We start from the raw sequence: 55402 nt of genomic DNA, 5'->3' as shown, positions 1-55402 counted from the left end.
TGCCCGGCGGCAACGCGCGCAACAGCCTGATGGTGATCCCGCTGTTCGAGACGATTCCCGACCTGCGCGACGCCGCGCGCATCATGCGCGAATACTTCGCACTGCCAGGCATCGACGCGCTGGTCGCGCACCAGGGCGCCGAGCAGGAAGTGATGCTCGGCTATTCGGACAGCAACAAGGACGGCGGCTTCCTCACGTCGAACTGGGAGCTGTATCGTGCGGAACTCGCGCTCGTCGACCTGTTCCGCGACCGCAAGATCACGCTGCGCCTGTTCCACGGCCGCGGCGGCACGGTCGGCCGCGGTGGCGGCCCGACCTACCAGGCGATCCTGTCGCAGCCGCCGGGCACCGTGAACGGCCAGATCCGCCTGACCGAACAGGGCGAGGTGATCGCGAGCAAGTTCGCGAACCCGGAGATCGGCCGCCGGAACCTCGAGACGGTCGTCGCCGCGACGCTCGAGGCGACGCTCCTGCCGCAGAACAACGCGCCCGCGCAGCTGCCGGCGTTCGAGGCCGCGATGCAGACGCTGTCCGATTCGGCGATGGCCGCATACCGCGCGCTCGTCTACGAAACCCCGGGCTTCACCGACTATTTCTTCTCGTCGACGCCGATCACCGAGATCGCCGAGCTGAACATCGGCAGCCGCCCGGCCTCGCGCAAGCTGCAGGATCCGAAGCAGCGCAGGATCGAGGACCTGCGCGCGATTCCGTGGGGCTTCTCGTGGGGCCAGTGCCGGCTGCTGCTGACGGGCTGGTACGGCTTCGGCAGCGCGGTGAGCGCATATCTCGACGGCGCGCAGGATGAAGCCGAACGCACGAAGCGCGTCGCGCTGCTGAAGAAGATGAACAAGACCTGGCCGTTCTTCTCGAACCTGATGTCGAACATGGACATGGTGCTGGCGAAGACCGACCTCGCGGTCGCATCGCGCTACGCGCAACTGGTCGCCGACCGCAAGCTGCGCAAGCACGTGTTCGAGCGGATCGTCGCGGAATGGGAGCGCACGTCGCAGGCGCTGGCGGAAATCACCGGGCACGAAGGCCGCCTCGCGACCAACCCGCTGCTCGCGCGTTCGATCAAGAACCGCTTCCCGTATCTCGATCCGCTGAACCACCTGCAGGTCGAGCTGATCAAGCGCCACCGCGCCGGCGACACGAACGCGCGGCTGCGCCGCGGGATTCACCTGACGATCAACGGGATCGCGGCCGGCCTGCGCAACACGGGCTGATCCGCATGCGGCGCGGCGCCATGCCGCGCCGGCCGGCGGCATGAAAGCCGCGATACCCACCGTATGCACGGTGGCGTATCGCGGCTTTTTTCATGCTCGCGGGCGTCGACGAAACGGTGCGGGCGCACCGCACGCTCAGCGCGCGTCGATCAGCAGCGCGTCGTGCTCGAACGATCCGTCGGGCTGCACCGCGTAGTAGCCGCGCACCTCGTCGGGCGCATGCGCCCACAGCGCGCGAATGCCGGTGACGCTGTCGGCCGGCGTGCGGATGCGCGCGACCCACGTATCGAAATCGATCGGCAGCCGCCAGCGGCTGTGCACGTGCGCGTCGAAGCCGGCATCGCGGAACATCGCGAGCCATTCGTCCGCGCGGTAGTCGCGCACGTGCGACGCGTCGCGCAGCACTTCCGCGGCCTGCAGGTACGTATCGAGGAGCGCATGGTCGTTGCCGGCGATGTCGATCATCAGCACGCGGCCGCCCGGCTTCAGCACGCGGCGCACTTCGGCGAGCGCCGCGCGCATGTCGTGCCAGTGGTGCGCGCTCATCCGGCTCACGACCCAGTCGAACGTCGCCGTCTCGAACGGCAGTTTCTCGGCCGGGCCCTGCTGCGTACGGATGTTCGCGAGCCCGCGCTCGCGCGCCGCGGCGTCGACGGTCGCGAGCATCTGCGCGGCGAGATCGTAGGCAACCACGGCGCGCACGTGCGGCGCGACCGCGAAGCTCGCGTGACCGGCGCCGCAGCCGAGATCGAGCACCGCGGCATCGGGCGTCGCACGCACCGCGTCGGCGAGCGTCTGCAGGTCGGCGCCCGTCGCGTGGACCGTACTCGTCAGGTAGGCGGCGGCCGTCGTGCCGAATGCGTCGGCGACCTGGTCGTGGTGTTTCATCGTTCTCTCCTTTCTCTTGCGCAATCGGCCGGCGTGGATGCGTCCGTGCACTTTCCGGCCCCATGCAGCACGTTTTGTGGGACGCCCGCTCCCCTGGCAGCGCGCGAGCCGCTACAATAGGCCTGCGCTTGTACCAGTACAAGTTAAGCAGTTATTCTGGTATTCGATACACCTGTCTGATCGTTGCCGCATCCCCGCTTTCACTTCGCCGTTTCCGCATGAACCAGCCGTCCTCCGTCCCCGTCCCGCCGCTCGACGCCACGCCCGCCCGTGCGCTCGGCGAATTCATCCGCGCCCACCGCGAGCGGCTGTCGCCGCAGGCCGTCGGCCTGCCGCCCGGCCCGCGCCGCCGCACGCCGGGGCTGCGGCGCGAGGAAGTCGCGCAGCTCTGCGGCGTCAGCCCCACCTGGTACACGTGGATCGAACAGGGCCGGCCCGTGTCCGCGTCGGCCGACGCACTCGCGCGGATCGCCGTCGCGCTGCAACTGTCGAAGGCCGAGCGCGCGTACCTGTTCGAGCTGGCCGCGCAGCGCGACCCGGCCGAGCCCGACGTCGCGGGCGGCGACCTGCCGCCGACGCTCGCCGCGACCGTCGCGGCCATCGCGACGCCCGCCTACGTGCTCGACCGGCAATGGAACGCACTCGCGTGGAACGCACCGGCCGCCGCGCTCTTTTCCGGCTGGCTCGACGGCGAGCACGACCGCAACCTGCTGCGCTTCACCTTCATGTCGCCGGCCGCGCGCACGCTGATCGTCGACTGGGAAACCCGCGCGCGGCGGCTCGCGGCCGAATTCCGCGCCGATTCGATCCGGCACCTGACCGACGCGCCCACGCGTGCGCTGATCGACGCACTGACCACCGGCAGCGATGCCTTCGCGCAGTACTGGGCATCGCAGGACGTGTTCGAACGCGAAGGCGGCCTGCGCGAATTCGACCATCCGGCCGACGGCCGCCTCGTGTACCAGCAGATCACGCTGAAGCCCGCGCACCGCGAGGACCTGAAGCTGGTCGTGCTCGTGCGCGACTGAACGGGCCGGCCCGCGCGGGCCACGGCCGGCGGGCCGCCGCGAACGGCTGCGCGCCACGGCGGGCAGGCCCGCGAATGTTAGAATCGCGGGATTCCCTCGGCGGCGCACGCCGCCCAACATCCCCTTCGAAGAATCGCCATGACGTCCCAACTGCACAAAAAGGGCGAGGCCTGGTCGGCCCGCTTCTCGGAACCGATGTCGGAGCTGGTCAAGCGCTACACGTCGTCGGTGTTTTTCGACAAGCGCCTCGCGCTCGTCGACATCGCCGGCTCGCTCGCGCACGCGAACATGCTCGCCGCGCAGAAGATCATCAGCGCCGACGACCTGGCCGCGATCGAACGCGGGATGGCGCAGATCAAGGGAGAAATCGAGCGCGGCGAATTCGAATGGCAGCTCGACCTGGAAGACGTCCACCTGAACATCGAGGCGCGCCTGACCGCGCTGATCGGCGATGCCGGCAAGCGCCTGCACACGGGCCGCTCGCGCAACGACCAGGTCGCCACCGACATCCGCCTGTGGCTGCGCGGCGAGATCGACCGCATCGGCGGCCTGCTGAACGACCTGCGCGGTGCGCTGCTCGACCTCGCGGAACAGAACGCCGACACGATCATGCCGGGCTTCACGCACCTGCAGGTCGCACAGCCGGTCACGTTCGGCCACCACCTGCTCGCGTACGTCGAGATGTTCTCGCGCGACGCGGAACGCATGCGCGACTGCCGCACCCGCGTGAACCGCCTGCCGCTCGGCGCGGCCGCGCTCGCCGGCACCAGCTACCCGATCGACCGCCACGCAGTGGCGAAGACGCTCGGCTTCGACGGCATCTGCGCGAACTCGCTCGACGCGGTGTCGGATCGCGACTTCGCGATCGAGTTCACCGCGGCGTCCGCGCTCGTGATGACGCACGTGTCGCGCTTCTCCGAAGAACTGGTGCTTTGGATGAGCCCGCGCGTCGGCTTCATCGACATCGCCGACCGCTTCTGCACCGGCAGCTCGATCATGCCGCAGAAGAAGAACCCGGACGTGCCCGAGCTCGCGCGCGGCAAGACGGGCCGCGTGAACGGCCACCTGATGGCGCTGCTGACGCTGATGAAAGGCCAGCCGCTCGCGTACAACAAGGACAACCAGGAAGACAAGGAACCGCTGTTCGACACGGTCGACACCGTCGCCGACACGCTGCGGATCTTCGCCGAGATGGTGGCCGGCATCACCGTGAAGCCGGACGCGATGCGCGCGGCCGCCCTGCAGGGCTTCTCGACCGCCACCGACCTCGCCGACTACCTGGTGAAGCGCGGCCTGCCGTTCCGCGATGCGCACGAAGCCGTCGCGCACGCCGTGAAGATCTGCGACGACCGTGGCATCGACCTGGCCGACCTGACGCTCGACGAGATGAAGCAGGAACTGCCGAACGTCGCGCACCTGATCGGCGAAGACGTGTTCGGCTACCTGACGCTCGAAGGTTCGGTCGCCAGCCGCAATCACCCTGGCGGCACCGCGCCCGACCAGGTGCGTGCGGCGGTCAAGGCAGCCCGCGCCGCGCTCGGCCGGTAAGCCCGCTGTTCCGGACGGACGCCATCGGCGTCCGTTTTTCATTCGGGCGGCCGTCGCGCCGCCCATCGCCTTCCCCGCTTCCCGAATGCCGCCGATGACCTTTTCCGCCGCGCTCTTCGACATGGACGGCCTGCTCGTCGATTCCGAGCGGACCATCATGAACACGTGGATCGACGTGTCGAATGCGCACGGTGTCACGCTGACCACCGCCGACTACCTGCAGATCGTCGGCCGCTCGTTCGCCGAAGGCCAGGTGATCCTGGCGCGGCTGATCGGCAATCCCGACACGTTCGACGCGGTGCGCACCCGCGTGCGCGAGCAGCTCGCGGCGCCCGAATCGCATCCGAAGTTTCCGCTGAAGCCCGGCGCGTTCGCGCTGCTCGACACGCTCGCGCAAGCCGGCATTCCGTGCGCGGTCGCGTCGTCGTCCGCGAGCGAGGTGATCCGCGCACGGCTCGACGCGGTCGGCGTGCTGCCGTTCTTCCGCGCGATCGCGGGCGGCGACGAAGTCGCACGCGGCAAGCCCGACCCGGCCGTCTACCGGCTCGCGGCCGAACGCCTCGGCGTGCCGGCACACGCATGCGTCGCGTTCGAGGACAGCGATTTCGGTGCGCAGTCGGCCGCCGGCGCGGGCGCCGCGGTCGTCACCGTGCCCGACCTGAAGGCGCCGACGCCCGAGATCATCGCGCTGAGCCTGCACGTGCTCGCATCGCTCGACGATGCGCTCGCGCTCGTGCCGTCGTGGTTCGGCGGGCACGATACGCGACGGCCCGCGTAGATCGCGTGCCACCCAATGCAAAACGGGCACCCGAGGTGCCCGTTTTGCCGTATCGCCGAACAACCGGCATCGCGGTTGCGCTTACTTGTTGCCCGCCGTCTCCGACAGCCGTTTCATCGTCGCGATGCGCGCGCCGATCAGGTCGACACGGCCGTCCTCGCCGACGAGCGGCGCCGTCGCATCGCGGAACCCGACCCACGCGCGCTGCGCGCGTACGAGCGTCGCGGCCGAATGCGCGGGCATCTTGCGGCGCAGCTTCTGGTAATAGCGGTTCAGGTCGAACAGCGCGTGCTCGCACGCGGCGTCCTGTTCGCACGGGCGCACGCGGCGCACGGCCGGATCGCGCGGCGCGTTCGCCGGCTTGCCGTTCGGCCGGGCCCCGCCCTGGGCCGCGCTCGTGCCGCCCTGCGCGCCGCTCGTGGCCGCCACCGGCACGGCGGCGGGCGGCGGGGCATAACGATCGGCCGCGCCGCGCAGCGCCAGCGCGCGATCGCGCACCGGCTGCAGCTGCAGGTCGGCACTCGACATCGCGTACGACGTGCCGCGCGTGGTGTCGTACACAGCCTTCAGCAGATGCACTTCATCCTTGCGCCACGTGAGCCAGCGGCGCTGGCTGTCCTGCCAGCCGCGCTTCGCGTCGGCCGGCGCATCCTTCAACAGGCGCTGGTATGCGCCGTCCATCACGGCCTGCCACTGCTGCTGCGCTTCGCCCATGCACTGGATCTGGCCGGCCGGCGAAGACCGGTCGCGCCGCGCGAGGCATTGCCGCATCGCGACGTCGATCGGGTCGGCCGCCGCGACTTCGGCGTGCGCGACACCCATGCCCGCCAGCCCCGACACGCCTGCCGCCCAGACGACGAGCGCGGCCACCGCCGCACGCATCGCCTGGATTCGTCCGTGCGTCGCCATCAGTCGCGCACGCAGTCGACGAAGTACTCGACGCGGCCGTTCACCTCTTCCGCGACGAGGCCGTGGATGTCGGTGTGGAAGCCCGGGAAGCGTTCGTTGAAGTCGCGCGCGAACCGCAGGTAGTTCACGATCGTCTTGTTGAAGCGCTCGCCCGGAATCAGCAGCGGAATGCCCGGCGGGTACGGCGTGAGCAGGATGCTCGTCACGCGGCCTTCGAGCTCGTCGAGCGGCACGCGGTCGATCTTGCGGTGCGCGAGCTTCGCGAACGCGTCCGACGGCTTCATCGCCGGCTCCATGTCCGACAGGTACATCTCGGTCGTCAGGCGGGCGATGTCGTTCGCGCGGTACACGTCGTGGATCTGCGTGCACAGGTCGCGCAGGCCGACACGCTCGTAGCGCGGATGCTGCGCGACGAATTCCGGCAGCACGCGCCACAGCGGCTGGTTGTTGTCGTAGTCGTCCTTGAACTGCTGCAGTTCGGTCACCATCGAGTTCCAGCGGCCCTTCGTGATGCCGATCGTGAACATGATGAAGAACGAGTACAGGCCGGTCTTCTCGACGATGATCCCGTGCTCGGCCAGGTACTTCGTGACGATCGCGGCCGGAATGCCCGTCTCGCCGAACTCGCCGTCGACGTCGAGCCCCGGCGTGATGATCGTCGCCTTGATCGGGTCGAGCATGTTGAAGCCTTCCGCGAGCGGGCCGAAGCCGTGCCAGTGGTCGTTCGGCTTCAGCATCCAGTCGTCGCGCGAGCCGATGCCTTCCGCCGACAGCTCGTCCGGGCCCCACACGCTGAAGAACCAGTCGTCGCCGTATTCGGCGTCGACCTTGCGCATCGCGCGGCGGAAGTCGATCGCCTCGGCGATCGATTCCTCGACGAGCGCGGTGCCGCCCGGCGGCTCCATCATCGCCGCCGCGACGTCGCACGACGCGATGATCGCGTACTGCGGGCTCGTCGACGTGTGCATCAGGTACGCCTCGTTGAAGCGGTGCTTGTCGAACGTGCGGTTCTCCGAATCCTGCACGACGATCTGCGACGCCTGCGAGATGCCCGCGAGCAGCTTGTGCGTCGAGTGCGTCGCGAACACGAGCGCGCCCGTGCGCGGACGGCCGTCGCCGATCGCGTGCATGTCGCGGTAGAAATCGTGGAACGTCGCGTGCGGCAGCCACGCTTCGTCGAAGTGCAGCGTGTCGAGCAGGTCGCCCAGCAGGTCCTTGATCATCTCGACGTTGTAGACGACGCCGTCGTACGTGCTCTGCGTGATCGTCAGGATGCGCGGCTTCATGTCCGGGTTCTGGCGCATCGCCTCGCGCGCGAACGGGTTCGCCTCGATCTTCTTGCGGATGTTCTCCGGCTTGAACTCGTCGCGCGGGATCGGCCCGATGATGCCGAAGTGGTTGCGCGTCGGCGTCAGGAACACCGGAATCGCGCCCGTCATCGTGATCGCGTGCAGGATCGACTTGTGGCAGTTGCGGTCGACCAGCACGATGTCGCCGGGCGCGACCGTCGCGTGCCAGACGATCTTGTTCGACGTCGACGTGCCGTTCGTCACGAAGAACAGGTGGTCCGCGCTGAAGATGCGCGCCGCATTGCGCTCGGACGCCGCGACCGGGCCCGTGTGGTCGAGCAGCTGGCCGAGTTCGTCCACCGCGTTGCAGACGTCGGCGCGCAGCATGTTCTCGCCGAAGAACTGGTGGAACATCTGGCCGAGCGGGTTCTTCAGGAACGCGACGCCGCCCGAGTGGCCCGGGCAGTGCCACGAGTACGAGCCTTCGTCCGCGTACTTCACCAGTTCCTTGAAGAACGGCGGCGCGAGCGAGTCGAGATAGACCTTCGCTTCACGGATGATGTGGCGCGCGACGAACTCCGGCGTGTCCTCGAACATGTGGATGAAGCCGTGCAGCTCGCGCAGGATGTCGTTCGGCAGGTGGCGCGACGTGCGCGTCTCGCCGTACAGGAAGATCGGGATGTCCGCGTTGCGGCGGCGCACTTCGGTGACGAACGCGCGCAGCTCGATGATCGCGGTCGCGAGTTCGGGCAGTTCGCCGTCCGGGCCGGTTTCGCCGAGCATGAGTTCGTCGTCGTCGATCGACAGGATGAAGCACGACGCGCGGCTCGATTGCTGCGCGAACGACGTCAGATCGCCGTAGCTCGTGAGGCCGAGGACTTCGACGCCCTCCTTCTCGATCGCTTCGGCCAACGCCCGGATGCCGGAGCCCGAGATGTTCTCGGAGCGGAAATCTTCGTCGATGATGACGACGGGGAAACGAAACTTCATGGGCGATTCTCCAAAAAGAACGACCGCGGCGCGTCACGCGCAGCGGTCACCCGGAAACTGGTGAGACGTTATGCAACCAGATCAGGTTTTCGGCAGCGTGACACCGCGCTGCCCCTGATACTTGCCGCCGCGATCCGCGTACGACACGTCGCACACTTCGTCGCTTTCGAAGAAGAGCACCTGCGCGACGCCTTCGTTCGCGTAGATCTTCGCGGGCAACGGCGTGGTGTTCGAGAATTCCAGCGTGACGTAGCCTTCCCACTCGGGTTCGAACGGCGTCACGTTGACGATGATCCCGCAGCGCGCATAGGTCGACTTGCCGAGGCAGACGGTGAGCACGGTGCGCGGGATGCGGAAATATTCGACGGTGCGGGCCAGCGCGAACGAGTTCGGCGGGATGATGCACACGTCGCCCTTGAAATCGACAAACGACCCCTCGTCGAAGTTCTTCGGATCGACGATCGTCGAGTTGATGTTCGTGAAGATCTTGAATTCGTCCGCGCAGCGGATGTCGTAGCCGTAGCTCGACGTGCCGTAGCTGACGATCCGGCGGCCGTCCTCGGACGCGCGGACCTGATCGGGCACGAACGGCTCGATCATCTTGTGCTCTTCGGCCATGCGCCGAATCCATTTGTCGGACTTGATGCTCATAACAGGGCGCCTGGAAACGCTGCGTGACAGTCGGTGAGGGCCATACCCGCGAAGCGGCGGCCGGGAAAGGCGCACATTTTACGCGATCATCGGCCGGCGCACGCGGCGGCCGTCAACGGATCACGCCGCAGGCGAGCGCGGGCCCCGCGCCATGCTGCGGAAACGCGGGATCGCTCGAGTCGCGGTGCACCAGCGCCGCGCGGTTCATCGCCGAGCGCACGCCATCGAGGGCCAGATCGGGCGCGACGATGAAGCCGGCCGCGACGCCGTTCGCGTCCGCATGGATGTTGCCGAGATCGCCGGCGACGCGGGCGCCCGCGCGCAACCGGTCGGCGGCCGGCGCGAACACCTGGCCGGCGCTCGAGCCGTCGCCCGCGTTGCAGTCGCCGCGTTCGTGCACCTGTAGCGCGTGATCGCTGTTGGGCGGAAGGCCGGCCAGGTTGTACGTGACCTGAACGCCGTCCGGACGCTCGACGAACGTCACCGCGCCGCGCGTCTGCGAGCCGACCGTCGGCTGCAGTTGTGCGTCGGCCCGTTTTTCGTGCGACGAGGAAAAGGAGGTGCAGCCGGCCAGCAGGCCCAGCGCGGCGGCGGCCAGCAGCGCGTACCGCACGCGGCCGGCGCGCACGCCGTGATGTCGTTGTTTCATTCGATCCTCATGCCGGCTGGCGGCCGTTTGACACGACGGCCGCGCCGGACGGGTAAAGGGACCCGGGAAAAGTCGCCATGATACCGCGCCTCGCGGCGCCGTAAACAGCGTGAGGCCCCGCCCCGCAAGGGTTTTACGTATTTTGAACAACGATCGACGGGAACTTCGACGTCATGTCGCGCGAACGCTCGGCAATCGCCAGCGCGACGCCGCGCGCGATGTCGCGGTAACGACGGGCCAGCGCGCCTTCGGGATCGGCCGCGACCGTCGGCGTGCCGCTGTCGGCGCGCTCGCGGATCGCGATGTCGAGCGGCAGGCTGCCGAGCACGTTCACGTCGTAATCCTTCGCCATCCGCTCGGCCCCGCCGGCGCCGAAGATGTGTTCTTCGTGGCCGCAGTTCGAACAGATGTGGATGCTCATGTTCTCGACGATGCCGAGGATCGGAATCCCGACCTTCTCGAACATCTTCAGGCCCTTCTTCGCGTCGAGCAGCGCGATGTCCTGCGGCGTCGTGACGATCACCGCGCCCGTGACGGGCACGCGCTGCGCGAGCGTGAGCTGGATGTCGCCCGTGCCGGGCGGCATGTCGACGATCAGGTAGTCGAGCTCGCGCCAGTTGGTCTGGCGCAGCAACTGCTCGAGCGCGGAGGTCGCCATCGGGCCGCGCCACACCATCGGGTTGTCTTCCTCGATCAGGAAGCCGATCGAGTTCGCCTGCAGGCCGTGGCCGACGAGCGGGTTCATCGACTGGTTGTCCGGCGACTCGGGGCGCTGGCCGTGGATGCCGAGCATCGTCGGCAGCGACGGGCCGTAGATGTCGGCGTCGAGGATGCCGACCGACGCGCCTTCGGCGGCGAGCGCGAGCGCGAGGTTGACGGCCGTCGTGCTCTTGCCGACGCCGCCCTTGCCCGATGCGACCGCCACGATGTTCTTCACGTTCGCCAGCAGTTTCACGCCACGCTGCACCGTGTGCGCGACGATCTCCTGCGACACGGCGACGCGCGCGTCGCGCACGCCGGGCACGGCCTGGAGCGCCGCGGTGACGCGTGCGCGCACGTCGTCGTGCTGGCTGCGCGCGGGATAACCGAGCACCACGTCGAGCGCCACGACGTCGCCGTCGATCGCGACGTTGCGCACGCCCTTGTTCGCCGCATACGGACGGCCGGTATTGGGGTCGACGACAGCCGCCAAAGCGGCGTCGACTTGTGCCCGGTCAATGCTCATCGAAACTCCGTGAAAACGTTTTTCTCGCGCGCAAACGTCAAAAAATATCAAATTACGCTGCGAAAATCGGGAAAAGTGAAAGAATCTGTTGCACGCCATTGCGCGAACGCGCGACCCGGCGCACTCTTCGCCTGCGGCATGCTATGGGGCCAAATCGGCCGCCAACCGCCTATATTGTAGAGGCTGACGCGTCGCACTGCCCGAACAGCCACGCTGACGGACAGGGCATGCGGCCACCTCGGCGGCTGCCGCTGGCGCAGGCCTGCCCTCCTTTTTCGGGCGGCCCGCGCGTGGAGCCGTAACTGTTGTCGTCGTTGTCGACTCGTTCAACCAAGAGAGGAATCCAAGATGAACATGAAAATCGCGACCCGTCTGTCCGTCTTCGCATTGGCCGGCGCACTGCTGGCAGGCTGCGCCACGCAGCAAGGCAACAACACGGCCGTCGGTACCGGCACGGGTGCGGCGCTGGGCGCAGGCATCGGCGCGCTGGCGGGCGGCGGCAAGGGCGCGGCGATCGGCGCGGGCGTCGGCGCACTGGTCGGCGGCGTGACGGGTTACAACTGGCAGGCGATCAAGAACAAGCTCGCGCCGTCGGCAGCCAAGACGGGTACGCAGGTGACCGAGCAGCCGGACGGCTCGCTGAAGCTGAACGTGCCGAGCTCGGTGACGTTCGCGACGAACCAGTACGCGATCACGCCGGCCTTCACGCCGCTGCTGAACGACCTGGCGACGACGCTGAACCAGAACCCGCAAGTGACGGCATCGATCGTCGGCTACACGGACAGCACGGGTTCGCAGCAGCTGAACCAGACGCTGTCGCAGAACCGTGCGCAGAGCGTCGTGAATGCGCTCGTGCAGCGCGGCGTCGCCGGCGGCCGCCTGTCGGCACAGGGCATGGGCCCGTCGAACCCGATCGCGGACAACGCGACGGAAGCCGGCCGCGCACAGAACCGCCGCGTCGAAATCTACCTGCGCGCAGCACAGGCGCAGTAAGCGCACGACGAGGGGAAGGCGCGGGCCCGCCGCCCGCGCAGCCTCGCCGGACAAGGCTTCCGGCGGAGCCGGTAACAAATCGAAAAAATTTTCGAACTTCTGTCGCAGGCCGTGGTCAGTATTTACGGTACGCGGCTGGTGTTGCCGGCGCGTCACCATTCTCCTCTTGTCGTTGTTGCTCCGGGGCCGTATCCGCCCCGGTTTTTTTTGCCCACGGAATTCGTGCTGCATCGCAGCACACCGCCATCGGGCACGCCGCTTGCGCGGCCCCGCCCGTTCCGGCGCCCGTCAGCGGCGCCCTGCCCGCGTCGCTGGCGCGCACCCCTGCTAGAATCGCAGTTTCCCGTCGTTTTCCGCCGTTCCTCTACAGACCCTATGTCCGCATCCGACCTCACTTCCGTGCAGGCTGCGGCGCCGCAAGGTGGCCGCCAGATCCTCGTTACGTCCGCACTGCCCTATGCCAACGGGCAGATCCACATCGGCCACCTGGTCGAGTACATCCAGACCGACATCTGGGTGCGGACGCTGCGAATGCATGGCCATGAGGTCTACTACATCGGCGCCGACGACACGCACGGCACGCCGATCATGCTGCGCGCGGAGAAGGAAGGCCTGACCCCGAAGCAGCTGATCGACCGCGTGTGGACCGAGCACAAGCGCGACTTCGACAGCTTCGGCGTGTCGTTCGACAATTTCTACTCGACCGATTCGGACGAGAACCGCGTGCTGAGCGAGAAGATCTACGTCGCGCTGCAGGAAGCCGGTTTCATCGCCGAGCGCGAGATCGAGCAGGCGTACGATCCCGTCAAGGAAATGTTCCTGCCCGACCGCTTCATCAAGGGCGAGTGTCCAAAGTGCCACGCGAAGGACCAGTACGGCGACAACTGCGAAGTGTGCGGCTCGACCTACCTGCCGACCGAACTGCTGAACCCGTATTCGGTCGTGTCGGGCGCGACGCCGGTGCGCAAGACCTCTAAGCACTACTTCTTCCGCCTGTCCGATCCGCGCTGCGAAACGTTCCTGCGCGAATGGGTGAGCGGCCTCGCGCAGCCCGAAGCAACCAACAAGATGCGCGAATGGCTCGGCGACGCCGGCGAGGCCAAGCTCGCCGACTGGGACATCTCGCGTGACGCGCCGTACTTCGGCTTCGAGATCCCGGGCGCACCCGGCAAGTATTTCTACGTGTGGCTCGACGCACCGGTCGGCTACTACGCGAGCTTCAAGAACCTGTGCGACCGCAACGGCGTCGACTTCGACGCGTGGATCCGCCCGGGCTCGACCACCGAGCAGTATCACTTCATCGGCAAGGACATCCTGTACTTCCACACGCTGTTCTGGCCCGCGATGCTCGAGTTCTCGGGCCACCGCACGCCGACCAACGTGTTCGCGCACGGCTTCCTGACGGTCGACGGCGCGAAGATGTCGAAGTCGCGCGGCACGTTCATCACCGCGCAGAGCTACATCGACACGGGCCTGAACCCCGAATGGCTGCGCTACTACTTCGCCGCGAAGCTGAACGCGACGATGGAAGACATCGACCTGAACCTCGACGATTTCCAGGCGCGCGTGAACAGCGATCTCGTCGGCAAGTACGTGAACATCGCGAGCCGCGCGGCAGGCTTCCTGATCAAGCGCTTCGACGGCCGCGTGCAGGACAGCGCGATGAACCATCCGCTCGTCGTGAAGCTGCGCGATGCGATTCCGGGGATCGCCGCGCACTACGAAGCACGCGAGTACGGCCGCGCGCTGCGCCACACGATGGAGCTCGCGGACGAAGTGAACGCGTACGTCGACGGCGCGAAACCGTGGGATCTCGCGAAGGATCCGGCCAACGCGGTCGCGCTGCACGAAACCTGCAGCGTAAGCCTCGAGTCCTTCCGCCTGCTGTCGCTCGCGCTGAAGCCGGTGTTGCCACGCGTGGCCGAGGCCGTCGAGTCGTTCTTCGGGATCGCGCCGCTCGCATGGGCCGATGCCGCGAAGCCGCTGTCGTCGGAACAGCCGATCAAGGCGTACCAGCACCTGATGACGCGCGTCGACCCGAAGCAGATCGAGGCATTGCTCGCCGCGAACCGCGATTCGCTGCAGGCCGAGGCCACCGGCGCGGCCGCCGCGAGCGCGAACGCCGCCAAGGAGGTGAAGAACGCCAAGGCGAACGCGAAGCCGGCCGCCGTGAACGGCGCCGACGATGCCCCCATCTCGATCGACGATTTCGCGAAGATCGACCTGCGCATCGCGAAGATCGTCGCGTGCCAGGCCGTCGAGGGTTCGGACAAGCTGCTGCAGCTCACGCTCGACGTCGGCGAGGAAAAGACCCGCAACGTGTTCTCGGGCATCAAGTCCGCGTACCAGCCCGAGCAGCTCGTGGGCAAGCTGACCGTGATGGTCGCGAACCTCGCGCCGCGCAAGATGAAGTTCGGCCTGTCCGAAGGGATGGTGCTCGCCGCGTCGGCCACCGACGAGAAGGCGGAACCGGGCCTCTACATCCTCGAGCCGCACAGCGGCGCGAAACCCGGCATGCGCGTGAAGTAAGCCGAACGCGCTGCCGCTGGCGCGAAACAAAGCCCCGCACGATTCGTTTCGTGCGGGGCTTTTTCATTCAGGGCTGCTCGGCACGCCGCGCCCGCGCCGCGTCGCTGCCGAACCACCGGTCGAAACGCCGCGTGTAGTTCAGGTCGACGCCCTGGAACGTGCCGCCGTACGCGGACACGGACCAGAAGCGCGTCAGGTTGATCGTCGCCTTGAACGCGTTGCTCGCCGATTGCAGCCCCTGCTCGAAGCCGAGCACGAACCGCTCGTTGATCGCCTTCGACACCAGCACGACCTGCGGATCGGTGAGGCCCACTTCGCTGCGGCCGACCGAGACCTCGTCGAGACCGAAGGTCTGCGCGACGCGCTTGCCGGTCACGCTGCCGAGCAGCCCGAGCGCCGCCGTCATCGTGCCCTGCTGGCCGACGTTGTTGCCCTGGTCGGTGCCGTGCCCGAACAGCAGCCACGACAGCTTTTCGTTGTCCGTGACGTTCGGTTCCGACACCAGCTTGACCGTCAGCGACTGGATCGTGCCCGTGACCTGCACGCCGGCCTCGACTTCCTGGTTGCGCCGCATCGCGAGGATGTTGACGCCCGGGTTCGACACGGGGCCGTTGAACGTGAAGAAGCCGTTCTCGATCGCGAGCTTGCGGCCGAACGACGTGTACGTCGACCCTTCGGTCACGCGCACGTTGCCGACCGCGCGCAGCGGCACGCCCGGCGCGCTCATCACGGTGATCGTGCCGCGCAGCCCGAGATCCGCGCCGTGCCCCTTGAAGCGGAAGTTGTTGCCGAGGCCGATGTCGATGTTCGCGCGCGGCGCGAGCGACGGCGCCGGCTTGTCCGCGGCCGGCTTCGGCTTGGCGACGGCGGTGCCGGTCGGCGTCTCGCCGCGCACCGTGCCGTCGGGTTGCACGATCACCACGTCGTCCGACAGGTGCGGCGCGGACTCCTCGGGCAGGTCGAACAGCGCGCGATCGACGACGAACTTGCCGTCGATCGACAGCGCGCCGCGCGGCCCGTCGTTCGCGACCGTCGCCTTGCCCGACAGCGACAGCTTCCGGTCCGGCGCCGCGAACAGCTCGAGCTTGTCCGCGACGATGCTCGCGGTCAGGTCGGGCGCCTCGCCGTCGAGACGCACGCGGCCAAGTGCGCGCAGCGTGCCGTCGCCGCCGTGGAACTCGACCTGCTGGAATTCGACGAGGTTTTCCGACAGCTTGATGCGCACGATGCCGTCCTTCAGTTGCACGCCCTGGTCGACAAGCGTCGCGGACAGGTCGTCGCCCGTCAGCGTCCCCGACAGGTTCGGCTTCACCGGCGTGCCCGCGACGGTCAGCTTCAGCGCCGCGCGCCCGCCGAGCAGGTAGCTCGGCCCGAACAGGTTGCCGGTCGTCTTCAGCGCCGGGACGTCGACGTCGATGCGGCCCGACAGCGGGCCGTCGTCGACCACGCCGAACATGCCGTCGCGCAGCGCAAACGGCACGGTGACGTTCGCATCGAGCGTGCCGATCCGGTTCGCCTTCGCGAGCGCCGTCACGTTGAGCCGGTTGCCGGGCGTGAAGTTCGCGCGTGCGGACAGGTCGGTCAGCCCCAGCGACGCGATGCCGCGCCCGCTCTCGATCGTCACGTCGCCGCCGCGCCGCTTCACCTGCACATGGCCGGTCGAGTTCGCGCCGAGCGAGAAATCCCAGTCGGCGTCGAGCACGACGTCGGTTCGCACCGGTGGCCGCTGGCCCGTCAGCTCCTGGCGGACCTCGAGGAAACGCGCGACCGACACGCCGCTCACGGAGCCCGCCGAGCGCATCTGGCCGTGATCGAACACGAACGACTTCAGGTCGATCGCCGCGCCCTCGAGCGTGAGCCGCGTCGCGCCGAGCGTCACGCGGCTGGCACCGGCCGATACGGTCAGCGGCGCCTGCAGCGCGACGCTCGGCGTGCCGCGGTTCGCGAGCCGCGTCACGGTACCGTCCCAGCGCATCCCGTCGCGGCTCTCGACCACGCCGCCGTTCGCCGCGAGCGTCATGTCGATCACGCGGCCGCCAGCCGTCCCGAGCGCCGACGCGTCGAGCGTGTGCTTCGCGCGCGTGCCGTCGAGGTTCGCGCGCAGCGATTTCAGCGTCAGCGAGCCGAGCGCGAGGTCGGTCGCGTCGGCCGTGAACACGAGGGCGCCGTGCGCGCCGTCGCGGATGTCCGCGCGGCCCTGCGCGGCACCGATCCGGTTCGAGCCGACGACGACGTGCTCGGCCTTGTAGGTGGCCGTCACGTTCGGGTGCGCGAAGCTGCCGGTCAGGTCGCCCTGCGCCTGCACGAGCCCTTCCACGCCGAAGCCGAGCCGGTCGAGCTGCGGCGCGTCGACGACGAAGCGCAGCCGGTCGCCGGGTGCCCCGAAGCTGCCGCGCAGGTCGACATGATTACCCGCGATCGACAGGTTCGCGTTGCTCGGCAGGATCCGCGAGCCGGCGAGCTGCACGACGCCGGCGCCGGTCAGCGGCACGCCGTCGTACAGGCTGTCGCCGAGCTTGAAGGTCGCCTTCGTCGACACCTGCGGCGCGAACGCGCCCGACGCCGTCAGCGTGCCCGACACGCGCGTCTCGCCGCGCCTGGGCGGCGCCTTGGCCGCCTTGGCGGGCGCCTTGCCGCCGCCGGCCTTCGGCGCGCTCTGCGCGGCGAGCAGCAGCGGATCGAACGCCGTCAGCGTCGCCTTCGCGTCGTAGCTCGAATGCGCATCGTGGCGGAACACGCCCGTCAGGTCGATGCGGCCCTTGCCCGCCGTCACGCGCGCGTCGGTCAGCACGGTCTGCTGCGACGTCAGCGCAACCTTCGCGCGTGCGCCGAGCGCGAGCTTCGGATCGTTCAGGTTGAAGTCGACGGTCGTCACGTCGCCCGCGAGCGTCACGCCGAGCGGGCCGCCCAGGCGCATCGGCCGCAGCTCGGCGACGAAGGCGTTCAGGTCGAGGTTCGCGACCTTCAGGTCGAAGCGGCCCTTGCCGCCCGTCAGCGTGCCGTTGCCCGTCACGCTGCCGTCGCGGATCAGCTTCAGCGCAAGCGCGTCGATCCGCTGCGCGTGCGCGTCGAGATGCACGTTCGCGTGCGCGTCGATCACCGGCAACAGGTGATCGCCGAGCGTGCCGGGCTTCGCGTTGACGATCGACACCGGGCCCGTCACCGCGAACCCCTTTGCGGGCGCCGAGCCGGCCGGCGCGGTCACGGGTGCGAGTTCCGCGCGCACCGCGAGATCGGCGGCCGGCGCGCCGGGCGCGAGCGCCTGCGGGTTCACGTGATCGAACGCGAGCGACGCGCGCGTGAGCGGCACCGCGCCGAACGGCGCGGCCTCGACGTGCGCGCGCCCGTTCAGCTTCATCCCGCTCGCGTCGACTTCCGCGACGAGCGCCTCGAGCGAGCCCGACACGCGAGCGCGCGCATCGACCGGCTCGTCGGACAGCTTGCCCGCGTAAGTGGCCTCCCCCGTCAGCGCAAACGGCTTCACGCCATCGAGTTTCGCGCGCGCAGTCAGCGCGCCGTACGGCGTATCGACGCCGTCGAGCACGAGTTCATGGTGACGACCGTCGCTGCGGCCGTTCAGCGCGAGATGGTCGAGCTGCGTCGTCGAGCCGCCGTCGTGGATCGCCAGGCGATCGACGCGCAGGTCGTCGATCCGCAACTGCAGCGGCAGGCTCAGGTCCTGCGGCGTCGTACTCGGCGTCGACGGCCCCGGCGGGATCCGCACGTCGATCGTGCCGGCGCGAAGATACGCGATGGACAGACGCCACGGCGCGCGGGTCAATGCCCAGCGGCCGTCGAGCCGGTCGATGCGGATTTCGGTACCGGTGCCGTCGGGGCTCGTCCAGGCGAACCCGCGCAACCGCACGCCGGTCGCGAGCGAGCCGCCGTCGAGCGTGCCCGCGAGCCGCGAGCCGAGCACGCGCTCCGCCGCCTGCCACGCGAGCCGCGTGCCGTGCTCGGTCGTCACCGCGGCCAGCACGAGCCCGACGGCCAGCACGACGAGCAGCACGACCGTCGCGAGCGTCCATGCGACGAACCGCCCGATGCGCGCGACGGCCCCGCGGCGCGGCGCGCGCGGCGGCGCGGCGGGCGCGCCGTCGGGCGTGTCCGGATCGCCAGGCGGCGGCGTGTCGTTCGTATCGTTCGGGTCCTTCGTCATGCGGTTCGTCGATGAAGCGGTACGTTCAGAAAGCGATGCCGAGCGTCAGGTACGGGCGCACGCTATGGTTGCGCAACCCGTACGCGACGTCGACGTTGATCGGGCCGACCGGGCTGCGCCAGCGCGCGCCGACGCCGACACCCGGATAGAACACGCGTTCGCCCCACGCATCGGTGGCCGTGCCGATGTCGAAGAACGTCGCGGCGCCCCAGTCGCGGTTGAACCAGTGCTGGTATTCGGCGGTGCCCGTCATCAGGTACTTGGTCGGCAGGACGGAACCGTCGACGCTGTTGCCGATGCTCTGGTAACCGTAGCCGCGCACCGAGTTCGAGCCGCCCGCGCGGAACAGCAGCGACGCCGGCACGCCGGTCGAGCTGCCGCTCGTGAACACGCCGCCGAGCTCCGCGCGGAACACGAACAGGTCGCGCTTGCCGACCGGCAGGTACTGCTGGCCGCGCGCGTAGCCGCGGATGAAGGTCTGGTCGGTCAGTACGCCCTTGACCGCGAAGCCGGCCTCCGCGTGGATCAGGTTGCCCGAACGCGGGAACAGCGGATCGTCGACGTTGCGGCGCGTCCATGCCCATTGCGGCACCAGCGCGCGGCTCGTGGTCGGCCCCGCGCCGTTCTGGTCGAGCCGGTCCTGGTAGTACATCAGCGAATACGAATAGTCGATGAACTGGCCCGTGCGCGTGCGCTGCACGCCGACCCGCGCGCTGTAGATGCGCGTATCCGACACGTTGGTGTTCGTGTACGACGCGAGCACGCTGTTGGTCCACCCCTTCTCGCCCGGCGGCATCGACAGCTGGACCTGCCCGTATTGCTGGATCTGGTCGAGCCGGCCCGACACGGTCAGCGGCCACGCGGCGCCGAACGTGTCGAGATACGTGTAGGAGCCCTGCACATGCGGCCCGGTGTCGGTCGCGAAGCCGACGCCGCCGCGGATGTTGTTGTACGGGAACTCGCTGACCTTCACGTGCACGGGCGTGCGCTCGGGCTTCGCCGTATCGTCGCCGACGTCGATCGCGACGCTCGCGTAGTACGGCGTGTTCTGCAACTGCCGCTGCAATTCGGTGATCCGCTGCACGTCGTAGATCTCGCCTTCCGACAGCGGATTGACGTTCGTGACGATCTTCTCCGGATAGCGCCGCACACCGTCGACGTCGACCTTGCCGATCGTGAACGTCGGACCGCTGTCGAACGTGACCGCGAGCGTCGCGCGCTGCGTGCGCGGATCGATGCGCGCCTCCGACGACGCGATCTTCGCGCCGAGATAACGACGCGACTGCAATTGCCTGAGCGCCGCGCCCTTCGCGCCGTCCCAGTCGGACTGCGTGAACGGGTCGCCCGGCTTCAGCGAAAACGCGAAACGGGTCGCGGCTTCCTGCTTCGGGTCCTCGGTGTCGACGGGCCCGTTGAAGGTCAGGTCGACGCTCGACACGACGGTCTGCTTGCCCGGATCGACCGCGATGCGCACGTCGCGCTTGCCGTCGCGCGTGCGCACGTCGGTGCGCACGACCGGCGAGAAATACCCGGCCGTCGCGGTCAGGTCGCGCACCTGCTGCGGGGTGGCCGTCACGAGGAAGTCGAACTGGTCGTCGCTGATGTCGTCGCGCTTCGCGAAGCGCGCGATGTCGAGGTGCGTCTTGAGCAGCTTGCGCACCGAGCGCGGCGCGTCGATATCGACGTCGTACTTCGCGTGGGCCGGCAGCGCGAAGCACGCGGCCAGGCAACCCGCGAGGGTCGCCCGTGCGGCACGGGCCGCGGCGCCGGCGCGACTGCGTTCCACGCGCGGGCCCGCGTCATGTGCCGGATGTGCTTGCTGGTTCGACTGCCCCGCCAAATATGACCTCGCCCTCGGTTGTCACGGTTTTGTGGAAACCCTGTATTTGACCACAGCGTGCCGGCGTCAAAGCTTAATGTTTGTAAACCGCCGCGCGAGCGCGCGTGGCCGCTGCGTCATGCCCGGCGGCGCGCTTGCGGCCACCGGCTGCGCGCCAGCCCGCGGATTCGACGCGCGATTGCCGCCGGCCGTTCCCGCGTTGCGGTAAAATCCCGCCATCGTGAATCCGGCGCATCGTGCGCCGCCCGAAACGGAAAATCCAGCCATGCCGTACCAGTCCGATGTCACGCAGTTCCTGAACCAGCTCAAGCAACAGAAGCCGACGCTCGAGGAAGAGCAGCGCAAGGGCCGTTCCCTGCTGTGGGACAAGCAGCCGATCGACCTTGAAGAGCGCGCCGAGCAGCAGGAATCGCGCGTGAAGCAAACGTCGTACGTCTACTACCAGAACTTCTGACGACGTGAGCGCCGCCGACGAGGCCAGCGCCGCCCGCCAGGACGACGCGATCGCCGCGCCCGCGGGCGCCGATTCGACGCCCGACACGGTCGACGGTGTCGCGGCATTCGCTCGCCTGTACGGCGAGCCGCTGTTCAAGCTGCCGCAGGATCTCTACATCCCGCCCGATGCGCTCGAGGTGTTCCTCGAGACCTTCGAAGGTCCGCTCGACCTGCTGCTCTACCTGATCCGCAAGCAGAACTTCAACGTGCTCGACATCCCGATGGCGCAGGTCACCGCGCAATATCTGGGCTACGTCGACCAGATCCGCACGTCGAACCTCGAGCTCGCGGCCGAGTACCTGCTGATGGCCGCGATGCTGATCGAGATCAAGTCGCGGATGCTGCTGCCGGTCAAGAAGGCCGACACCGGTGAGGAAGCCGAGGATCCGCGCGCCGAACTCGTGCGCCGCCTGCTCGAATACGAGCAGATGAAGCTTGCCGCGCAGCGGCTCGACCAGTTGCCGCAGCTCGGCCGCGACTTCCTGCGCGCCGAGGTCTACATCGAGCAGAGCGTCACGCCGCGCTTCCCCGACGTGAATTCGGACGACCTGCGCGCCGCATGGGCCGACGTGCTCAAGCGCGCGAAGCTCGTCCAGCACCACAAGATCTCCCGCGAGGAGCTGTCGGTGCGGGAGCACATGAGCCTGATCCTGCGCCGGCTGCAGAACGCGCGCTTCATGGAATTCGCCGAGCTGTTCGACACGTCGCGCGGCGTGCCGGTCGTCGTCGTGAATTTCATCGCGATGCTCGAACTCGCGCGCGAATCGCTCCTCGAGATCACGCAGGCCGAGCCGTTCGCGCCGATCTACGTGCGTCTCGCGTACCTGCCCGCGTAACCGGCCAGGCGCCCGCGTAACGCCCGCGCCCGCCCTTCCCGCCCTCCCGATTCATTCCGGCACACATGCCGCCTCGCCGCAGCCCGACGCGACTGCGCGGGCCGCTGCCGGCACGCCCTCTTAAAAAGTGAACGACCGTACTTTTTTCGATGCGTTTGGCGGCCAAATCCTCTACAATCCGCCGACGCCCGATGCGCCGCCCGCGCGCCGGCGTTCTCCGCTTCGACCCCGACGCCGCTGCTGCGGCGCCAACGCGCGCATGCGCGAGGAAACCGCTACCCGATCATGAAAGTCATCAGCTCGATCCAGGAACTGCGCGACCAGTTGCGTGGACAGAACCGCACGGCGTTCGTGCCGACGATGGGCAACCTGCACGAAGGGCACCTGTCGCTGATGCGCCTCGCGCGCCAGCACGGCGACCCGGTCGTGGCGAGCATCTTCGTCAACCGGCTGCAATTCGGCCCGAACGAGGACTTCGACAAGTATCCGCGCACGCTCCAGGACGATATCGAGAAGCTGCAGCAGGAAAACGTCTACGTGCTGTTCGCGCCGACCGAACGCGACATGTACCCGGAACCGCAGGAATACCGCGTGCTGCCGCCGGACGATCTCGGCGGGATTCTCGAGGGTGAATTCCGGCCCGGCTTCTTCGCCGGCGTGTGCACGGTCGTCACGAAGCTGATGTCCTGCGTGCAGCCGCGCGTCGCCGTGTTCGGCAAGAAGGATTACCAGCAGCTGATGATCGTGCGCCGGATGTGCCAGCAGCTCGCGCTGCCGGTCGAGATCATCGCCGCCGAAACCGTGCGCGACGAGGACGGCCTCGCGCTGTCGTCGCGCAACCGCTACCTGACGACCGACGAGCGCAAGGAAGCGCCCGAACTCGTGAAAACGCTGCAGCGCGTGCGCGACAGCGTGCTCGGCGGCGAGCGCGACCTCGGCAAGCTCGAGCATCACGCGCGCACGCATCTGGCCGAGCGCGGCTGGGCGCCCGACTACATCGCGATCCGCCGCCGCGCGAACCTGATCGCACCGAGCGCCGCCGAACTCGAAGCTGGCGAGCCGCTCGTCGTGCTCGCGGCCGCGAAGCTCGGCGCGACGCGCCTCATCGACAACCTGGAAATCTGACGGGCCGCCCGCCCGCGCCTCTCACGACGCATCACGGAGACACCATGCAGCGCCACATGCTCAAATCGAAGATCCACCGCGCGGCCGTCACGCACTGCGAGCTGCACTACGAAGGCTCGTGCGCGATCGACGAAGACCTGCTCGAAGCGGCCGGCCTCATCGAAAACGAACGGATCGACATCTGGAACATCAACAACGGCGAGCGTTTCTCGACGTACGCGATCAAGGGCGAGCGCGGCAGCGGGATGATCTCGCTGAACGGCTCGGCCGCGCGTCGCGCGCAGCTCGGCGACCTTGTGATCATCGCCGCATTCGCGATGGTCGATGAAGCCGAGATTCAGGCCGGCTGGAAGCCGAAGCTCGTGTTCATCGACGACGGCAACAAGATCAAGGGCCACCGCGATCACGTGCCGACGCAGAACTGGACCTGACCTGACTGGCCGGCCGCGTGCCGCGGCGCGCGGAGCGGCCGTGCCGCTTGCGGTCGAAGGGTCGTAGGATCGAAGGGCCGGATGCCGTGTGTCACGGGATCCGGCCCTTTCTCATTTCATCGCGTACCGGCCCGGCGGCCGCGCGATCAGGACGCCTTGGCGGCCCTCTCCGTCTTCTCGGCCTTCGGCGCGCGGCGTTCGGCCCATTCGACGATCGGCCGCCACTGTTCGAGATCCTTCTCGACCCGGCTCTTCGCAACGTCCCACAGCGTGAGGCCGTGCGCGGCGATCTGCACGTAGTTCTGCGTGTCGCGCACGTAGCCGAGCACCGGCAGGCCGAGCCCTTCGACGAACCGGTGAAGCTGGTCCGACGAGCGCGTGCGCGCATCGACCCGCATCCCGACGATCCCGACCTCGACGCTGCCCTTGCGCACGGCCTTCTCGCCGGCGAGGCGCTCCAGAAACTGCTGCGTGGCCAGAATATCGAACATCGACGGCTGCAGCGGCACGATCACCTTGTCGGCCAGTTGCAGCGCGACGTTGAGCCGGTTGCCGTGCAGCCCGGCCGGCGTATCGATCACCGCATATTCGAGGCCGCGCGGCGGCTTCGTCGGCGCGTCCGGATCGAGTTCCCATGCCTCGATTGCCGGCAGTCCGGCCGGCCGCAGGTCGAGCCAAGCATGCGCGGACTGCTGCCGGTCCAGGTCGGCGAGCGCGACCCACGCGCCCTGCGCCGCGAAATAGCCGGCAAGATTGGTGGACAGCGTGCTCTTCCCCACGCCGCCCTTCGGATTCGCCACCACGATCACCGTCATGAATTCCCCCGAAAAAGCCGCGCGGCGCCTACCGCGGGGCAGGCGCCGCTCGATTGCGGATACAGGGAGCGATGATATCGGCAAACGGGGTGTCACCGAAACGGGTTGCGCCGCGTTGCGTACGCCGGCTTACCCCGCCGACTTACCCACTTACCCCATTACGCACGCTGAACCGAGGCTTCCCGTGCGCCGAGCGCGAATGCGCCGCCGCCCAGCAGCGCCTGCACGGCGAGCGTGACGGCCCAGAACGCCGGGTATTCCCAGCCGCCGTTCGGCGACGCGAAGCTCCAGCCGTTCGGCAGATGCGCGGCGGTCGCGCCGAGCATGAACGGCAGCAGCACCAGCGCGGCGACGCGCACGCGGAAGCCCGCGAGCAGCGCCAGGCCGCCGGCCAGTTCGACGAACGTCGTCAGGTACGCGAGCCAGCCCGGCAGGCCGATCGACGCGAAGAACTGCGCGGTGCCGGGCAGCGTGAAGACGAACACCTTCTGCGCGACGTGCGCGAGGTACAGCACGCCGAGCGCGACGCGCAGCAGGGTCGCGGCGAAATCGTTGAGGCGATTGGGGTTCATGGCGAATTCCTTCGTGAGTGGTGTGAATGGATCGCACTCTATTCGAATCGATTCGACCGATAAACGCGCCAATTCGCTTTAACTCATTCCCCAATGGAATCAATCGAGACATAAAAAGGGGCATGCCCGATCATGCCCCGCGACCTGCTTCAGTAACCGCTCTTGCCTTGTGTGGCGTTGCCGGAACCGGACTGGCCGCCGCCCGGTACGGACGAATCGCACGCATGCGCAACCGCCGACACGCCCAGCAGCGCCGCGAGCAGCATGCCCCACCACCATCGAGCCTTCATCGTCGCACTCCTCCAGGCGGACATCCGCCCTCCTGTGTTGTATGCGATCCGGCGGAAAAAGCGAGCATGGCCCGGCCAGCGTCAACGAAACTCGGCGTACAGCGCGTCGAGATCGAGATGGTCGGCGAACGAGTCGGCCAGCCGCTCGAGCGATGCCTCGCGCAACGCCGGATAGTCGATGCGCTCCGCGCCGTCGAGCCCGGCCCACGCGAGCAGCGCCGCGCATGCGTCGGGCGAGTCGAACAGCCCGTGCACGTAGGTCGCGAGAATCTGGCCATCGCCGGACACCGCGCCGTCCGGGCGTGTGGCGTCGGAGGCGTCGGCTGCGGCGTCGGCTGCCAGCGTCAGCGCGGGCGACGCGAGCGCGGGCCCGTGCGTGTCGCCCATGTGGATCTCGTAGCCGCGCACGGCCGCCCCGCCCGGCAGCGCGAGATGCCCGGTCACGTTCTTCAGCGTCTTGTCGCGCTGCAGGGTCGTGTCGAAATCGAGCAGCCCGAGCCCCAGCACGCTGCCGGGCGCCCCTTCGAGGCCGAGCGGATCGTCGAGCGTGCGGCCGAGCATCTGCATCCCGCCGCAGATGCCGATCACCTTGCCGCCGTAGCGCAGATGGCGACGGATCAGCGTGTCCCAGCCCGCGTCGCGCAGCCATGCGAGATCGCGCTGCACGCTCTTCGAACCGGGCAGGATCAGGAGGTCGGCATCCGGGACGGGGCCGCTCTTCCAGTACGTGAATTCGACCTGCGGATGCGCGCGCAGCGGGTCGAAATCGGTGTGGTTGCTGATGCGCGGCAGCGCCGGCACGACGACGCGCAGCAGGCCGGCATCGCCGCGTGCGGCGGCGCTGCGCGCCTGTGCGGGCAGCATGTCCTCGGCGTCGAGCAGCAGGCCGTGCAGGTACGGCAGCACGCCGAACACGGGCTTGCCCGTCTGCGCACGCAGCCAGTCGAGCCCCGGTTCGAGCAGCTTGACGTCGCCGCGGAAGCGGTTGATCACGAAGCCGCGCACGCGTGCACGCTCGCTGTCCGACAGGCACGCGAGCGTGCCGACGAGGTGCGCGAACACGCCGCCGCGGTCGATGTCGGCGACGAGCACGACCGGGCAGTCGACGCGTTCGGCAAACCCCATGTTCGCGATGTCGCCTTCGCGCAGGTTGATCTCGGCCGGGCTCCCCGCGCCCTCGACGATCACCGTGTCGTAGCCGGCGCGCAGGCGCGCGTACGACTCGAGCACCGCTTCGAACGCGACCGGCTTGTAGCCGTGATACGCGCGCGCATCGAGGTTCATGCGCGCCTTGCCGTGAATGATCACCTGCGCGCCGCGGTCGCTCGTCGGCTTCAGCAGCACGGGGTTGAAATCCGTATGCGGCGCAACGCCAGCGGCCAGCGCCTGCAGTGCCTGCGCGCGGCCGATTTCGCCGCCGTCGGCCGTCACCGCGCTGTTGAGCGCCATGTTCTGCGGCTTGAACGGCGCAACGCGCGCGCCGCCGCGGCGCGCCAACCGGCACAGGCCCGCGACCAGCGTGCTCTTGCCCGCGTCGGACGTCGTGCCCTGGATCATCAGCGTGCCGCGCGGCCGCGGCTCGGGTGCATTCATCGTGTAAAGGTCGTCGCGAAGCAAAGGCCGCATTATCCCCCGCGCCGGTGTGCCCGCGCCGTTACAATCACGCGATGATTCCGCACGACCTCACCTTCGTCCTCGGCGGCGCACGCTCGGGCAAGAGCGCGCACGCCGAGCGCCTCGCCGCCGACAGCGGCCGCCCCGTCACCTACATCGCCACCGCAACCGCCGCCGATGCCGAATTCGCGCAGCGCATCGCGCACCATCGCGCGCGCCGGCCGGCCGCCTGGGGCTTCGCCGACGCACCCGTCGACCTCGCCGGCACGCTCGCGCGGCTCGACGATCCGCACGCGTGCCTGCTCGTCGACTGCCTGACGCTGTGGCTCACGAACCTGCTGTGCCCGGCCGACGGCGAACCGCTCGACGATGCGCAGTACGCGGCGCAGGTCGACCGGCTCGAGCACGCGTTGCGCGGCGCGCGCGCGAAGGTGATCGTCGTCAGCAACGAGATCGGGCTCGGCGTCGTGCCGCTCGGGTCGGTCACGCGCCGCTACGTCGACGAACTCGGGCGCCTGAACCAGCGTGTCGCCGCGCTTGCGACGCGCGTGACGCTGCTCGTCGCCGGCCTGACGCTCGACCTCAAGACGGGAGCGGCGTCATGCTGATGCTGTCGCTGCCCGTAGTCGCGATGTTCGCGGTTGCGGCCGCGATCATCGACCGCGCGATCGGCGAACCGGCCGGCTGGCATCCGCTCGTCGCGTTCGGCCGCCTCGCCGCGCGCATCGAAGGCGCGCTGAACACGGGCCGGCGCGGCCGCGTGATCGGCGTCGCCGCATGGATCGTGGCGGTCGTGCCGCCGGTCGCCGTCGCGGCATGGCTCGCGGCCGTGCTGCCATGGCCGCTCGCGGCCGCGCTGCACATCGCCCTGCTGTGGTTCGCACTCGGCGCGAAAAGCCTCGCCGACCACGTCGCGCCGATCGCCGCGGCGCTGCTGCGGCGCGACCTCGGCGCCGCCCGCACGCTCACCGCGCGCATCGTGTCGCGCGACACGAGCGACGCGGACGAAGGCGCGCTGTCGCGTGCGGCCGTCGAATCCGCGCTCGAGAACGGCAACGACGCGATCTTCGGCGCGCTGTTCTGGTTCGTCGTCGCAGGCGGCCCTGGCGCGCTGCTGTTCCGGCTCGCGAACACGCTCGACGCGATGTGGGGCTACCGCACGCCGCGCTTCCTGACCTTCGGCTGGGCCGCCGCGCGCCTCGACGACGCGCTCAACTGGTTTCCCGCGCGCCTGACGGCCGCGAGCTACGCGCTGCTCGGCGACACGGCCGCCGCATGGCGCTGCTGGCGCACGCAGGCACGCCACTGGGACAGCCCGAACGCGGGCCCGGTGATGGCCGCTGGCGCCGGCAGCCTGAACGTGCAGTTGGGCGGCCCGGCCGTCTATCACGGCGAGATCGAGGATCGTCCGGCGCTCGGCACCGGCGCGACGGCGAGCGCCGTCCATATCGTCGCCGCGTTGTCGCTCGTCACGCGCACGCTTGCCCTGTGGCTCGCGCTGCTGGTCGCGAGCGGCGCACTCGTCATGGCCACCCATCATGTCTGACACCCGCATCACGCACGGCGGCAACCTGCATGAAGCCGCACGCCGCCACGGCATTCCGTACGACACGTGGCTCGACCTGTCGACCGGCATCAATCCGGTCGGCTATCCGGTGCCGCCCGTCCCGGCCGACGCATGGCGCCGGCTGCCCGACGACGGTGACGGCCTCGCGGCCCGCGCCGCGCAGTACTACCACGCGCCCGATCCCGCGCACGTGCTGCCGGTGGCCGGCAGCCAGGCTGCGATCCGCGCATTACCCGCGCTGCTGCCGTCCGGCGACGCCGGCGTCGCGACGCTCGCGTACGGCGAATACGCGCCCGCTTTCGCGCGACACAGCCATCGCGTCGTCGCGCTCGACGTCGGCACCGATACGTTGCCTGCGACGCTGCGCCACGTCATCGTCGGGAATCCGAATAATCCGACCGCCGAATTCGTGCCGCCCGAACGCCTGCTCGGCTGGCATGCGCAACTGTCGGCGCGCGGCGGCACGCTGATCGTCGACGAGGCGTTCGCCGATACGGGCGCGACGCAGTCGCTCGCGCCGCAGGTCGATCGCCCGGGGCTCGTCGTGCTGCGTTCGGTCGGCAAGTTCTTCGGGCTCGCCGGCATCCGCGCAGGCTTCGTGCTCGCGTGCCCCGGCCAGATCGTCGCGCTGCGCGACATGCTCGGCGCCTGGACGGTCGGCGGCCCCGCACGCCATGCGGTCGCCGCGGCGTTCGCCGATCGCGCATGGCAGGCCGCCGCCCGCGAGCGGCTCGCGGCCGACGGCGAGCGGCTCGCCGCACTGCTGCGCGCGCACGGCTTCGCTGCCCGCGCGACGCCGCTCTTCAGCTGGACCGACGACCCGCGGGCAGCGGCACTGCATGCGGCACTCGCGGCACGCGGAATCTGGACGCGGTACTTCCCGACACCGTCGAGCGTACGCGTCGGCCTGCCGGGCAGCGAAGCCGAATGGCAGCGCCTCCGCGACGCACTCGCGCACTGCGTGCCGCTGCTGCAACGGGAATCCGCATGATTGCGCGCCTGTTGCGCCGGCTGACACCGGTCGCGATGCTGACCGCACTCGCTCACGCACCGCTCGTCCACGCCGACGTCTCGACGCGCGACGACGCCGGCAACACCGTCACGCTGCCTGCACCCGCGCAGCGCGTGATCAGCCTCGCGCCGCACGCGACCGAGCTCATCTATGCGGCCGGCGGCGGCGCAAAACTCGTCGGCACGGTCACGTACAGCGACTATCCGCCTGCCGCGCAAGCGATACCGCGCGTCGGCGACAACAAGGCGCTCGACCTCGAGCGGATCGCCGCGCTGAAGCCCGACCTGATCGTCGTCTGGCGGCACGGCAACGCCGAGCGGCAGACCGACGCGCTGCGCGCATTGCATATCCCGCTGTTCTTCAGCGAACCGAAGCACCTCGACGACGTATCGTCGTCGCTGCGCCGGCTCGGCACGCTGCTCGGCACGCAACCGGCTGCCGATGCGGCCGCGGCCGCCTATACGCGCGACATCGCGGCGCTGCGCGCACGTTATGCCGCGCGGGCGCCCGTCACGATGTTCTTCCAGGTCTGGGACCGGCCGCTGATGACGCTCAATGGCGCGCACCTGATCAACGACGTGATCGAGCTGTGCGGCGGCCGCAACGTGTTCGCGTCGCTCAGGCCGCTCGTGCCGACCGTCACCGACGAGGCCGTGCTCGCGGCCAATCCGGAGGCGATCGTGACGACGAGCGCGGGGGCGTCGCGTACGGACGAACCGTTGCCGAGCCTGGCGCGCTGGCGCACGTGGCCCGCGCTGACGGCCGTGGCGCGCAACAACCTGTTCGCGATCGACGGCGATCTGCTGACGCGACCGTCGCCGCGGATCGCGCAGGGCGCGGCCGCGCTGTGCGAGGATCTCGAAGCCGCGCGTGGGCGGCGGCCGGCGCGCTGAGTTCCGGCGGCTTGCGCGCCCGTCGCGCATCTGAACCCGATGCGTTGGTGTTCGAGACAGATCGACCGCGCGCCGCGTCGTTCAGATGCGGACGCCGGTGCGCCTATTCATCCCAGTGCACCACTTCCCACGCTCCCGTGGCGGCCTCCGCGCGCAGCCAGACGACACCACCGGTCGGCACCGGCCGCGACAACAGCGTATCGAGCGGCACGCACAGTACGTGCGCCGCGAACACGCGGATCACGCCCGCATGCGTGACCGCCCATTGCGGCCGGTCGAATCGTGCGACGGCATCGGCCCGCCGGGCGACCCGGGCAGCGAACCGCGCGACGCTTTCGCCGCCATGCGCGCACGCATGCATCAGGTCGGCCGCCCACGCATCGAGTGCCGCGCGATCGATATCGTCCCAGCGCCGCATCTCCCACGCGCCGAAATCCATTTCCTGCCAGTCCGCATCGCGTTGCAGCGGCACGCCGCATGCCTGCGCGATCCGCTCGGCAACGGACGCGCAGCGCGTCAGCGGGCTCGTCCAGACCTGTTCGGGAAGCGGCGCGCCGAGTAGCGACAGATGTGCGCGCACGGCCTGCGCGCCGGCGTCGGCCGGCGCGGCGAGCGGCACGTCGCTGCGTCCGTAGCAGATGCCCGGCTCGACACCGACGGCCGGATGACGGATCAGGACGACGTCCATCCGAGCACCACGAGATAGATCGCCAGTTCGCACAGTTGTTGCGTGAAGCCGAGACAGTCGCCGGTATAACCGCCGATCCGCTTCACGAAATAGCGGGCTGCCCACGCGCGCACGAGCACGAGCGCCACGCAGGCGGCGACGCCCATGCGCCAGTCGGGCCAGAACAGCCACGGTAATCCGAACAGCGCGGCGACACACGCCGCGCGCGCCCCCATCCGTTGCGCGACCGGTTTCGCCTTGCCTTCGGGCCGCACGTAGTCGAGCGTCATCAGCAGGCTCACGGCCGCTGCGCGGCTCGCCGCGTGCGCGGCGATCATTGTCCATGCGGCACGCAGCGGCAGCATCGACGCGAGCGCCTGCCATTTCACGCCGAGCGCGATCACGAGCGCGACCGCACCGAACGTGCCGATCCGCGAGTCGTGCATGATGCGCAGCACGTCGTCGCGCGTATAGCCGCCGCCGAACGCATCGCAGCTGTCGGCGAGGCCGTCCTCGTGGAAGGCCCCCGTGGCGAGCAGCGTGGCGGCCATCGACAGCCCGACCGCGATCGACACGGGCAGCGCGCGCAGCGCGACCAGATACACGAGCGCGCCCCACGCGCCGACGCATGCGCCGACGAGCGGGAAATATCGCGCGGCCTGGTCGAGATCGCCGGCCGCGTAGCCGATCGCGCGCGGCACGGGCACACGCGTGAAGTAGCCGAGCGCGACGAAGAAGTAGCGCAGTTCGGCCCGCACGCCGCGCGCGCGATCAGGCGTCACGATCGTCGACACCGGCGGATTCGAAGCTCGCCATTTCCGTGAGGAACGCGGCAGCCGCACGCACGAGCGGCAGCGCGAGCGCCGCGCCCGTGCCTTCGCCGAGCCGCAGGTCGAGCGCGAGCAGCGGCTTCGCGCCGAAATGCTCGAGCATGCGCCGGTGACCGGCCTCGTGCGACGTATGCGAGAACACGCAGTAGTCGCGCACGTCGGGCGCGATGCGCTCGGCGACGAGCAATGCGGCCGTCGCGATGAAGCCGTCGACGAGGATCGTCATCCGTTCGCTCGCGGCCGCGAGATACGCGCCCGTCATCATCGCGATCTCGAAGCCGCCGAACGTCGCGAGCACGTCGAGCGGCGCAATCGCGTGCGAGTGCTTGACGAGCGCACGGCCGAGCACCGCGCGCTTGTGCGCGAGGCCCTGGTCGTCGAGGCCCGTGCCGCGCCCGACGCACGCGTCGATCGGCACGCCGAGCAGGCGGCTCATCAGGCACGCGGCCGACGACGTGTTCGCGATCCCCATCTCGCCGAAGCCGATCACGTTCGTGCCGAGCGACGCATGCAGGCGCACGCGCGCCGCACCGGCTGCGAGTGCCGTCATCGCCTCGTCGCGCGTCATCGCCGGTTCCGTCGCGAAGTTGCGCGTGCCGCGCGCGACCGGGAGCGACACCAGGCGGTCGGACAGCGGCAGCGGCGACGCGACGCCCGCATCGACGATCTCGAGCGTGCTCTGCGCGACGCCCGAGAACGCGTTGATTGCCGCGCCGCCGGCGAGGAAGTTCGCGACCATCTGTGCGGTCACCGCTTGCGGATAGGGGCTCACGCCTTCGGCGGCAATCCCGTGATCGCCGGCGAACACGATCATCACGGGACGCTGCACGACCGGCCGCTCGGTGTGCTGGATCAGGCCGACCTGCAGCGCGACTGCCTCGAGCTGGCCGAGGCTGCCGGGCGGCTTGGTCTTGTGGTCGATCACATGCTGCAGGCGCTTGCGCAGCACGTCGTCGAGCGGTGCGATCGCGGGCGGGAAGTGGGTCGGGGTCGTCATCGGGAAGCCGTGTCGTGGGCGCGGCGTGCACCGCGCATCGGAAAAGGAAATGTCATTGTCGCTCGGGCCACGCCGGCAGCAGCGCGTCGCGGCCGTTCTCGCGGATCAGCACGAGCGGATAACCGAACGCATCGCTCGCGCGCTCGGGTGTCAGCACGTCGTGCACGGGGCCGGCCCACGCGTGGCCACGGCCGTCGAGCAACAGCGCATGCGTCGCGAAACGCCGCGCGAGATTCAGATCATGGCACGAGAACAGCACCGTGCGCGGGCCCGCGTCGAGCCAGGCGGACAGCGCGGTCAGGCAATCGATCTGGTGATGCAGGTCGAGATGCGCGAGCGGTTCGTCGAGCAGCATCAACGGCGCGTCCTGGCACAGCGTCGCGGCCAGCGCGACGCGTTGCCGCTCGCCGCCCGACAGCGACAGCACGTCGCGCGACGCAAGCGCGGTCAGGTCGAAGGTCGCCAGCGCGTCGCGCGCAGCCGCGCGGTCGCCGTCGCGCTCCCAGCCCCAGCCGCCGAGATACGGAAAGCGGTTGAGCAACACCGTATCGAACACGGTCGCGCTGAATGCGTCGTGCAGTTGCTGCGGCATCAGCGCGCGGCGCTGCGCGAGCTGCGCGGGCGGCCATGCGGAAAGCGGCCGGCCGTCGATCGCGACGTGTCCGCCGGCCGGCGGCTGCAGCCCCGCGAGGGTCGCAAGCAGCGTCGTCTTGCCTGCGCCGTTCGGCCCGGCGATGCACCAGATCTCGCCCGGACGGAACGCCTGCGTGAAGCCGTCGAGCAGCGTGCGCGCGCCAGCCTTCAGCGTCAGGCCGACGGCCGCGCAGCTCATCTCGTCGCCGCTGGCGCGCAATGCGGCACGGGTCATCGCATCGGCCTCCTGAGCAACATCCACAGGAACACCGGCACGCCGATCAACGCGGTCATCACGCCGACCGGCAGTTGCGCGGGCGCGATCGCGGTGCGTGCGAGCAGGTCGGCGGCCATCACGCCGCCGCCGCCCGCGAGCATCGCGGCCGGCAGCAACATCCGCTGGTCGTTGCCGAATGCGAGCCGCAACGCGTGCGGCACGACGAGGCCGACGAAGCCGATCGTGCCGGCGGTCGTCACTGCGGCCGCGGCGGCCAGCGACGCGACGAGATAGATCCGCACGCGCAGGCGCGCGACCGGCACGCCGAGCGCGAGCGCCGTCGCATCGCCGCGCAGCAGCACGTTCAGTTGCGGCGCGGCCGGCAGTGCGATGCACGCGGCCAGCAGCAGCGCGCCCCACGCGAACCACGGTGTGCTCACGCCGTTCAGGTCGCCCGTCAGCCAGAAGATGATGCCGCGCAGCCGCGCATCGGGCGCGAGCGACAGCAGCAGCGTGACGAGCGCGCCCCACCCTGCCGCGATCACGACGCCCGTGAGCAGCAGCCGCGGCGACGCATCGCGCGACTCGCCGCGCCCCAGCTCGCGGCGCGCGAGTCCGAGCACGAGCACGACCGACACGAGCGAGCCGGCGAACGCCGACACATCGACGAGCCACCACGCGCCGCCCGCGATCATCGCGACGAGCGCGAAGCCGGCCGCGCCGCCGGACACGCCGAGCACGTACGGATCGGCGAGCGGGTTGCGCAGCAACACCTGCAACAACGAGCCGGCCAGCGCGAGCAGCGCACCGCACGCGAAGCCCGCGAGCGCGCGCGGCAGGCGCAACGTGCGGACGATATCGGCGAACAGCGCGTCGCCGCCATGCGGCACGAGCGACGCGAGCGCCTGCCACGGCGACATCGGCACGCTGCCGATCGACAGCGACGCTACGAACAGCAACGCGACCGCCGCGGCCAATGCGGCCCAGATCGCGGTGGCGCGTGCGGCGCTCATGCGGCACTCCGCGCGACGGCCGATGCAGTGCGCATCGACGCGCCACCGCTGCGGGCCGGGCGCGACATCGGCGCAGTGCAGCGTGTTGCAGGCATAGCCAAGCTCGTGATCCTTGCGGTCAGGTGGTCGACGCGCGCGACGACCTTCCGGTGGTCGCCCGGTTCGAGAACGTCATCAAGATGGCAGAAATCGGCGCCGCCGACGATTGGGGTCAGCATCGAAGATCAATCCCGTGAAGCACTGCACGCCCCGCTTCCCCGCGGGCCGTGCGTCACGAAGCCCGTTCGGGCTCCCCGCCTCGGCCGGTATCCGGGCTGGCGGCGATCCGGCTCGCCTTCCCGCGCGAAGACGCGCAGTGGCCCGCGTCCGCATGCGCAACGTGCATGCGAAACGCGCCCGAGCCGGCCTGCGTCATGCAACGCGGCCGCTTACCGTTGCGGGGGCAGCGCAGGTTGGCGGCGTCCTGGCGGAGCCCGCGCCCTGCTTCCCGTTTAACCGCGCGTTGCACGCGCGAGCACCGAGGCGGCGCCAGTTTAGGAGCGGGTCGCACGAGCGTCAAGGAAGCATCCGGGCACGCACGTGACGCGCCGATTCGCGGCAAGAAGCAGGGGTGTTACGACTGGAAACGTTACAGATGTCGGTTTGCGCGTTATTCCGCGCTAAAATGCTGGGTCTTTAGAGGACGCAGCAAATGCTCAACGAACTCGAAACCCTATCTCAAAATATTGGCCGTCTGATTTCGCTGAACAAGCGCTATCACTCGGAACGGCTCGCGCTCGAGGAGCAGGTCGCGCAATTGCGCGCGGACGCGGACACGGTCCGCGCGGAACTCGCGCAACTGCGCGACGAACGCAATGCGCTCGCGGCCGAGCGCGACACGCTGTCGGCAAAGATCGACGACGCCCAGGTGAAACTGAACGCGATTCTCGAAAAGCTGCCGCGCTCGAAAAGTGCGGAGCAAGCCGACAACCAGCTCGACCTGCTGGATGCGCAGGCGCGTACGGATGGCGATGACGCGGCCAGCCACGGAGAACATGCATGAGCACCAAGCAGATCGAAGTCTCGATTCTCGGTCAGGCCTATCGGCTCGCCTGCTCGGCCGAGACCGAAGCGGCACTGCTCGAAGCGGTCGCGCGCGTCGACGCCGAAATGTCGAAAATCCGCTCGAACAGCTCGGTACGCGGCACCGATCGCATCGCCGTGATGGCGGCGCTGTCGCTCGCGTCCGAATTGCTGCGGCTGCAAACGAGCGTGCGGCACGGTGAAGCATTTCCGGCGGAGGAAATCCGTCGTACAATGCACCAGATGAATGAACAGCTCGGCGCGGTGCTCGCACAGCACGAGACGCAGTAACGTTTTAATCGATGCGTCGATTCCCCTTGATCTCGGCGATCAACGGTGGTCAAATTGGCGCATCGAATCACAGTTCAGTCAGCTTCCCTGCCTGGTTCGCCAAGGTCATATATTCCTTGAACCAATGCCATGTGCACGGTTGCGGAAATTTGTAGCACGGGCGCGCGCGTCACTCTGTCTGATGTACCCGAAGTGCTGCTAACTGCGACCAATTCTGAACCTCAGGTTCAGGATGCCGGCCTAGCGGCCAAGGCGGGGGCCTATCCAACGGCATCGGGCGAAGCCCGGTGCCGTTTTCTTTTGTAGCAGCCTCTTTCTGCGTCGATCACGATCCATGCAATACTGGCTGATGAAGTCCGAACCGGACGAAGCAAGCATCGACGATCTCGCCAACGCACCGCAGCGCTCGCTGCCGTGGACGGGCGTGCGCAATTATCAGGCGCGCAATTTCATGCGCGACACGATGAAGATCGGCGACGGCGTGCTGTTCTATCACTCGAGCTGCCCCGAGCCGGGCATCGCGGGCCTCGCCGAAGTATCGTCGACGCCCTACCCCGACCCCACGCAGTTCGATCCGAAAAGCCCCTATTACGATCCGAAGTCGACCCGGGAAGCGCCGCGCTGGCTGCTCGTCGACGTGCGCTACGTGAAAAAATCGCCGCTCGTGCCGCTCGCCGCGCTGCGCGAACACGACGAACTCGCCGACATGCGCGTGCTCGCGCGCGGCAACCGGCTGTCGATCACGCCCGTCACGCGCGCCGAATGGCGGTTCATCACCGAAAAGCTGATGAAGTAGGCAAGCAGGCGCACGCCAAACGTCAAATCTGGTCAGTATGCGCGGCCGCCACGGAACTCGCGGCACTTTCGCGCGGCCTAAGCAACCGCTGCCGGCCGATCAAGCCGGCCGTCGTTCTTTTCGTCGCGCGGTACGCCCGCGTCGCGCACGCGTGATCCGCGTGCGCGCCCTCGCACAAGGAGTCCAACAATGACCAAGAAATCCGCACTCGCGCTGTCGCTCGCCCTTGCCGCCGCCGTTCCCGTCGCGCTGACGCTCGCGTCACCCGCCGCGCACGCGCAGGCCGCGAACCCGCACTTTCCGGAGCCGGCAGGCGTGCTGTCGCTGTCGTCGCAGGCCAGCGCCGACGTGCCGCAGGACATCATCCACATCACGCTGTTCTACGAGCAGCAGGCCAAGGATCCGGGCAGCCTCACCGCGCAGTTGAACCAGCGCGCCGACGCCGCCCTGTCGCAGGCGAAAAGCGTATCGGGCGTCACGGCACACACGGGCGCATTCTCCGTCTATCCGAGCACCGATCGCGACGGCAAGATTTCCGCATGGCGCGGCCGCACCGAGGTCGCGCTCGAATCGCGCGATTTCGCCGCGGCGTCGAAGCTGGCCGGCCAGTTGTCGAACCTGATGCAGGTCGCGAACGTCGAGTTCTCGCTGTCGCCCGAAGCGCAGCGCGCAGCCGAGCAGAAACTGACGACCGAGGCGATCAAGTCGTTCCGCGCCCGCGCGGACGAAGCCGCGAAGGCATTCGGCTACAGCAGCTACACGATCCGCGACGTGAACGTCGGTGGCGGCCGCAACGTGCAGCCGTATCCGCGCATGATGGCAATGGCCGCAGCACCGATGGACAGCGCGAAGATGAGCGCACCCATCGCGGTCGAAGGCGGCAAGGCCACCGTGTCGGTCACCGTCAACGGTTCCGTGCAGATGAAGTAACGCGCAGCGCGCGGCAGTCCGAAATGAAAAACGCCGGCCCGAAGGCCGGCGTTTTTCATTTCAATGCGTGGGACCATGCACGCGCCGATCGCGCGTGCATCGCCATCACCTCACGCAACGGCATTCGCCGCGCGGCGGCGATACGCCCAGACCATCAACGCGATGCCCGCGATGATCATCGGCAGCGACAGCCACTGCCCCATCGACAGGCCGAGCGCGAGCAGGCCGAGGAAATCGTCGGGTTCGCGCGCGAACTCCACCGTGAAGCGCGCGAGGCCGTAGCCGATCAGGAACAGCGCGGACACCGCGCCCATCGGCCGCGACTTGCGCGCGAAGAGGAACAGCGCGAAAAACAGCACGATGCCTTCGAGCGCAATTTCATAGAGCTGCGAAGGATGACGCGGCAGCATCTGGTATTGCATGAACACGTCGGCGAGATGCCACTTCTCGACGAGTTCCGGATGCTTCGGCAACCATGCCGCATCGTCGCGCATCGCGCCCGGGAACAGCATCGCCCACGGTGCGGACGGATCGGTCACGCGGCCCCACAGTTCACCGTTGATGAAGTTGCCGAGCCGCCCGGCCGCGAGCCCCGTCGGCACCATCGGCGCGACGAAATCGGTGACCTGCAGCCAATGGCGCTTGCGCTGCCACGCGAACAGCATCATCGCGAGCGTCACGCCGAGGAAGCCGCCGTGAAACGACATGCCGCCCTCCCACACCTTGAACACGTCGAGCGGATGCGAGAAGTAGAAATCGGCCTTGTAGAACAGCACGTAGCCGAGGCGGCCGCCGAGCACGGTGCCGAGCACGCCGTAGAACATCATGTCGTCGATGTCCTTCACGGTCCAGCCCTGCGCCGCGACGTGCGGCAGCTTCAGGCGGATCCGGCCGACGACGATCGCCGCGATGAAGCCGACGAGATACATGAGCCCGTACCAGCGCACGGCCAGCGGCCCGAGATGGATCGCAACGGGGTCGAAATTCGGGTGAATGATCATGGGTTAGCGAAGAAGTTTTCGAATGCGGTACGGCCGTCGCACACGCGCAGCACCGCGCGTTGGACGGCACCGGCGCGCCATCGTTCACGTCACGTGGCGAGCCCCTGCGCGCGCACGACGTCGAGGAAGCCGGCCAGCACGGGGCTCACGTCGCCGGTACGCCACACGAGGCCCGTCTCGACGACCGGCGCGTGACCGGCGAGCGGCCGGTAGACCACGCCGGTGCGCCGCAGGTTACGCAGCGATTGCGGCACCAGTGCGACGCCCATGCCGGCCGACACGAGGCTGACGATCGTCTGCATCTGGATCGCCTCCTGGCCGATGCACGGGGTTTCCCCCGCCGCGCCGTAGCAGCCCGTAATGATGTCATAAAAGCCGGGCGCCAAACGACGCGGAAAGATCACGAGCGGCAACGCGGCGACGTCCGCGAGATGGACGGGCTCGTCTTCAGGCGCGTCGCTCGCGGCCGCCGGCATCGCGATCACCAGCGGCTCGCGCAGGACGGGCAGGTACGACAGCCCGGCCGCGTGGCGCGGCGGCACGGGCGGAATGACGAGCCCCGCATCGATGCGGCCGGCGACGAGTTCGTCGATCTGCACGTCGCTCGTCGCCTCCGCGAGTTGCAGGCGCACCTGCGGATAACGTGCGCCGAACGCCCGCAGCAGCGAGGGCAGCAGCCCGTAATCGGCGGTCGACACGAACGCGAGCGACAACGAGCCGGCCTCGCCGCGCGCGAGCCGTCGCGCCAGCGGCGGCAACGCATCGGCCGACGCAAGCAGCCGGCGCACATCGGGCAACAGTGCGGCACCAACCGCCGTCAGCGCCACCGAACGCTTGCTGCGCACGAACAGCGCGACGCCGAGCGTGTCCTCGAGCGCGCGGATCGCCTGCGACAGCGGCGGCTGCGTCATCGACAGGCGTTCGGCCGCGCGGCCGAAATGGCGCTCGTCCGCAACGGTCGCGAAATAGCGCCACTGGCGCAGGTCGGGAGTCGGATCAGCCATGCGTCCTTCATTCATAAAACGACTTAATAGGCGACAAATAATATATTGGACATCCCAATCCGGAAACTCCATGCTTGACTGATCCGAACCGGCGCGCGCCGTGCACCGGCGCTGCCCAGACAACGATGGAGTCCCCCATGGCTTACAACCGCCGCTCGAAGCACATCACGCAAGGCGTGGCCCGATCGCCGAATCGCTCGATGTATTACGCGCTCGGTTACCGGAAGGACGATTTCGACAAGCCGATGATCGGCATCGCGAACGGCCATTCGACGATCACGCCGTGCAATTCGGGCCTGCAGCGCCTGTCGGACGCAGCCGTCGCGGCCGTGAAGGCATCCGATGCGAACCCGCAGATCTTCGGCACGCCGACGATTTCGGACGGCATGTCGATGGGCACCGAAGGCATGAAGTACTCGCTCGTGTCGCGCGAGGTGATCGCCGACTGCATCGAGACCTGCGTGCAGGGGCAATGGATGGATGGCGTGGTCGTCGTCGGCGGCTGCGACAAGAACATGCCGGGCGGGATGATCGCGCTCGCGCGCCTGAACGTGCCGGGCATCTACGTGTACGGCGGCACGATCCGCCCCGGCCACTGGAAAGGCCGCGACCTGACGATCGTCTCGTCGTTCGAGGCCGTCGGCGAATTCACCGCGGGCCGGATGTCGCAGGAGGATTTCGAAGGGGTCGAGCAGAACGCATGCCCGACGTCGGGTTCGTGCGGCGGGATGTACACCGCGAACACGATGAGTTCGTCGTTCGAGGCGCTCGGGATGTCGCTGCTGTACTCGTCGACGATGGCCAACCCCGACCAGGAGAAGGTCGATTCGGCCGCCGAGTCGGCGCGCGTGCTCGTCGAGGCCGTGAAGCGCGACCTGAAACCGCGCGACATCATCACGAAGGAATCGATCGAGAACGCGGTGTCGGTGATCATGGCGACGGGCGGTTCGACCAATGCCGTGCTGCACTATCTCGCGATCGCGCACGCGGCCGAGGTCGACTGGACGATCGACGACTTCGAGCGCATCCGCAAGCGCGTGCCCGTGATCTGCGACCTCAAGCCGTCGGGGAAGTACGTCGCGACCGACCTGCACCGGGCCGGCGGGATTCCGCAGGTGCTGAAGATCCTGCTCGACGCGGGGCTGCTGCACGGCGACTGCTTGACGATCACCGGCCGCACGATCGCCGACGAACTGAAGGACGTGCCCGCCGTGCCGCGTGCGGACCAGGACGTGATCTTCCCGATCGACCGCGCGCTGTACAAGGAAGGCCACCTTGCGATCCTGAAAGGCAATCTCGCGGAGGACGGCGCGGTCGCGAAGATCACCGGCCTGAAGAACCCCGTGATCACGGGCCCGGCGCGCGTGTTCGACGACGAGCAGAGCGCGATGGATGCGATTCTCGGCGACCGGATCCAGGCAGGCGACATCCTCGTGCTGCGCTATCTCGGCCCGAAGGGTGGCCCCGGCATGCCCGAAATGCTCGCGCCGACGTCCGCGATCATCGGCAAGGGGCTCGGCGAATCGGTCGGCTTCATCACCGACGGCCGCTTCTCGGGCGGCACCTGGGGCATGGTGGTCGGTCATGTCGCGCCCGAGGCGTTCGTCGGCGGCACGATCGCGCTCGTGCAGGAAGGCGACTCGATCACGATCGACGCGCACCGGCTGCTGCTGCAGTTGAACGTGGACGACGCGGAACTCGCGCGCCGCCGCGCCGCGTGGCAACAGCCGGCACCGCGCTACACGCGTGGCGTGCTCGCGAAATTCGCGGCACTCGCCCGGCCCGCGAACCAGGGTGCCGTCACAGGTTGACACGGGTACATCAGCGCATGCGACCCCGTTAAACATGACCGCCGGGGGAACGCGCAAAACGCGCTTTCCCTTTGCTTTTATAATGCGCGGGTCATGAAGCCGGCCGTCCCCGCCGGCGGAGAACCGCATGAAACACTCGATATTGCGCGTCCTGCTCGCCACGCTGCTGATCGGCAGCGGGGCGGCGGCGCGCGCCGACCAGGCCGACGGGCTCGCGCTTGCCCAGCGCAAGAACTGCATGGCCTGCCACGCGATCGGCAAACCGCTGATGGGCCCGTCGTTCCGCGACATCGCCGGCAAGTATGCGGCGCGCGGCGACGCCGTCGATTACCTCGCCCAATCGATCGTGAAAGGCAGTGTCGGCGTGTGGGGCAGTGTGCCGATGCCCGCCAATACGCAACTGACGAGCACCGAAGCCCACACGCTCGCGCAATGGGCGCTGTCGGTACGCTGATCCGGCCTCAACGGGCGGAAACCGCCTTCGCGCGGGGTTCCACTGCCAGGCAGGCCCGCCGAGGGCCGACCCGCACCTCGCCGGCCGCTTCACCGGCCTTTACTGAAATCGCACCCTGTTTTTTACCTGAACGGCCGCGCACTCAACCGGCATGACCGGCGCGGCGGCGTGCGATTTCTTCGTCGACCGCGTCGCGAACCCAGTCCATCACCTCGGTTTCCAGCGCCAGCGCCACTTCGCGCGTGATCTGGCCGACCAGCCAGGCCGAATGCTCGTGCAGCGCGTCGCGACAACGGGCCTCGATGGCGTCGCGCCCGTCCCCGGTCAGATAGTTCGTCAGGCGATTGCGCAGGCGCTCGGCGATGTGCTGGGCATCTTCCGGCGTCAGCCCGGCCATTGCCTGCGCATCCTGCTGCGTCGCAGCGGCCGGTGCGACGGCCTCCGGCATGTGCGCCTCATGCGCGTGCCCGACCGCCTCACGCGCCACCGCGGCGAACGCGTGCGGCAGCACATCGTCGTCGGCCAGCGACGAGCGCAGCGGCGCACTCATCGCCGCCGAGTCTTCGGCAACCACGTGCTCCGCGGCGCCGGGCTCCGCCGGCGCATCGGTCTCGCCAAGCGCGGCGGCGGCGACAGTCGCAGTCTCCACCGCCTCGTCGCCCGGCAGTTCGACCACCGGCACGTGCGGCGTCGGCACGGGTTCGACCACGACGGAATCGGGGTCGAGCGCGTCGGGCATGGAATCGGCCGGCGCCGCACCCGCGGTGCGTGGTACGAACACGTCGGTCAGCACCGGAATCGCCGCGCCGGCAGGCGGCTGCGCAGCGTCGGGCGCGGGCCCGCGCGCCGGCACCGGCTTGCCCGGCACCAGCACGTCGGTCAGCGTCGGGATCGAGGATGAATCGGCTTCTGTCACGGGAACACTCCGTCGACGGTTGCGGCTAGCTGCCCTGCTTGTAGTTGTTCAGCGCGTATCCGCGGTCGCGGTAGAACCGGTAGCGGTCGCGGCCCGCGGCCAGCTCGTCCGGCGCGTTGCCGACCACTTCGAGCAGGCGCTCGAAGCGGGCGAACTGCGCAGGCACGGCCGCGCCGAGGTTCAGCAGCACGTGATGATGCGGTGCGCGGTCGAGATCCGCGGCCAGCACGATCGGCGTACCGGCTGCGTGCTCGCTGTCGACACCGCAATGCGGGATGAAATCGAGCGGCGAGAACGTCCAGAGCCGCTCGTCGAGCGCGCGCAGGCGCGCGGGCTCGGCGAGCACGACGACCGGCTGCCCGGCCTGGTAGGCCTTGCGCAGCAGCCGGCACGCGTACGCGAGCGAATCGCCGACGTTCGAGTGGAAATCGATCCGCGTCATTGCCCGCGTACCCGCAGCGTCGTCAACACCGCCATCACTGGCCGGCGCGGTCGATCAGGAACTGCGCGAGCAGCGGCACCGGGCGGCCCGTCGCCCCCTTCGCCGCGCCGCCCTTCCACGCGGTGCCCGCGATGTCGAGGTGCGCCCACGGATAGCTGTCGGTGAAGCGCGACAGGAAACACGCGGCGGTCACGGCGCCGGCCGGGCGCCCGCCGATGTTCGCGAGATCCGCGAAGTTCGACTTCAGCTGATCCTGGTACTCGTCGTCGAGCGGCATGCGCCATGCCGGATCGTTCGCCTCGCGCGACGCGTCGAGCAGTTCGCCCGCAAGCGCGTCGTTCGTCGAGAACAGGCCGCTGTTGTGGCCGCCCAGCGCGATCACGCAAGCGCCCGTCAGCGTTGCGACGTCGATCACGGCGGCCGGCTTGAAGCGCTCGGCATACGTCAGCGCGTCGCACAGGATCAGGCGCCCTTCGGCGTCGGTGTTCAACACCTCGATCGTCAGGCCCTTCATGCTGGTGACGATGTCGCCCGGCTTCGTCGCGTTGCCGCCCGGCATGTTCTCGCAGGTCGGCACGATCGCGACGACGTTGATCTTCAGGCCCATCTCGGCGACCGCACGCATCGTACCGAGCACCGAACCGGCGCCGCACATGTCGTACTTCATCTCGTCCATGCCCTCGCCCGGCTTCAGCGAGATGCCGCCGGTGTCGAACGTGATGCCCTTGCCGACCAGCACGACCGGCGCGGCCTTCGCGGCGGCGCCCTGGTAGTGCAGCACGATGAACTGCGGCGGCTCGACCGACGCGCGCGCGACCGACAGGAACGAGCCCATCTTCAGCGCCTGGATCTGCTTGAGCCCGAGCACTTCCGCCTTCAGGCCCCAATCCTTCGCGATCTTCTTCGCGGTGTTGCCGAGGTAGGTCGGCGTGCAGACGTTACCCGGCAGGTTGCCGAGGTCGCGGGTGAGATCCATCCCGTTCGCGAGCGCGACGGCCTGCTTGACCGCGACCTTCGCGGCCTTTTCGTCGGACGGATCGACGCTGAACACGACGCGCTTGAGCGTGTGCGACGCCGGTTCCGGCTTGCTCTTCATCTGCGTGAAGCGGTAGGTCTCGTTGCGCAGCGCGAGAATCGCCGCGCGCACGCCCCAGTCGGAGCTGCGCTCGTCGACCGGCAGTTGCGCGAGCGTGAACGTGACCTGGACGACCTTGGTCGCCAGCAGCGCGCGCCACGCGGCCGTCGCTGCGTCGTTATAGGCTTTCTGGTTGAAAGCATCCTGCTTGCCGAGGCCGACGAGCAGCACGCGCGACGCGCCGATGCCCGACACTTCGTGCAGGAACAGCGTCTTGCCGCGCTTGCCGTCCATGTCGCCGGCCTTCACCACGCGCGAAATCAGTCCCTTGGTGGCCGTGTCGATGTCGAGCGCCGCGCCCGAGAGGGTCTGCGCCTCGAAGATGCCGAGCACGATGCAATCGGACTTCCCGGTCAGGAACCCCTTCGCCTCGCCTTTGCTCCAATCACAGCCTTTTATGCTAAAGTCCATCGCGCTTGTCCTCGGATAAAATCTGGGCTAAGGATGAAAGCCGCAATTATCCGCTATTTTTCCCGTGGCGGCGCGAGCGCTCCGCTACGCGTGCGCAGCCTCCCGCCCTCTTCTCTTCAAGAATGATCTTCGAACGCTCCCTCCAGCGCGAGCTTGCGTATACGGCTGGCGCCGTGTTCATGGTGCTGCTCACGATCATGCTCACGACGATGATGATCCGCATCGTCGGTTACGCCGCGTCCGGTGAAATCGATCCGCGGGACGTCCTCGTGCTGATCGGCCTCACCGTGATCGGCTACCTCGCCGTGATGCTCGTCGTCACGCTGTTCGTGTCGATCCTGTTCGTGCTGACCCGGTGGTACCGGGACTCCGAAATGGTCGTGTGGCTCGCGTCCGGCGTAAGCCTCACGCGCCTCATCAAGCCGATCGGCGTGTTCGCCACGCCGATCATCCTGCTGATCGCCTTCTTCGCGTTCGTCGGCTGGCCGTGGTCGAACCAGCAAAGCAAGATGATCAAGGCACGCTTCCAGCAGCGCGACGAGATCTCGCTGCTCGCGCCGGGCCAGTTCCGCGAGTCGGCCACGAACCACCGCGTGTTCTTCATCGAGAAGATGACGCCCGACCAGAGCAAGGTGCAGAACGTGTTCGTCACGTCGACCGAGAACGGCAAGGTCAACGTGGTCGTATCGCAGACGGGTCACACGGAAACGCGCGACGGCAGCCGCTTCGTCGTCCTGGAAGACGGCCGCCGCTACGACGGCACGCCCGGCCAGCCGAACTTCAAGATCATGGAGTTCGAGCGCTACGGCGTGAAGATCACGAGCACGCCGGTCACCAACGTGCCGACCACGAACAGCACGCCGACGCCGGACCTGCTGCGCAACCCGACGCGCGACAACCTCGCGGAATTCGCGTGGCGCGCGGGGCTGCCGCTGATCGCGATCAACCTGCTGGTGCTCGGCATTCCGCTGTCGTACCAGAACCCGCGCCGCAGCCGCACGATCAACCTCGTGATGGCCGTGCTGATCTACCTCACGTACTCGAACCTGCTGAACGTCGTGCAGGCGCAGATCGAGCAGGGCAAGATGTCGTTCGGCGTCGGCCTGGTCGGCCTGCACCTCGTCGTCGCCGCGATCGTCGCGTTCATCTTCTGGTTGCGCGTGCGCAATCGTCCGCTGTTTACACGCGCGCTGTTCGGCCGCTCGGGAGCATGATCGATGCGGCTCTATGAAAAGTACTTCGCGCGACAGATCTACGTCACGTTCGTCTTCATCCTGTTCGCGTTCTCGGGCCTGTTCTTCTTCTTCGACCTGATCAGCGAGCTGAACTCGGTCGGGCACGGCAACTATAAGTTCGGCTACGCGGTGTTGCGCGTCGCGCTGCAGACCCCGTCGCGCTTCTACGAGATCATCCCGGTCGCCGCGCTGATCAGCGCGATCTACGTGTTCGCGCAGATGGCCGCGAACTCGGAATTCACGATCTTCCGCGTGTCGGGTCTCGCGACCAACCAGGCGCTGCGTTCGCTGCTGAAGATCGGCATTCCGCTCGTGATCGTCACCTACCTGATCGGCGAATTCGTCGGCCCGTACGCCGATCAGTTGTCCGAGCGCGTGCGGCTGCAGGCGCTCGGCGCATCGGTGTCGTCGAACTTCCAGTCGGGCGTGTGGGTGAAGGACACGCTCGCGGCCCGCGAAAACGGCGAGCAGGTCACGCGTTTCGTCAACGTCGGCAGCCTGTCGCCCGACTCGACGATCAGCAACGTGCGCATCTACGAATTCGATTCGAAGTTCCAGCTCCAGAACGTGCGGATCGCGCAGACGGGACGCTACGAGCCGCCCGGCCACTGGCTGTTGAAGGGCGTCTCCGAAACCGAGCTGACGCCGATCAAGCCGATCAGCGGCCAGCCGGCCGACGCGCTCAACCCGGTGTACCGGTCGCAGCAGGTATCGCTGCCCGAATACCGGCTGCGTTCGGACCTGACGCCGCAGATCCTGTCGGTGCTGCTCGTGTCGCCGGAGCGCATGTCGATCATCAACCTGTTCCGCTACATCCAGCATTTGCGCGAGAACCAGCAGGACACCCAGCGCTACGACATCGCACTGTGGCGCAAGCTGCTGTATCCGTTCGCCGTGTTCGTGATGCTCGTGCTGTCGCTGCCGTTCGCGTACCTGCACACGCGGGCGGGCGTGGTCGGCGTGAAGGTGTTCGGCGGCATCATGCTCGGCATGAGCTTCCAGCTCCTCAACACGCTGTTCTCGCACATCGGCACGCTGAACACGTGGCCCGCGCCGCTCACTGCCGCGACGCCGGGCCTGATCTATCTCGCGCTCGGCCTGTTCGCGCTCAAGTGGGTCGACCGGCACTGAGCGCCGCGTCATGACGGAGGCTTCGACATGAGTTCGCACGGCATCGTCCTGTTCGGCCACGGCGCCCGCGACCCGCGCTGGGCCGAGCCGTTCGAGCGGCTCGCCGCGCGGCTGCGCGGCACCGCCTCCCCCGCGGCCCACGTGTCGCTCGCGTTCCTCGAACTGATGACGCCGACGCTCGGTGACGCGGTCGCCGCGCAGGTCGCGGCCGGTTGCTCGCACATCACCGTGGTGCCCGTGTTCTTCGGCCAGGGCGGCCATGTCCGCCGCGATCTGCCGCAACTCGTCGACGCGTGCCGCGCCGCGCATCCGGGCATCGAGATCCGCTGCGCGACGGCTGTCGGCGAAGACGACGGCGTGCTCGACGCGATCGCGCGCTACTGTATCGACCAGATCGACGGCAACGCGTGAGCCGCGCGGTTAGCGGTCAGCGTTGCACAAAGAAAAAGCGCCGGCTTGATGAAGCCGGCGCTTTTTTGTTTCGGACTGCGGCGGGATCCCGCTCAGGCCGCCCCGCTCAGGCCGCATTTCGCAGCGAATCGCCCTCTTTCGCCTGTCCGGCGCGCTCGGCGAACGCATCGCCGATCATCAGCAGGCTCGGTTCCGCGGGATCGAGCCACGCCTGCGCGTCGCCCGCCGCCATCTGCGCGAGCGTCAGCGTCAGCGTGCGCTCGCGCGCGGTGCTGCACGCCTCGACGATCGCCACGGGCGTCGCCGGCGCACGGCCTGCGTCGATCAGTTCCTGCGCGATGCCGGGCGCGCTGTCGCGGCCCATGTAGTAGACGATCGAATCGGCGCGCGCGGCTTCGCGGATCTCGTCGCTGCCCGGCGCGCGGCTGTGCGTCGCGAACGCGACGCTGCGCGACACGCCGCGCAGCGTCAGCGAACGCTTCAGCGTCGCCGCGCCGGCCAGTGCCGCGGTGATGCCCGGCACGACCTCGTAGTCGATGCCGGCTGCTTCCAGCGCGCGCATCTCCTCTTCGGCACGACCGAACAGCATCGGGTCACCGCCCTTGAGCCGCACGACGCACGCGTGCTCGCGCGCCGCATCGACGATCTGCTTGTTGATGAAGTGCTGCGCGGTCGAGCGCTGCCCGCAGCGCTTGCCGACCGCGATCCGGCGCGCGTTCGGCGCGTAGTCGAGCATCGCGGGCTCGACGAGCGCGTCGTGCAGCACGACGTCCGCCTGCGCGAGCAGCCGCGCGCCGCGCACCGTGATGAGGTCCGCCGCGCCCGGCCCTGCTCCGATCAGATACACCTTGCCCATGTTTGTCGCTTCGCTTCGTCCGTGCGGACGTTTGCCTACGGCCCGCGCCGCCGTGTGGCGGCGCGGTTTGCCGCGCAGATTGACGATTACGCCGAGAACGCCCGGATCATGCCCGCGGCGACCGTGTGATGCGTCGCCTCGTCGATCAGCACGAACGCACCGGTACCCGGATGCGCGTCGTACGTGTCGCAGACGATCGGCTTCTGCAGCGTCAGCGCGACACGGCCGATGTCGTTCATCTTCAGGTCGTGACGGTCGGTCGCATGCGACAGCGTGTGCACGTCGAGCACCTGCTTGACGCCGCCGATCTTCGCGAACACCGTGCTGGTGGTCTGCTTCAGCAGGTACTTGCGCTGCGGCGACAGCGGCGTCTCGTCGAACCAGCACAGATCGGCTTCGAGCTTCTTCGCCGGTGCAACCGGCTCGCCGGAGGTGACGAACATGTCGCCGCGCGACACGTCGACGTCTTCCGCGAGGCGGATCGTCACGGTCTGGCCCGCGAACGCGTGCGCGACCGACGCGGTGCCGCCCGGCACCGGCGCGACGATCTCGGCGACCGTCGCCGTGCGGTTCGACGGCAACACGGCGATCTCGTCGCCGACCTTCACCTCGCCCGACTCGATACGGCCCATGTAGCCGCGGAAATCGTCGGCCGAGCTGCCGTCCTGGCGCGCGACCCACTGCACCGGGAAGCGCAGCGCGTCATGCGCCTGCGTCTCGACCGGCAGCGATTCGAGCACGTCGAGCAGCGGTTCGCCCGCGTACCACGGCATGCGTTCGCTCGCGCCGACGATGTTGTCGCCCTTCAGCGCCGACACCGGCACGAAGCGCACGTCGGTGAGGCCGAGCTGCTTCGCGAGCGCGACGTACGCGTCGCGGATCTCGTTGAAGCGCGCTTCGCTGTAGTCGACGAGGTCCATCTTGTTGATCGCGACGATCACGTGCTGCAGCGCGAGCAGCTTGACGATCGCGCTGTGACGCTTGGTCTGCGGCAGCAGGTCGGCGACACCGTTCTCGACCGTCACGCGCGTCGCGTCGATCAGGATGATCGCCGCATGCGCGGTCGATGCGCCCGTCACCATGTTGCGCGTGTACTGCTCGTGGCCCGGCGTATCGGCGATGATGAACTTGCGCTTCGCGGTCGCGAAGTAGCGGTACGCGACGTCGATCGTGATGCCCTGCTCCCGCTCGGCTTCGAGACCGTCGGTCAGGAGCGCGAGGTCGAGCTCGTCGCCGACCGTGCGCTTGTTCTTCGCGCGCGACAGCGCGGACAGCTGGTCGGACAGCACGGCCTTGCTGTCGTACAGCAGGCGGCCGATCAGCGTGCTCTTGCCGTCGTCGACGCTGCCTGCGGTGATGAAGCGCAACACGCCGAGGTCTTCGGTGTTCTCGATGATGCTCATGATGTGAATGTCCTCGTGTGCTTCAGAAATAACCTTGCTTCTTGCGCTGTTCCATCGCGGCTTCGGAGGCCTGGTCGTCCATCCGGGTCGCGCCGCGCTCGGTGATCTCGGTCACCGCCGTCTCGGCGATGATCTTCTCGACGTCGTCCGCGTCGCTCTCGACCGGGCACGTGCAGCTGATGTCGCCCACGGTACGGAAGCGCACCTGCGCGAGCTCGCTCGTCTCGCCGTCACGCATCGGCGTGAGCGGCGTGACCGGCACGAGCAGGCCGTTGCGGCGCACGATCTCGCGCTGGTGCGCGTAGTAGATCGACGGCAGTTCGAGGTTCTCGCGCGCGATGTACTGCCACACGTCGAGTTCCGTCCAGTTCGAGATCGGGAACACGCGCAGGTGCTCGCCGTTGTGCAGGCGGGCGTTGTACAGGCTCCACAGTTCCGGGCGCTGCGCCTTCGGGTCCCATTGGCCGAATTCGTCGCGGAACGAGAAGATCCGCTCCTTCGCGCGTGCCTTCTCTTCGTCGCGGCGCGCACCGCCGATCAGCGCCGTATAGCCGTGCTGCTCGATCGTCTCGAGCAGCGTGACGGCCTGTGCGGCGTTGCGCGAATCGGTTTCGCGGCGCAGCACGACCGTGCCGCGCTTGATCGAATCCTCGACGTGACCGACGACCAGCTCGGCGCCGAGTTCTTTCGCTCGGCGGTCGCGGAAGTCGATCACTTCTTCGTAGTTGTGGCCCGTGTCGATGTGCACGAGCGGGAACGGCAGCGTCGTCTTGCGGTTCGCGCCGAGGCCGAACGCCTTCAGCGCCAGGTGCAGCACGACGACCGAATCCTTGCCGCCCGAGAACAACAGCGCCGGCTTGCTGCATTCGGCGACCAGTTCGCGCAGGATGTGGATCGACTCGGCTTCGAGCCAGTCGAGGTGGCCCATGCGGTTGTCGGCACCGGCGGGCGGGGCAAAGGCGGATTGCTCGAGCGTCGTGCTCATGATTTCAGTCCTTCTCTTCTGGGTTCGTGCCGCCCGCTGTCGCGGGCGGCGCAATATTCAGTTTCTTGTCAGGCTTTCAGTGCGTGGCGCCGGCAACGGCGTCCGCGGGAATCGGCGTGATCGTGATGTGCAGGCCGCATTCCTTCGTGTCGCGCGACTCCCACCACCAGCGGCCCGCGCGGCTGTCCTCGCCGGGGCGGATCGCCCGCGTACAGGGCTCGCAGCCGATACTCGGATAGCCGCGCGCATGCAGCGGGTTCACCGGCACGTCAAACGCGTTAAGGTACGCCCACACGTCGCTTTCCGTCCAGTCGGCGAGCGGGTTGTACTTCGCGATCCCGCGCGCTTCGTCCTGCTCTTCCTCGTGCAGCTCGGCACGCGTGACCGACTGCTCGCGGCGCTGGCCCGTGACCCATGCCCCGACGTCGGCCAGCGCGCGATTCAGCGGCTCGACCTTGCGGATGTGGCAGCACGACTTGCGCAGCTCGACGCTTTCGTAGAACGCGTTCAGGCCGTGCTCGGCGACGTACTGGTCGACCGCGTCCTGCTGCGGGTGAAACTGCTCGATCTCGTAGCCGTAGCGCTCGCGCACGCGGTCGATCATGCCGAGCGTTTCCGCATGCAGGCGGCCCGTGTTCAGCGAGAAGATGCCGATCCGGACGCCCTTCGACAGGATCGCGTGCGTCAGCAGCATGTCTTCCGCCGCGAGACTGCTCGCGAACTTCACCTTGTCGTGACGCGCACCGATCTGCGCGAGCAGCGCGTCGAGGCGCTCGACCTTCGCGGCGAGCTCCGGGCTCAGCGCGGTGGTGGCGGCGGTACTCATGCGCCCACCTTCGCTTCAGCCACGCCAGCCGCCGCGGCGCGGCGGCGGAACAGCGGTTCGGGCTGGTCGAACGCGCCCTGATAACGCTGCGTGAATTCCGTGAACGCGTTCAGCGCGTCGTGGATGTCCTTGTCGGCGCGCACCGCGAACGCGTCGAAGCCGCAACGCGACATGTACAGCAACTGATCGCGCAGCACGTCGCCGATCGCGCGCAGTTCGCCCGTCCAGCCGTGGCGCTCGCGCAGCAGGCGCGCGATGCTGTAGCCGCGGCCGTCCGCGAAGCGCGGGAAGTCGACGGCGACCAGCGAAATCGCGCCGAAGTCGGCCACGAGATCGGCCGGCTCGCTGTCCGGGGCGAGCCACACGCCGAGCTCGTCCTTCGTCTTCGCGGCGACGAGCGCCGCGCGCTCGGCCTGCCACAACGCGAACGGCACCAGCACCTTGCCGGCCGGCAACGCGTCGACCGCGGGCAGTGCACCGTCTTCCGCCGCGCGCACGACTTGCCATGCATCGTCGATCACTGCGCGGTTCTTGATAATCGAAGCCATCTGCTAATTCCTTCTACCCGGTTGGTTACGCGTTCACTGCCTGGCGCGCCGCATACACGCGCTCCTTGAACGGCGCGATGCCGATGCGGTCGTACGTGTCGACGAAGCGCTCGCCGTCGACGCGCGATTCGACGAACGTGTCGATCAGCTTCGCGATCACGTCGGGCACTTCCTCCGCCGAGAACGACGGCCCGATCACACGGCCGAGGCGTGCGCCGTTCCGGCCCGTGCCCTGCTCGCCGCCGAGCGACACCTGGTACCACTCGGCGCCGTCCTTGTCGACGCCGAGGATGCCGATGTTGCCGACGTGGTGGTGACCGCACGAGTTCATGCAACCGGAAATGTTCAGCGACAGGTCGCCGAGGTCGTACACGTAGTCCAGATCGTCGAAACGCTGCTGGATCGCCAGCGCGATCGGGATCGACTTCGCGTTCGCGAGCGAGCAGAAGTCGCCGCCCGGGCACGCGATGATGTCGGTCAGCAGGCCGATGTTCGGCGTCGCGAAACCGGCCGCCTTCGCCTTTTCCCACACCTCGAACAGGTCGCGCTTCTTCACGTTCGCGAGAATCAGGTTCTGCTCGTGCGACACGCGCAGCTCGCCGAACGAGTAGGCGTCGGCCCAGTCGGCCACCAGGTCCATCTGCTGGTCGGTCGCATCGCCCGGCGCGATGCGGTGATCCTTCAGCGACAGCGTGACGGCTGCATAACCGGCCACCTTGTGCGGTGCGACGTTACGCTCGACCCAGCGCGCGAACGCCTTGTTCTCGAGCAGGTGCTGTTCGAACGATGCATCGGTGTCGGCCAGCCTCTCGTAGACGGGCGGCTGGAAGTACTGCGACACGCGATCGACTTCCGCCTGCGTGAGCGTCGACGGGCCGTCCTTCAGGTGCTGCCACTCTTCCTCGACCTGCTGCGCGAACTTCGCGGGCGACAGCGCCTTCACGAGGATCTTGATGCGCGCCTTGTACAGGTTGTCGCGGCGGCCGTAGCGGTTGTACACGCGCAGCACGGCTTCGCAGTATGTCAGCAGGTGCTGCCACGGCAGGTCTTCCTTGATCACCGCGCCGATGATCGGCGTACGGCCGAGGCCGCCGCCCGCGAGGATGCTCGCGACCACTTCGCCCTGCGCGTTCTTCTTCAGGTACACGCCGAGGTCGTGAATCTGCACGGCCGCGCGGTCGTCCTTCGAGCCCGACACCGCGATCTTGAACTTGCGCGGCAGCCACGCGAATTCGGGATGGAACGTCGACCACTGGCGCAGGATTTCCGACCACGGGCGCGGATCGATCTCTTCGTCCTGGGCGACGCCGGCGAACTGGTCGGCCGTGATGTTGCGGATGCAGTTGCCCGACGTCTGGATGCCGTGCATCTGCACCGACGCGAGCTTCGCGAGGATCTCGGGCGTCTCCTCGAGCTTGATCCAGTTGAACTGGATGTTCGAGCGGGTCGAGAAGTGGCCGTAGCCGCGGTCGTGTTCGCGGGCGATGCGCGCCAGCATCCGGAGCTGGTCGCTGCGCAGGTTGCCGTACGGAATCGCGATGCGGTGCATGTATGCGTGGCGCTGCATGTACAGGCCGTTCTGCAGGCGCAGCGGACGGAATTCTTCTTCGCTCAACTCGCCCGACAGCCGGCGGCGCACCTGATCGCGGTACTGCGCGACACGCTCGTCGACGATCGTCTGGTCGTATTGGTCGTACTGATACATTCGGGGACCCCAGGGTTTTCGTGGTGACCGCGCGACGTCCTAGCCACGTCGCGCCCGAATCTCCGTTCCGCCGTCACCGCCCCCATCCGCTGGCGGATGGATTGCTAATGACGAAAACAGATATCCATATTTGAAAAACTCCGGTGAATCGTAATAAACTCGCCTTATATTTCAAACGACTAAAAAATTCTGTTGATATGCGGAAGGGTTATAAATGAACCTGCACCAATTTCGCTTCGTGCGCGAGGCCGTCCGGCAGAATTTCAACCTCACCGAGGCCGCCAAGGCGCTCTACACGTCGCAACCGGGGGTATCGAAGGCGATCATCGAGCTCGAGGACGAGCTCGGCGTGGAGATCTTCACGCGGCACGGCAAGCGCGTGCGCTCGCTCACCGAGCCGGGCAGGATCATCCTCGCGTCGGTCGAGCGGATTCTTCAGGAGGTTGAAAGCCTTAAAAGGGTCGGGAAAGATTACGCAGCACAGGATCAGGGCAACCTGACCATCGCCGCGACCCACACGCAGGCCCGCTACTCGCTGCCGGCCGCGATCGCCGAATTCAAGAAGCGCTTCCCGAAGGTACACCTGTCGATCCTGCAAGGCAGCCCGACGCAGGTGGCCGAGATGGTGATCCACGACCAGGCCGATCTCGCGATCGCGACCGAGGCGATCTCCGACTACAAGGAGCTCGTGTCGCTGCCCTGCTTCCAGTGGCATCACGCGGCCGTCGTGCCGGCCGACCACCCGTTGCTCGAACGCAAGCCGGTCACACTCGACGATCTCGCCCAGTACCCGCTGATCACGTACGACGACGCGTTCGCGGGCCGCAAGAAGATCAACCATGCGTTCGCGCTGCGCGGGCTGTCGCCGGACATCGTGCTCGAGGCGATCGACGCCGACGTGATCAAGACCTACGTCGAACTCGGTCTCGGCGTCGGGATCATGGCCGACATCGCGTTCAATCCCGAGCGCGACCGCAACCTGCGGCTGATCCCGGTCGGCCACCTGTTCGGCAGCAACGTGACGCGTGTCGCGCTCAAGCAGGGCGCCTACCTGCGCAGCTATGTGTATACGCTCGTCGAACTGCTGTCGCCGACGCTGAACCGCAAGCTGATCGAACAGGCGCTCAAGGGCGAATCCGAATCGTACGAGCTTTGACCGGCCTGTATAAACACAGGGGCGCGAATCCGAACCGCGCCCCTTTTCGTTGCCCGACGGAGAATCCCGCATGACGCTTTCCGCCCTGTTGCGCCGCGCCGCCGCCGGCGCGCTCGCGCTCGCCTGTGCCGCCGCCCATGCCGACCTGAAGGTCGGCGTCGACCTGTCGTCGACCGGCCCGGCC

54 protein-coding genes, 1 other RNA gene and 1 riboswitch (2 of these 56 only partly in view) are annotated in these 55402 nt (G+C 68.3%); of the genes, 26 read left to right on the top strand and 29 right to left on the bottom strand.

From position 1 onward, the window contains the following. On the top strand, window positions 1-1226 hold the 3' portion of the coding sequence (gene ppc / locus FOZ70_RS18010) for a phosphoenolpyruvate carboxylase (RefSeq protein WP_060049674.1). The gene continues 1789 nt to the left of window position 1, outside the view; only the last 1226 of its 3015 coding nucleotides appear in the window; the start codon falls outside the window, past its left edge; the stop codon is at window positions 1224-1226. Between the two features lie 135 nt (window positions 1227-1361). Here ppc and FOZ70_RS18005 read toward each other — a convergent pair whose 3' ends face one another. Beyond that, window positions 1362-2114: a class I SAM-dependent methyltransferase gene (locus tag FOZ70_RS18005; RefSeq protein ID WP_219706376.1), complete on the bottom strand. Its 753-nt coding sequence runs from the start codon at window positions 2112-2114 to the stop codon at window positions 1362-1364. A 218-nt stretch (window positions 2115-2332) separates the two neighbouring features. Between FOZ70_RS18005 and FOZ70_RS18000 the strand changes: the two genes are divergently transcribed. The 3 genes from FOZ70_RS18000 (at window position 2333) to FOZ70_RS17990 (ending at window position 5468) form a co-directional block, all read left to right on the top strand. Further along, window positions 2333-3142: a helix-turn-helix transcriptional regulator gene (locus FOZ70_RS18000; RefSeq protein WP_219706375.1), complete on the top strand. Its 810-nt coding sequence runs from the start codon at window positions 2333-2335 to the stop codon at window positions 3140-3142. 138 nt (window positions 3143-3280) lie between these two features. Continuing rightward, a complete protein-coding gene (argH, locus tag FOZ70_RS17995) occupies window positions 3281-4690 on the top strand; it encodes an argininosuccinate lyase (protein ID WP_027786739.1) in 1410 nt (469 codons plus the stop codon). Between the two features lie 94 nt (window positions 4691-4784). Then, window positions 4785-5468 (top strand): HAD family phosphatase, encoded by a 684-nt coding sequence (locus tag FOZ70_RS17990; RefSeq protein WP_219706374.1) that lies wholly within the window; start codon window positions 4785-4787, stop codon window positions 5466-5468. A gap of 81 nt (window positions 5469-5549) precedes the next feature. Here FOZ70_RS17990 and FOZ70_RS17985 read toward each other — a convergent pair whose 3' ends face one another. The 5 genes from FOZ70_RS17985 to apbC form a co-directional block, all read right to left on the bottom strand. After that, window positions 5550-6377 (bottom strand): lysozyme inhibitor LprI family protein, encoded by an 828-nt coding sequence (locus FOZ70_RS17985; protein WP_059590462.1) that lies wholly within the window; start codon window positions 6375-6377, stop codon window positions 5550-5552. Continuing rightward, on the bottom strand, window positions 6377-8656 hold the full coding sequence (locus tag FOZ70_RS17980) for an arginine/lysine/ornithine decarboxylase (RefSeq protein ID WP_021163792.1): 2280 nt from the start codon (window positions 8654-8656) through the stop codon (window positions 6377-6379). Before FOZ70_RS17980 ends, FOZ70_RS17985 begins: the two co-directional genes overlap by 1 nt. 81 nt (window positions 8657-8737) lie before the next feature. Further along, window positions 8738-9307: a dCTP deaminase gene (gene dcd, locus FOZ70_RS17975; protein ID WP_006398615.1), complete on the bottom strand. Its 570-nt coding sequence runs from the start codon at window positions 9305-9307 to the stop codon at window positions 8738-8740. A gap of 112 nt (window positions 9308-9419) precedes the next feature. Continuing rightward, complete coding sequence (gene sodC / locus FOZ70_RS17970) at window positions 9420-9956, bottom strand: superoxide dismutase [Cu-Zn] (RefSeq protein WP_021163793.1); 537 nt, start codon at window positions 9954-9956, stop codon at window positions 9420-9422. 133 nt (window positions 9957-10089) lie between these two features. Continuing rightward, on the bottom strand, window positions 10090-11181 hold the full coding sequence (apbC, locus tag FOZ70_RS17965) for an iron-sulfur cluster carrier protein ApbC (protein ID WP_219706373.1): 1092 nt from the start codon (window positions 11179-11181) through the stop codon (window positions 10090-10092). Window positions 11182-11529: 348 nt separating this feature from the next. Here apbC and FOZ70_RS17960 point away from each other — a divergent pair, with 348 nt between their 5' ends. Further along, window positions 11530-12174, top strand: coding sequence for an OmpA family protein (locus FOZ70_RS17960; RefSeq protein ID WP_021163796.1), 645 nt, complete (start codon window positions 11530-11532; stop codon window positions 12172-12174). A gap of 375 nt (window positions 12175-12549) precedes the next feature. Continuing rightward, window positions 12550-14703 (top strand): methionine--tRNA ligase, encoded by a 2154-nt coding sequence (gene metG, locus FOZ70_RS17955; protein ID WP_060127237.1) that lies wholly within the window; start codon window positions 12550-12552, stop codon window positions 14701-14703. A gap of 67 nt (window positions 14704-14770) precedes the next feature. Here the strand turns inward: metG and FOZ70_RS17950 are convergent, their stop codons facing one another. Next, window positions 14771-18862 (bottom strand): translocation/assembly module TamB domain-containing protein, encoded by a 4092-nt coding sequence (locus FOZ70_RS17950; RefSeq protein WP_219706372.1) that lies wholly within the window; start codon window positions 18860-18862, stop codon window positions 14771-14773. A gap of 25 nt (window positions 18863-18887) precedes the next feature. Further along, a complete protein-coding gene (locus FOZ70_RS17945) occupies window positions 18888-20702 on the bottom strand; it encodes an autotransporter assembly complex family protein (RefSeq protein ID WP_219706371.1) in 1815 nt (604 codons plus the stop codon). A gap of 265 nt (window positions 20703-20967) precedes the next feature. On the opposite strand from FOZ70_RS17945, the gene FOZ70_RS17940 reads away from it, so the two are divergent. From FOZ70_RS17940 to panD, 4 genes are all read left to right on the top strand, one after another. Next, window positions 20968-21156 carry a DUF3460 family protein gene (locus FOZ70_RS17940; protein ID WP_006478107.1) on the top strand — a complete coding sequence of 63 codons (189 nt, stop codon included), beginning with the start codon at window positions 20968-20970 and terminating at the stop codon, window positions 21154-21156. Window positions 21157-21160: 4 nt separating this feature from the next. Continuing rightward, window positions 21161-22033 (top strand): ScpA family protein, encoded by an 873-nt coding sequence (locus FOZ70_RS17935; protein WP_021164248.1) that lies wholly within the window; start codon window positions 21161-21163, stop codon window positions 22031-22033. A gap of 285 nt (window positions 22034-22318) precedes the next feature. After that, window positions 22319-23158: a pantoate--beta-alanine ligase gene (gene panC / locus FOZ70_RS17930; RefSeq protein ID WP_219706370.1), complete on the top strand. Its 840-nt coding sequence runs from the start codon at window positions 22319-22321 to the stop codon at window positions 23156-23158. A 44-nt stretch (window positions 23159-23202) separates the two neighbouring features. Next, complete coding sequence (gene panD / locus FOZ70_RS17925; RefSeq protein WP_021164250.1) at window positions 23203-23589, top strand: aspartate 1-decarboxylase; 387 nt, start codon at window positions 23203-23205, stop codon at window positions 23587-23589. 146 nt (window positions 23590-23735) lie between these two features. Here the strand turns inward: panD and FOZ70_RS17920 are convergent, their stop codons facing one another. The 4 genes from FOZ70_RS17920 to FOZ70_RS17905 form a co-directional block, all read right to left on the bottom strand. Further along, window positions 23736-24404: a ParA family protein gene (locus FOZ70_RS17920; protein WP_059496656.1), complete on the bottom strand. Its 669-nt coding sequence runs from the start codon at window positions 24402-24404 to the stop codon at window positions 23736-23738. 158 nt (window positions 24405-24562) lie between these two features. Beyond that, complete coding sequence (locus tag FOZ70_RS17915) at window positions 24563-24976, bottom strand: DoxX family protein (RefSeq protein ID WP_048022571.1); 414 nt, start codon at window positions 24974-24976, stop codon at window positions 24563-24565. Between the two features lie 149 nt (window positions 24977-25125). Then, window positions 25126-25266 carry a hypothetical protein gene (locus tag FOZ70_RS17910; RefSeq protein WP_165581354.1) on the bottom strand — a complete coding sequence of 47 codons (141 nt, stop codon included), beginning with the start codon at window positions 25264-25266 and terminating at the stop codon, window positions 25126-25128. Between the two features lie 81 nt (window positions 25267-25347). After that, window positions 25348-26859, bottom strand: coding sequence for a cobyric acid synthase (locus FOZ70_RS17905; RefSeq protein ID WP_219706369.1), 1512 nt, complete (start codon window positions 26857-26859; stop codon window positions 25348-25350). 74 nt (window positions 26860-26933) lie between these two features. On the opposite strand from FOZ70_RS17905, the gene cobU reads away from it, so the two are divergent. The 4 genes from cobU to FOZ70_RS17885 are packed head-to-tail and all read left to right on the top strand — an operon-like array spanning window position 26934 to window position 30352. Then, entirely contained in the window at window positions 26934-27488 is a 555-nt protein-coding gene (gene cobU, locus FOZ70_RS17900) for a bifunctional adenosylcobinamide kinase/adenosylcobinamide-phosphate guanylyltransferase (protein WP_219706368.1), read from the top strand. Then, window positions 27482-28426 (top strand): adenosylcobinamide-phosphate synthase CbiB, encoded by a 945-nt coding sequence (cbiB, locus tag FOZ70_RS17895; RefSeq protein ID WP_219706367.1) that lies wholly within the window; start codon window positions 27482-27484, stop codon window positions 28424-28426. Before cobU ends, cbiB begins: the two co-directional genes overlap by 7 nt. Next, on the top strand, window positions 28419-29438 hold the full coding sequence (gene cobD, locus FOZ70_RS17890; RefSeq protein ID WP_219706366.1) for a threonine-phosphate decarboxylase CobD: 1020 nt from the start codon (window positions 28419-28421) through the stop codon (window positions 29436-29438). The genes cbiB and cobD overlap by 8 nt, the downstream gene beginning before the upstream one ends. Then, window positions 29435-30352 carry a cobalamin-binding protein gene (locus tag FOZ70_RS17885; protein ID WP_060229184.1) on the top strand — a complete coding sequence of 306 codons (918 nt, stop codon included), beginning with the start codon at window positions 29435-29437 and terminating at the stop codon, window positions 30350-30352. The genes cobD and FOZ70_RS17885 overlap by 4 nt, the downstream gene beginning before the upstream one ends. A gap of 103 nt (window positions 30353-30455) precedes the next feature. Here FOZ70_RS17885 and cobC read toward each other — a convergent pair whose 3' ends face one another. Genes cobC through FOZ70_RS17855 form a run of 6 tightly spaced genes read right to left on the bottom strand, consistent with a single transcriptional unit; the run spans window position 30456 to window position 34927 of the window. Then, on the bottom strand, window positions 30456-31040 hold the full coding sequence (gene cobC / locus FOZ70_RS17880) for an alpha-ribazole phosphatase (RefSeq protein ID WP_048022577.1): 585 nt from the start codon (window positions 31038-31040) through the stop codon (window positions 30456-30458). Then, window positions 31025-31801: an adenosylcobinamide-GDP ribazoletransferase gene (locus FOZ70_RS17875; RefSeq protein WP_042975792.1), complete on the bottom strand. Its 777-nt coding sequence runs from the start codon at window positions 31799-31801 to the stop codon at window positions 31025-31027. The genes cobC and FOZ70_RS17875 overlap by 16 nt, the downstream gene beginning before the upstream one ends. Beyond that, window positions 31791-32846 carry a nicotinate-nucleotide--dimethylbenzimidazole phosphoribosyltransferase gene (gene cobT, locus FOZ70_RS17870; protein WP_219706365.1) on the bottom strand — a complete coding sequence of 352 codons (1056 nt, stop codon included), beginning with the start codon at window positions 32844-32846 and terminating at the stop codon, window positions 31791-31793. The genes FOZ70_RS17875 and cobT overlap by 11 nt, the downstream gene beginning before the upstream one ends. A gap of 52 nt (window positions 32847-32898) precedes the next feature. Continuing rightward, on the bottom strand, window positions 32899-33714 hold the full coding sequence (locus tag FOZ70_RS17865; RefSeq protein WP_059496669.1) for an ABC transporter ATP-binding protein: 816 nt from the start codon (window positions 33712-33714) through the stop codon (window positions 32899-32901). After that, the gene (locus FOZ70_RS17860; RefSeq protein WP_059554458.1) at window positions 33711-34709 is read right to left on the bottom strand and encodes an iron ABC transporter permease; all 999 of its coding nucleotides are present in this window, start codon (window positions 34707-34709) and stop codon (window positions 33711-33713) included. Before FOZ70_RS17860 ends, FOZ70_RS17865 begins: the two co-directional genes overlap by 4 nt. Continuing rightward, a complete protein-coding gene (locus FOZ70_RS17855; RefSeq protein ID WP_060325227.1) occupies window positions 34706-34927 on the bottom strand; it encodes a hypothetical protein in 222 nt (73 codons plus the stop codon). Before FOZ70_RS17855 ends, FOZ70_RS17860 begins: the two co-directional genes overlap by 4 nt. A gap of 64 nt (window positions 34928-34991) precedes the next feature. Next, window positions 34992-35246, bottom strand: a riboswitch (cobalamin riboswitch). 154 nt (window positions 35247-35400) lie between these two features. Between FOZ70_RS17855 and FOZ70_RS17850 the strand changes: the two genes are divergently transcribed. The 5 genes from FOZ70_RS17850 to FOZ70_RS17830 all read left to right on the top strand — a co-directional run bounded on the left by FOZ70_RS17850 (window position 35401) and on the right by FOZ70_RS17830 (window position 37788). Beyond that, window positions 35401-35751 (top strand): hypothetical protein, encoded by a 351-nt coding sequence (locus tag FOZ70_RS17850; protein ID WP_021160796.1) that lies wholly within the window; start codon window positions 35401-35403, stop codon window positions 35749-35751. Further along, the gene (locus tag FOZ70_RS17845) at window positions 35748-36062 is read left to right on the top strand and encodes a cell division protein ZapA (RefSeq protein ID WP_011352906.1); all 315 of its coding nucleotides are present in this window, start codon (window positions 35748-35750) and stop codon (window positions 36060-36062) included. Before FOZ70_RS17850 ends, FOZ70_RS17845 begins: the two co-directional genes overlap by 4 nt. Window positions 36063-36143: 81 nt before the next feature. Continuing rightward, window positions 36144-36325, top strand: a non-coding RNA gene (gene ssrS, locus FOZ70_RS17840) — 6S RNA. A 71-nt stretch (window positions 36326-36396) separates the two neighbouring features. After that, a complete protein-coding gene (locus FOZ70_RS17835; protein ID WP_021160795.1) occupies window positions 36397-36858 on the top strand; it encodes an EVE domain-containing protein in 462 nt (153 codons plus the stop codon). Window positions 36859-37047: 189 nt separating this feature from the next. Further along, on the top strand, window positions 37048-37788 hold the full coding sequence (locus FOZ70_RS17830; protein ID WP_048022579.1) for an SIMPL domain-containing protein: 741 nt from the start codon (window positions 37048-37050) through the stop codon (window positions 37786-37788). Window positions 37789-37898: 110 nt separating this feature from the next. On the opposite strand, the gene lgt is transcribed toward FOZ70_RS17830, so the two are convergent. Next, on the bottom strand, window positions 37899-38789 hold the full coding sequence (gene lgt, locus FOZ70_RS17825; protein ID WP_048022580.1) for a prolipoprotein diacylglyceryl transferase: 891 nt from the start codon (window positions 38787-38789) through the stop codon (window positions 37899-37901). An 89-nt stretch (window positions 38790-38878) separates the two neighbouring features. Beyond that, the gene (locus FOZ70_RS17820) at window positions 38879-39793 is read right to left on the bottom strand and encodes a LysR substrate-binding domain-containing protein (protein WP_060069670.1); all 915 of its coding nucleotides are present in this window, start codon (window positions 39791-39793) and stop codon (window positions 38879-38881) included. A 137-nt stretch (window positions 39794-39930) separates the two neighbouring features. On the opposite strand from FOZ70_RS17820, the gene ilvD reads away from it, so the two are divergent. Together ilvD and FOZ70_RS17810 are read left to right on the top strand one after the other, a co-directional pair. Then, window positions 39931-41604, top strand: a complete 1674-nt coding sequence (ilvD, locus tag FOZ70_RS17815) for a dihydroxy-acid dehydratase (protein ID WP_219706364.1) — start codon at window positions 39931-39933, stop codon at window positions 41602-41604. Between the two features lie 127 nt (window positions 41605-41731). Next, a complete protein-coding gene (locus FOZ70_RS17810; RefSeq protein ID WP_021160789.1) occupies window positions 41732-42058 on the top strand; it encodes a c-type cytochrome in 327 nt (108 codons plus the stop codon). A gap of 142 nt (window positions 42059-42200) precedes the next feature. Here the strand turns inward: FOZ70_RS17810 and FOZ70_RS17805 are convergent, their stop codons facing one another. The 3 genes from FOZ70_RS17805 to FOZ70_RS17795 are packed head-to-tail and all read right to left on the bottom strand — an operon-like array spanning window position 42201 to window position 44962. Continuing rightward, window positions 42201-42974, bottom strand: coding sequence for a DUF2486 family protein (locus tag FOZ70_RS17805; RefSeq protein WP_219706363.1), 774 nt, complete (start codon window positions 42972-42974; stop codon window positions 42201-42203). 25 nt (window positions 42975-42999) lie between these two features. Beyond that, window positions 43000-43416: a DNA polymerase III subunit chi gene (locus FOZ70_RS17800; protein ID WP_021160787.1), complete on the bottom strand. Its 417-nt coding sequence runs from the start codon at window positions 43414-43416 to the stop codon at window positions 43000-43002. A 34-nt stretch (window positions 43417-43450) separates the two neighbouring features. Further along, the gene (locus tag FOZ70_RS17795; RefSeq protein ID WP_021160786.1) at window positions 43451-44962 is read right to left on the bottom strand and encodes a leucyl aminopeptidase; all 1512 of its coding nucleotides are present in this window, start codon (window positions 44960-44962) and stop codon (window positions 43451-43453) included. A gap of 122 nt (window positions 44963-45084) precedes the next feature. Between FOZ70_RS17795 and lptF the strand changes: the two genes are divergently transcribed. Genes lptF through FOZ70_RS17780 form a run of 3 tightly spaced genes read left to right on the top strand, consistent with a single transcriptional unit; the run spans window position 45085 to window position 47739 of the window. Then, complete coding sequence (gene lptF, locus FOZ70_RS17790) at window positions 45085-46176, top strand: LPS export ABC transporter permease LptF (protein WP_021160785.1); 1092 nt, start codon at window positions 45085-45087, stop codon at window positions 46174-46176. A gap of 3 nt (window positions 46177-46179) precedes the next feature. Further along, entirely contained in the window at window positions 46180-47328 is a 1149-nt protein-coding gene (gene lptG, locus FOZ70_RS17785) for an LPS export ABC transporter permease LptG (RefSeq protein ID WP_021160784.1), read from the top strand. 27 nt (window positions 47329-47355) lie between these two features. Continuing rightward, window positions 47356-47739: a CbiX/SirB N-terminal domain-containing protein gene (locus FOZ70_RS17780; protein ID WP_124815329.1), complete on the top strand. Its 384-nt coding sequence runs from the start codon at window positions 47356-47358 to the stop codon at window positions 47737-47739. Window positions 47740-47845: 106 nt separating this feature from the next. Here FOZ70_RS17780 and cobA read toward each other — a convergent pair whose 3' ends face one another. The 6 genes from cobA to FOZ70_RS17750 form a co-directional block, all read right to left on the bottom strand. Beyond that, window positions 47846-48595 carry a uroporphyrinogen-III C-methyltransferase gene (cobA, locus tag FOZ70_RS17775; protein WP_048022585.1) on the bottom strand — a complete coding sequence of 250 codons (750 nt, stop codon included), beginning with the start codon at window positions 48593-48595 and terminating at the stop codon, window positions 47846-47848. Window positions 48596-48681: 86 nt separating this feature from the next. Beyond that, complete coding sequence (locus tag FOZ70_RS17770; RefSeq protein ID WP_059648838.1) at window positions 48682-49998, bottom strand: sulfate adenylyltransferase subunit 1; 1317 nt, start codon at window positions 49996-49998, stop codon at window positions 48682-48684. Window positions 49999-50020: 22 nt separating this feature from the next. Further along, a complete protein-coding gene (gene cysD, locus FOZ70_RS17765) occupies window positions 50021-50983 on the bottom strand; it encodes a sulfate adenylyltransferase subunit CysD (protein ID WP_059496676.1) in 963 nt (320 codons plus the stop codon). Between the two features lie 76 nt (window positions 50984-51059). Continuing rightward, a complete protein-coding gene (locus tag FOZ70_RS17760) occupies window positions 51060-51809 on the bottom strand; it encodes a phosphoadenylyl-sulfate reductase (RefSeq protein WP_021160779.1) in 750 nt (249 codons plus the stop codon). Beyond that, window positions 51806-52357 (bottom strand): DUF934 domain-containing protein, encoded by a 552-nt coding sequence (locus FOZ70_RS17755; RefSeq protein ID WP_021160778.1) that lies wholly within the window; start codon window positions 52355-52357, stop codon window positions 51806-51808. Before FOZ70_RS17755 ends, FOZ70_RS17760 begins: the two co-directional genes overlap by 4 nt. Before the next feature lie 25 nt (window positions 52358-52382). Then, window positions 52383-54062, bottom strand: coding sequence for a nitrite/sulfite reductase (locus FOZ70_RS17750; protein ID WP_219706362.1), 1680 nt, complete (start codon window positions 54060-54062; stop codon window positions 52383-52385). A 214-nt stretch (window positions 54063-54276) separates the two neighbouring features. On the opposite strand from FOZ70_RS17750, the gene FOZ70_RS17745 reads away from it, so the two are divergent. Both FOZ70_RS17745 and FOZ70_RS17740 read left to right on the top strand, forming a co-directional pair. Further along, window positions 54277-55218 (top strand): CysB family HTH-type transcriptional regulator, encoded by a 942-nt coding sequence (locus FOZ70_RS17745; RefSeq protein WP_014896306.1) that lies wholly within the window; start codon window positions 54277-54279, stop codon window positions 55216-55218. Window positions 55219-55288: 70 nt separating this feature from the next. Further along, window positions 55289-55402 carry the 5' portion of an ABC transporter substrate-binding protein gene (locus FOZ70_RS17740; protein WP_059855421.1) on the top strand. It continues 1044 nt past the right edge of the window, so 114 of the gene's 1158 nt are visible here — the first part of the coding sequence; it begins with the start codon at window positions 55289-55291; its stop codon lies off the right edge, out of view.

Origin of the sequence: Burkholderia sp. COPS, assembly GCF_019425585.1 — a bacterium.
In the GTDB taxonomy this organism is placed as follows: domain Bacteria; phylum Pseudomonadota; class Gammaproteobacteria; order Burkholderiales; family Burkholderiaceae; genus Burkholderia; species Burkholderia cepacia.
Note: the sequence above shows the minus strand (reverse complement) of the source record. Positions and strands in the feature narration are given on the sequence as shown.

Bases quoted from the DNA above. Each gene is read 5' to 3' on its own strand.
- FOZ70_RS17960 (WP_021163796.1), top strand. From the start codon at position 11,530: ATGAACATGAAAATCGCGACCCGTCTGTCCGTCTTCGCATTGGCCGGC.
- panC (WP_219706370.1), top strand. From the start codon at position 22,319: ATGAAAGTCATCAGCTCGATCCAGGAACTGCGCGACCAGTTGCGTGGA.
- cbiB (WP_219706367.1), top strand. From the start codon at position 27,482: ATGCTGATGCTGTCGCTGCCCGTAGTCGCGATGTTCGCGGTTGCGGCC.
- FOZ70_RS17915 (WP_048022571.1), bottom strand. From the start codon at position 24,976: ATGAACCCCAATCGCCTCAACGATTTCGCCGCGACCCTGCTGCGCGTC.
- FOZ70_RS17910 (WP_165581354.1), bottom strand. From the start codon at position 25,266: ATGAAGGCTCGATGGTGGTGGGGCATGCTGCTCGCGGCGCTGCTGGGC.
- FOZ70_RS17830 (WP_048022579.1), top strand. From the start codon at position 37,048: ATGACCAAGAAATCCGCACTCGCGCTGTCGCTCGCCCTTGCCGCCGCC.
- FOZ70_RS18000 (WP_219706375.1), top strand. From the start codon at position 2,333: ATGAACCAGCCGTCCTCCGTCCCCGTCCCGCCGCTCGACGCCACGCCC.
- lptF (WP_021160785.1), top strand. From the start codon at position 45,085: ATGATCTTCGAACGCTCCCTCCAGCGCGAGCTTGCGTATACGGCTGGC.
- dcd (WP_006398615.1), bottom strand. From the start codon at position 9,307: ATGAGCATCAAGTCCGACAAATGGATTCGGCGCATGGCCGAAGAGCAC.
- metG (WP_060127237.1), top strand. From the start codon at position 12,550: ATGTCCGCATCCGACCTCACTTCCGTGCAGGCTGCGGCGCCGCAAGGT.
- FOZ70_RS17845 (WP_011352906.1), top strand. From the start codon at position 35,748: ATGAGCACCAAGCAGATCGAAGTCTCGATTCTCGGTCAGGCCTATCGG.
- FOZ70_RS17755 (WP_021160778.1), bottom strand. From the start codon at position 52,357: ATGGCTTCGATTATCAAGAACCGCGCAGTGATCGACGATGCATGGCAA.
- argH (WP_027786739.1), top strand. From the start codon at position 3,281: ATGACGTCCCAACTGCACAAAAAGGGCGAGGCCTGGTCGGCCCGCTTC.
- FOZ70_RS17950 (WP_219706372.1), bottom strand. From the start codon at position 18,862: ATGACGAAGGACCCGAACGATACGAACGACACGCCGCCGCCTGGCGAT.
- FOZ70_RS17745 (WP_014896306.1), top strand. From the start codon at position 54,277: ATGAACCTGCACCAATTTCGCTTCGTGCGCGAGGCCGTCCGGCAGAAT.
- FOZ70_RS17800 (WP_021160787.1), bottom strand. From the start codon at position 43,416: ATGACGCGGATCGATTTCCACTCGAACGTCGGCGATTCGCTCGCGTAC.
- cobD (WP_219706366.1), top strand. From the start codon at position 28,419: ATGTCTGACACCCGCATCACGCACGGCGGCAACCTGCATGAAGCCGCA.
- cysD (WP_059496676.1), bottom strand. From the start codon at position 50,983: ATGAGCACGACGCTCGAGCAATCCGCCTTTGCCCCGCCCGCCGGTGCC.
- FOZ70_RS17885 (WP_060229184.1), top strand. From the start codon at position 29,435: ATGATTGCGCGCCTGTTGCGCCGGCTGACACCGGTCGCGATGCTGACC.
- FOZ70_RS17860 (WP_059554458.1), bottom strand. From the start codon at position 34,709: ATGAGCGCCGCACGCGCCACCGCGATCTGGGCCGCATTGGCCGCGGCG.
- FOZ70_RS17760 (WP_021160779.1), bottom strand. From the start codon at position 51,809: ATGAGTACCGCCGCCACCACCGCGCTGAGCCCGGAGCTCGCCGCGAAG.
- sodC (WP_021163793.1), bottom strand. From the start codon at position 9,956: ATGAAACAACGACATCACGGCGTGCGCGCCGGCCGCGTGCGGTACGCG.
- FOZ70_RS18005 (WP_219706376.1), bottom strand. From the start codon at position 2,114: ATGAAACACCACGACCAGGTCGCCGACGCATTCGGCACGACGGCCGCC.
- lptG (WP_021160784.1), top strand. From the start codon at position 46,180: ATGCGGCTCTATGAAAAGTACTTCGCGCGACAGATCTACGTCACGTTC.
- cobC (WP_048022577.1), bottom strand. From the start codon at position 31,040: ATGGACGTCGTCCTGATCCGTCATCCGGCCGTCGGTGTCGAGCCGGGC.
- FOZ70_RS17750 (WP_219706362.1), bottom strand. From the start codon at position 54,062: ATGTATCAGTACGACCAATACGACCAGACGATCGTCGACGAGCGTGTC.
- FOZ70_RS17905 (WP_219706369.1), bottom strand. From the start codon at position 26,859: ATGAATGCACCCGAGCCGCGGCCGCGCGGCACGCTGATGATCCAGGGC.
- ilvD (WP_219706364.1), top strand. From the start codon at position 39,931: ATGGCTTACAACCGCCGCTCGAAGCACATCACGCAAGGCGTGGCCCGA.
- FOZ70_RS17795 (WP_021160786.1), bottom strand. From the start codon at position 44,962: ATGGACTTTAGCATAAAAGGCTGTGATTGGAGCAAAGGCGAGGCGAAG.
- FOZ70_RS17820 (WP_060069670.1), bottom strand. From the start codon at position 39,793: ATGGCTGATCCGACTCCCGACCTGCGCCAGTGGCGCTATTTCGCGACC.
- FOZ70_RS17780 (WP_124815329.1), top strand. From the start codon at position 47,356: ATGAGTTCGCACGGCATCGTCCTGTTCGGCCACGGCGCCCGCGACCCG.
- panD (WP_021164250.1), top strand. From the start codon at position 23,203: ATGCAGCGCCACATGCTCAAATCGAAGATCCACCGCGCGGCCGTCACG.
- cobA (WP_048022585.1), bottom strand. From the start codon at position 48,595: ATGGGCAAGGTGTATCTGATCGGAGCAGGGCCGGGCGCGGCGGACCTC.
- FOZ70_RS17980 (WP_021163792.1), bottom strand. From the start codon at position 8,656: ATGAAGTTTCGTTTCCCCGTCGTCATCATCGACGAAGATTTCCGCTCC.
- FOZ70_RS17940 (WP_006478107.1), top strand. From the start codon at position 20,968: ATGCCGTACCAGTCCGATGTCACGCAGTTCCTGAACCAGCTCAAGCAA.
- cobT (WP_219706365.1), bottom strand. From the start codon at position 32,846: ATGACGACCCCGACCCACTTCCCGCCCGCGATCGCACCGCTCGACGAC.
- cobU (WP_219706368.1), top strand. From the start codon at position 26,934: ATGATTCCGCACGACCTCACCTTCGTCCTCGGCGGCGCACGCTCGGGC.
- FOZ70_RS17865 (WP_059496669.1), bottom strand. From the start codon at position 33,714: ATGACCCGTGCCGCATTGCGCGCCAGCGGCGACGAGATGAGCTGCGCG.
- FOZ70_RS17850 (WP_021160796.1), top strand. From the start codon at position 35,401: ATGCTCAACGAACTCGAAACCCTATCTCAAAATATTGGCCGTCTGATT.
- lgt (WP_048022580.1), bottom strand. From the start codon at position 38,789: ATGATCATTCACCCGAATTTCGACCCCGTTGCGATCCATCTCGGGCCG.
- FOZ70_RS17990 (WP_219706374.1), top strand. From the start codon at position 4,785: ATGACCTTTTCCGCCGCGCTCTTCGACATGGACGGCCTGCTCGTCGAT.
- FOZ70_RS17835 (WP_021160795.1), top strand. From the start codon at position 36,397: ATGCAATACTGGCTGATGAAGTCCGAACCGGACGAAGCAAGCATCGAC.
- FOZ70_RS17770 (WP_059648838.1), bottom strand. From the start codon at position 49,998: ATGAGCATCATCGAGAACACCGAAGACCTCGGCGTGTTGCGCTTCATC.
- FOZ70_RS17810 (WP_021160789.1), top strand. From the start codon at position 41,732: ATGAAACACTCGATATTGCGCGTCCTGCTCGCCACGCTGCTGATCGGC.
- apbC (WP_219706373.1), bottom strand. From the start codon at position 11,181: ATGAGCATTGACCGGGCACAAGTCGACGCCGCTTTGGCGGCTGTCGTC.
- FOZ70_RS17985 (WP_059590462.1), bottom strand. From the start codon at position 6,377: ATGGCGACGCACGGACGAATCCAGGCGATGCGTGCGGCGGTGGCCGCG.
- FOZ70_RS17920 (WP_059496656.1), bottom strand. From the start codon at position 24,404: ATGACGGTGATCGTGGTGGCGAATCCGAAGGGCGGCGTGGGGAAGAGC.
- FOZ70_RS17855 (WP_060325227.1), bottom strand. From the start codon at position 34,927: ATGCTGACCCCAATCGTCGGCGGCGCCGATTTCTGCCATCTTGATGAC.